Origin of the sequence: Nocardiopsis sp. NRRL B-16309 (assembly GCF_001279585.1) — a bacterium.
In the GTDB taxonomy this organism is placed as follows: Bacteria; Actinomycetota; Actinomycetes; order Streptosporangiales; family Streptosporangiaceae; genus Nocardiopsis.
The window spans coordinates 1-57,671 of the sequence record NZ_LGEC01000003.1 but is presented as its reverse complement, the minus strand read 5'-3'; the positions used below and the strand labels follow the sequence as shown (position 1 = coordinate 57,671).

Below are 57,671 nucleotides of genomic sequence, written 5' to 3'. Positions count from 1 at the left end.
GCCGTCCTGGTCCTTCCCGTCGTCCTGATCTCGGTCGACATGACCGTGCTCGGGTTCGCCGTCCCCGAACTGAGCGAGGGGCTGCGGCCCACCTCCGGACAGCTGCTGTGGATCATCGACATCTACGGCTTCGTCCTGGCCGGGCTGCTGGTCACCATGGGGTCGCTCGGCGACCGCGTCGGCCGACGACGCCTGCTCATGGTGGGCTCGGCCGCCTTCGGCGGGGCCTCCCTGCTGGCCGCCTTCGCGCCCACGCCCGAGGTCCTGATCGTCGCCCGCGCCATGCTCGGCGTGGCGGGCGCGTCACTGATGCCCTCCACCCTGTCCCTGCTGCGCAACATGTTCCTGGACGCGCGCCAGCGGCTGCTGGCCATCGCCATCTGGGCGTCCGGCTTCTCCGCCGGCGCCGCCCTGGGCCCGATCCTGGGCGGATGGCTCCTGGAGCACTTCTTCTGGGGGTCGGTCTTCCTGATCAACCTGCCGGTGATGGCGCTGATCCTGGTCCTGGTCCCGCTGCTGGTGCGCGAGTCGCGCGACCCGTCGCCGGGCCGGCTCGACCTGCCCAGCGTGGCGCTGTCGCTGGGCGCGATGCTGCCCGCCGTGTACGGCGTCAAGAAGCTGGCCACCGAGGGACCCGCCCTGGCCCCGCTCGCGGCGCTGGTGCTGGGTCTGGCGCTGGGGTACGTGTTCGTGCGCCGGCAGACGACGCTGGCCCACCCGCTGATCGACGTGGACCTGTTCCGGTCCCGCGTGTTCAGCGTGGCGGTCGCCACGAACCTGATGATCGTGTTCTCGCTGGTCTCGTCGCTGTTCTTCCTGACGCAGTACCTGCAGCTGGTCCTGGGCATGTCGCCCATGCGCGCCGGATACGTCCTGGTGCCGGGCCTGGTGCTGTCCGTGCTGACCAGCTTCGTGGCCGTGCGGGTCGCGCGCAGGCTGAGCCTGGCCGCGGTCATCGGTTCGGCGCTGGTGGTCACGGCGTCCGGCTTCGCCGTGCTGGTGTTCACGTCCGCGAACGACGCCGCCACGGGCGTGGTGCTCGTGGCGGTGGGCTTCGCGCTCATCGCCGCCGGGGCCGGGTTCGCCGAGACGCTGACCAACGGCGCCATCATGAGCGCGGCCCCGCCCCAGCGCGCCGGTGCCGCCTCGGCGATCTCCGAGACCGCCTACGAACTGGGCGGCGCCCTGGGCGTGGCGGTCCTCGGCAGCGTGCTCACGGCCTACTACCGGGCGAACCTGACCGAGGTCGAGGGCGTGCCCGCGGGTGCGACCGACACCGCCCGGGAGACCCTGGGCGGCGCGGCCGACGCCGCCGCCGGGCTGGGCGGGCCGGCCGGGACCGACCTCCTGGCGGCCGCGCGGGACGCGTTCACCAGCGGCATGCACCTCACCAGCGGGATCGCCGTGGTGATCGTGCTGGCGGCCGCGGTCCAGGCGTGGCTACTGCTGCGCGGCCGCGCCAACCCGGCCGTGGACAACGGGCCCGCGGTGTCCGCGGTGCCGGGATCCGAGGCCGCGGCATCCGGGGACGGCACGTCCGGGGACGGCACGTCCGGGGCCACGACGTCCGGGGACGGCACGTCCGGGGGCACGGCCTCCGGCGCGGCGCCGTCCGGGTCGGCGGAGGCCCCGGTGTCCGGACCGGCCGAGGAGAGCAGCGGAAGCGACACCGGGCAGGACCAGGCACCGGCGGACACGGCCGGGAACGCGTAGGACGCCCGACCGACCCGACGACGGCCCCGGGGCATCCCCTCGGGGCCGTCGTACCTGCGGCGGGGCCGTCGTTGGTGCGGGGTGCCGGGGTCAGGGCAGGTTCAGCAGCTCGACGGGGGCGTCGTCCCACCGGGGCGGGACGACGGCGTAGGCGTCGGCCAGGGCCGCGCCCCGCAGACTGCCCGGGCGGTCGTGGCCGACCGGCCGCGCGCGTGGGCCGACCAGGCGCACCGGCAGCAGCCGGGTGTCGCGCGGGTGCGCGGCGACCCCTCCCTCCAACGCGACCGTGCCCGGCGCCCGCGCCGGATCCCGGCGGCCCGCGAGGGCGCTCACCAGGGGCACCAGCAGAGTCAGGATCGCGACCAGGGCGGCGCCCGGGTTCCCGGGCAGCCCCACGAACGCGGTGCCGCCCCGGTGCGCCAGGACCTGGGGGTGGCCGGGTCGGCAGGCGACCCCGTCCACCACGGTCTCCGCGCCGACCTGTTCCAACACCGCGCGCAGGTGGTCGGCGGGCCCCTTGGAGGACGAACCGCACACCACGACCACGTCCGTCCCGCCCTCCGTGACCGCCTCCGCCAGGGCCGCGCGGTCGTCGCCCAGATGGCGTACACCGCACAGCTCGGCGCCGGCCCAGCCGAGGAACCCCGGCACCAGGGGGCCGATGGCGTCGCGCACGCGCCCCTCGCCCGGCAGGCCCGACGTGGTCAGTTCGTCGCCGGTCACCAGGACCGACACCCGGGGCAGGAGCACCGGGAGGGTGTCGTGGCCCAGGCCCGCGGCCAGCCCCAGCACGGCGGGGGTCACCCGGGCGCCGCGCGTGAGGACGGTCTCTCCGGGGGCGGTCTCCTCCCCCGCCCAGCGCACGTGTCGGCCGCGCTCGATCTCTCCGCCGACCACGCCCTCGTCCAGCGCGGCTCGCTCGTAGGGCAGGACGCTCTCCGTGCCCTTGGGCACGCGCGCGCCGGTGGCGATCTCCACGGCCTGCCCGGGCGCCAGGGCCTCGCGCGTACTCGGCGCGCCCGCGAGCTGCGTACCGACCAGACGCCAGGGCCCCGGCCCGGCCACCGCGTAGCCGTCCATGGCGGAGGCGTCGAAGGCGGGCAGGCCCACCAGGGCGGTGACGTCGGCTCCCAGGACACCGCCCAGGGCCCGGCCCAGCGGCAGGTCCCGAGGGGCGGGCGCGAGTTCCGCGCCGAGCCGCTCAGCGGCCTCGCGGGCGCGCGGCCACTCCCTGTGCGCGCCGGGCGGTCCCCCGACCCGGGAGGCGTGGTCGCTCCAGCTCATGCGGTCTCCCCGTCGTGCGCGTGCTCCCATTGTCCACCAGGGCGGCCGCCCGCGGAGGAGCGGGCGCCCGACCCCTCCGCGGAACCCGCGTACCGGCCTCTTCCAGCGCCGATTTGCCGTCTGCGGACTTTCCGCTAGAGTTCTTATCAGCAGCACGGCGGGGGCCACGGAAACGGGGCCCGCCCGAGCAGCAAGCGGACGTGGCTCAGCTGGTAGAGCATCACCTTGCCAAGGTGAGGGTCGCGGGTTCGAATCCCGTCGTCCGCTCGGAGAAGGCGGGAGTGAGCAGTCACTCCGTGCACTCGGTGGAGTGGCCGAGAGGCGAGGCAGCGGCCTGCAAAGCCGTCTACACGGGTTCAAATCCCGTCTCCACCTCCACACGCTTCACGCGGGCGATTAGCTCAGTTGGTTAGAGCGCTACCTCGACACGGTAGAGGTCACAGGTTCGAGTCCTGTATCGCCCACCACAGCTTCTGCAGGTCAGAGGCCGTCCAACGGTCCTCTTCAGATTTTCTTCGTGTTGGTCATGGAGAGAATCTGGAGATGATCTTGCATCTCCAGGCTCATGAAGCCTTCTGCTCGCCCTCAACAGGGTAGTACTCACGCAGCCGCGGGACCATCTCCATCAAACGATCCCGCTCTCTGGGGCTCAGCGCCCGCACACTCCCCCGCCACCGGCGCTCCAGCGCGGCCAGGACCTGTTCCTTCATGGTCGGGGTCACGTGCTCGTAGACGTTGGCCATGCCCGGCATCCGGTGCCCGAGCCGAGCCGCCCGCGCCACCTCGGGGATCCCGTCCTCAGCCAGCCACGTGCGATGGGTGTGGCGTCCCTCATTGAAGGTGAACCCCGGCAGGACCGGCGCACGCAGCCACGCCAGATCGCTGCGCGGATCACCATCGAACGCGGGCCGCCAGAACCGGGCACGGAAGTTGCCCCGCCGCAGCATCCCGCCGCGACTGCCGGTGAACACCAGGGCCTGCTCGCTGTCGGCCACCAGGTCGGTGTACACCGCGTTGAGGAAGTCGGGCAGCTGCAGCCAGCGCTTGCCCGCCGGGGTCTTGGGCCGCTTGGCCTTGCTCATCTTGCCGGCGGACTCACGCAGTGGCGTACGCACCGGCACGGCCCTGTTCACCTCGTCGTACTCGTGAGGCTCCAGTGCCACCAGTTCCGACCAGCGCGCCCCGGTGTAGCCGTCCATCAGCGCCAGCACGAACCCCGCCTGTCCGAAGGAGTGGTGCAGCCGCATGGCCGCCCGCAGGACCTGCACGGGAGTGGCCACCTGCCGGTCGGCCTCGTAGTCACCGGAGGAGACACGGACCCCGTTGCACGGGTTGGCCGGGATGCGGCGGGCTCGCACCGCCACGTTCAGGACCGTGGAGAACAGGGCGAAGACCGAGGACACACTCGGCTCGGCCAACTCCTCGTGCATCTCGTTGACCCAGGCCTGGATTTCGATGTGGCTGTTGAAGATGCTGATCAACGGCCAGTCCTCCCACTGCGGCAGCAGATGGGTGTCCAGGTAGGACTGGTACTTGGCCCGGGTGGTCTCCGCCAGGCGCGCCTGGGCCAACCACGTCTGTGCGAAGTCGCCGAAGGCGATCTCACAGTCCTCGGGCGCGATCCACGTGCGGCGCCGAACCTCGGCTTCCTGTTCCTCCGCCCAGTGCAGAGCGGCTTCCTTGGTGTCGAACCCCGACTTCGACCCCCACAGGCCGTTGGGGCGCTTGTAGCGGGCTCGCCAGGTCTTGGCGAGCCGTTCGGCGTAGGCCATGCGTACTCCTTGCGTACGGACTCATTCGGATGTTGTCTGGCTGGCAGGCCCGGACACGGGGGCACGGTGTCCGGCACGGATGATCTGTTCGAGGTCAGCGGAGCTGAAGCGCAGGTGCTTGCCGATGAAGGTGCACGGCACCTGCCGCGCGGAGGCGCGCTTGCGCAACCAAGACTCGGGGACCTTGAGCAGGGCGGCGGCTTCTCCGGGAGTGAAGACCTCAGGAAGTGCTCCCTCAGCCTTGTCACGCCGCCCGCCAGAGTTTGCAGCGTAATCGCGTCTCTGCTGTTCAGAAACCCTTTTGCCGCGCCGGTTCGGTGGCTCTGTCCGCTCGGTCACTTGGCACTCCCAACCCGTGCCGCGGCACCCATTGAAGTGCCGCGGCATGCCGCAGGCTGGCCTGATTCCGCCTCGGCACTCCGCCTGGGCTGTCCCTGAGTTCCGGTTCCGGTCGGCTCGGCTACCGCTCTGCCGATCACCGCTTCCCGCCGCCGGATCCCGGGTTCGTACTCGTCCCATGCGTACGTGGCCAGCAGCTCGGCATACGCGGAGCTGCCGTGCCGGTATGCGAACCGATGACTGCAGAGGCCAGCGTGGGGCACCCTCGTCAACCTCGCTGCAGTGCGCCGTCCTTCACACTGTCGTCGGCGCGGGACACGGCCAGCAGTATGCCGCTGCTGCACCCGCAGGTGCCGGAGTACGCAGTGCGGATGCGTGCGTACACAGGAGTGTGGGTTGGATGACAGAGCGCATAGGACGGGCGCACCCGGCGCCCATACCGCAAGCGCTCCCCCGGATCGGTAGGACCGCTGCCCCTGCCATTCGCACCCGAGGTAAGCAACAAGGCGTATGCCACCACGGCGGTGACATTCGCCTAGATCCGGGGCATCGTCAGCCGCCCGCAGCAGGTCGGCGTTGCCGCCCGGTGCCGCGACCACGCCCTTGTCGAGTCCGGCGTAGGCAGTGCACAACGAGGCGATCGTCAAGTCCCGCCTCGGCATCAGCAGCGGCAGGTAGGCGGTCATGGGTTCTCACCGTCCGGGGCCGTCGGCTCATGGTTGTCGCCGCGGCATGCCCAGGGTGAGCAGCCCTCCGGTTCGGGACCGGAATCGATGCCGAGATCGACGTCCCGAAGGGGTCGCCGCGAGGGATGGAGGTAGTAATTGCCCCTCATCGGCATGCCACTTCGTGTTGCCGCGGGGTGGCCGCGCCGGATGGCGGCATCGAAGGCGACCGCGTCCTCGAACTCCTCCGGTGCCGTGGCCTTCATCTCGGCCCACGAACTGCTGCTCCGGTAGGGACAGCCGATGCACGCCGACCGCGGGGTGTCGCCCCATCCGTGGGCGGTGAGGTGGGCCCTGCAGTCCCGCCGGGTCCACCCGATGTCCAGCAAGGGGAAGACGTTCCTCATGTAGCGGACGTCGGCGTCCTTGGCGCGGTGGACCTCGTCCAGGCTGATGCCGATCGCCTGCTGTGCGTACACACCCGACGGAACGCGTACGGGGTGCGGGTAGCCGAGCAGGCGCCGGACCTCGGCCTTGAGTGGCCGGATCTTGTACTCGGCGGTGCACTGGCGCCGAGCCATGCCGCGCTCCCCGTGCGGGCCGCGGACGAACAGCGGCATGGACGCGAACCGGTGTTCCTCATCGAGGGCGTCGTTGCGGATGTTGCCGGCGCTGACGCGGATCACGGGAATGCTGACGTCCGCAGCCGCCGCTTCGAGCCGCTCCAGATGGCGGTAGACGCGCTCAGGCTCCCATCCGGTGTCGGCGAACAGGGCGTAGTCGAACTTGGGGATCGCGCCTTGAGCGGCGAGCAGGAGCAGGGTGCTGGACTGCACTCCGGCCCCGAGTGAGAGCACTCGCAGGGCGGGCGGGGCATCGTGTGGGTGGCGCATGGGGGTGTCGGCTTCGTCTTGTGTGCCTCACCCTCTATTTGCGATCGATATCGCGGTTTGCGGCCACCTGCGAACGCACATTCTGCGATCCGCATAGTCGTGCGCGCGTACGCGTGCTGACGGTCTGCGCACTTTGTGCTGATCAGGCCTGGGGTCATGGTGATCCGCCTTCTCGAAAGGGGTCACCATGTCTGCGCCCTCTACAGTCCCCGCCGCTTCCCCTCTGGTCGTCGTTCGGCGGGAGTTCGAGACGCTGATTCGGCCACCGGACCCGCTCGTCCTGGAGGTCCCTACACCGCACGGGCCCGAGCCCGTGGACCTGGCGCTGCTCGCGAGGCGGCTCCCACGGCTGGAGCGCGAATTCTCCGATGCGGTGTGGCGGATACTCATCGAGCACGTACGCAGCAAGGGCGGCGTGTGGGTGGTGGCCGCGGTGGGGTTGGCGACCTCGGCCCTGTGGTCGGTCGCCGATCGCGTCTCACGGGGCCGACCGTTCGGCCGCCGCCGTGAGGAGTTGGAAGCCGAGCTGGTCGCAGCCTTCGTCGCTGAGCTGCACGCGGTCGATGTCACTCCGCCGAATGTGCTGGGGCGGATGTGGGCGTCGGTGTACCGGGTCGGACAGCGGTGGCGCTACAGCGCCAAGCGCGACCTCGCCCAGCTCACCGGAACCTGCGAGGCACACACCCGACCCGAAGCCGAGGGCCACCCCGAAACGCCTCTGGCTGCCTTGGTGCGGGCCGGGCTGATCACCGCGGTCGAGGCCGAGCTGATCGCCGCCACACGCCTGGACCGGCGTCCCCTGCACGAAGTCGCCGACCGACTCGGAGTGGCGTTCCGCACGGCTCAGCGCCGACGCCGGCGAGCCGAATCGGTCGCAGTCGCGTGGCTACGGAAAGAAATTTCGGGCTGAGATGGCCGCAAACGGCGATCTCGATCGCAACCAGTAGATGACAGCGGCTACGCGCTGTCGCCCACTCGGGCGGTGGGGTGGTCTGTGTGCCTCGCCCGTGACGCCGTAACGCGAAAGGAGAACGGCTCCCCCACCGCCCCTCCTCCTGGAGGTGCTCAGGTGCTCAACACTCGACGTCGGCACACCCGCCCCCTCGCCCCGACCACGATCGGCTTCATCCTGATCCTCACCCTCCTCGCGTTGGCCGGCGATGCCGCTCCAGCTCTGGCACAGGGAATCGAGGATCCCGGGGTCAGCGACCTGGACACGGTCATCACCAACATCCGCAATTGGATCGTCGGCCTGCTGGTGGTGCTCGCGACGCTGCTGCTCACGATCGGCGGGCTGCGCTACCTGCTGGCCGGGGGCGACCCGGGCGAGGTCAACAAGGCCAAGGACACCCTCAAGTACGCCGCGCTGGGCTACCTGGTCGCGGTCCTGGCACCGATTCTCGTGCAGATCCTGCGGGGTTTCGTGGGGGTGTCGTGAGACCCCGGATGCTCGCTCTGGCGACCGTGGTCGGAGCTGTGGTGTTGTTGCTCGGCGTCCCTGCTGCGGAAGCCGGCACGGTTCCTGTAGCTCCCGCAGTGGTACCGGCTGACGTGCCGGACGCCGAGGCTCCGGTCACGGACCCGGACGAGTGCGGGCTCACTGACGTGAGCTGTCGGCTCACCGTCGGCTTCTATCTGTGGGTGGTCGGTCTCATCGCGGACCTGATCAACACGACGATCACCGCCTTGGTCACGCCCGCGTTGTTCACGCCTCCGCCGACGGCGGGCATCGAAGAGGCCTGGAGTACATCCCGCACGGTCGCCAATGCGCTGTTCCCGCTGGTGGTCGTGGCCGCCGGGGTCCTCCTGATGTCCTACCAAACGGTGCAGTCCTCCACTGCGGTGAAGGACCTCCTTCCCCGGCTGGTGCTCGGCTTCGTCGGAGCCAACGCGTCCTGGCTGCTCACCGACATGGTGCGTGAACTGGGCAACGGGATTGCGCTCAGCATGTTCGACGGGGCCGCCACCGTCGAGAACCTCACCAGGACCCTCACCAGGGTCCTGAGCAACCCCATCGGTGAGCTGTTGACCGTGGTGCTCATGATGTTGGTCGCCGCCCTGCTGTGGTTCTTCTTCGTCCTGGCGATCTGGATCCGCATCATCCTGTGGTTCCTTCTGACCGCTGTGGCGCCGTTGGCCCTGGCCTGCCACGCGCTCCCCCAGGCCGATGGGCTGGCCCGTATGTGGTGGCGCGCCGTGGCCGCGCTGATCCTGGTCCAGATCGGCCAGGCCCTGGTCATGCGGATCATGGTCGCGGTCTTCCTGAACCGGGACAGCGGGCTGACCCCCGAGGGTGCAGGAAGCATCTTCGACGTCCTCCTGCTGATCGCCTGCCTGTACGTGCTCATCCGCATCCCGTTCTGGGCGTTCAAACGGGTCTTCAACTACCAGGCATCGCCGATCGTGAGCGCGGCGAAGTTCGCCGTGTCCCTGGTGGTGTTCCGCAACATCGGCAAGGCGCTGTCCTCGCGCCAAGGAGCGCAGTCAGCGACCCGGGTGGCCGCGACTCGATCCGCCCAGCCACGTCCCACACCGTCCGCACCGACGTCACCGGCTCCGGCCAGGCCGGCGAGGTGGACGCAGCCGGAACTACCGGACTTCTCCGCCCGGTTGCCCTACCGGCAGGACCCGCTGCCGGGCATCGACCGGCACATCGATCGGAGGTCGCAGGCTCGCCTGCGCGAACGACGCCGCTACTACCAGCCCGAATTCCCCCGACCACGGCAGTGCCCCGCTCCGCAGCGGCAACAGGACCCGTTGCCGCACTGGCGCGAGCCCGCATGGCGGCAGGAGCCACTCCCAGGTGCCCGACACATCCCGGCGCCACGTCCCCGCCCTCAGCAGGACGCGCTGTTCGATCCCCCTCGAAACCGTCGCCGAAGGAGGCCCTGAGTGTCGCGTGTACGGATGCCCGCCGACGTGGAGCGTGAGGACAAGATCCTCGCCGGTCTGACCGCACGCCAACTGCTGATCATCGGTGCCCCCGGCATCGGAGTGTGGGCGGCCTACACCAGCTTCAGCCATCTAGTGCCCCCGCTCGTGTTCGTCATCGCCGCCGTGCCGGTGATGGGCGCGGCCGTGGCAGCCGCTCTGGTCAAGCGGGACGGACTGAGCCTGGACCGCCTGCTGGTGGCTGCTGTGCGGTTCGTCCGCTCCCCCCGGCGACGGGCCACCGGGTCTCCGCCTGCGGCCAGGGTGCCTTCCTGGATCGATGCCACCCCCACCGAGCTACCGGCCCCGTTGGACCTGCCAGTGCGCTCCATCGGTGACGACGGCGTCATCGACCTGGCCGAACACGGCTGCGCGCTGATCGTGTCGTGTTCGACGGTGTCCTTCGCTCTGCGGACGCCCACCGAGCAGGCCGGTCTGGTGAACGGCTTCGCGTCCTATCTCAACTCGTTGTCGGCTCCGGTGCAGTTCCTGATGCGGGCCGAGTCGATTCGGCTGGACCCCCTCGTGGACGCCCTGGACCAGGCGGCACCGGCCCTACCGCATCCGGCAGTGGAGCGCGCCGCCCGCGCCCACGCCGACTACCTGTCCGAGCTGTCCCAGACCCGAGACCTGCTGCGGCGGCAGATCCTGCTCGTGCTGCGCGAGAGCGGTGGCGATGCCGCCCATGCCGCCCTGACGCTGCGGCGCCGCGCCGAGGATGCCGTGCGTGCCCTGGCTGTGGCCGGCTCACGCGCCTCAGTGCTCACCGGTGCCGAAGCCGCCGGGGCGCTCGCCTCGGCTGCCGATCCGTCCAGCCGCCACGTGCCGCCCGAAGGACTTTCCGCACCAGGTGCCGTGGTCACCGGACCCATCACCCGTGAGGAGGGGTGAAAGCTCATGCGCACACGCAAATACAGGAAGAAGAAGGTCACGGTGCCAGAAGTCGGATCCGGTCCGGTCGCCGCTGAGGTGGACATCGCACCGCGCCACATTCGAGTCGGAGGCGGAGTGAGTGCCTCCTGGGCCGTCACCGGTTACCCGGCCGAAGTCGGCCACGGGTGGGTGGAACCCCTGCTGACCTACCCAGGCCGGTTGGACGTGTCGTTGCACATCGAGCCGATCCCCGCTCAGGTCGCCGCCGACCGGCTCCGGCGCCAGATGTCGAAGCTGGAGGCCTCCAGCCGCACCACCGCTGAGAAGGGCAAGCTGGAGGACTTCGAGGCCGAGGTGGCGGCCGAGGACGCCCGGGAGATGGCCGCGTCGCTGGCTCGTGGAGAAGGCAAGCTTTTCCGGGTCGGGCTCTATCTCACCGTTCACGCACCCTCTGAGGAGGCTCTGGCCGAGGAAGTCGACCACGTCCGCTCTCTGACCGCCTCAATGCTGTTGGACGCCCGTCCTGCCTCCTACCGCCAGCTCCAGGGGTGGATCTCAGCGCTACCGCTGGGCGTGGATCTACTTCGCCAACAGCGCAGTATGGACACCGCGGCCCTGGCCGCGTCGTTCCCCTTCGCTTCGCCGGATCTGGCCGTGCAGACCAGCGAGCGCGCTGTCCTGTACGGGCTCAATTCCAGCTCCTCTGGAGTGGTGGTGTGGGACCGATGGGCGGCCGACACCTACAACACCGTCGTCCTCGCACGGTCGGGTGCGGGCAAGTCCTACTTCTGCAAGCTGGACCTGTTGCGGTCGATGTACTCCGGGGTGAGCGCCACCGTCATCGACCCCGAAGACGAGTACACCCGTTTGTCCCACGCGGTGGGCGGGACGGTCATCCGTCTCGGGGAACCCGGCGTCCACCTCAATCCATTGGACCTGGCTCTGGACCGCACAGCACAACGCGACGCGGTATCGCGGCGTGCCCTGTTCCTGCACACACTGATGGCGGTCATGCTCGGCGGGGCCCTGTCCGCCCGCCAGCGCGCTGCCCTGGACCGGGCGTTGGTCGCCACCTACCGGGCAACCGGAATCACCGCTGACGAACGCACCTGGACACGACCCGCCCCGCTGCTCACCGACCTGGCCGCGACCCTGGAAGCCGACGGCGATGAGCACGCCCGGGAACTGGTCCTGCAACTCGCGCCGTTCACCACCGGCTCCTACGCCGAGCTCTTCCGCGCACCGACCACCCAGCGCCCGACCGGACACTTGGTGTCCTGGTCACTGCGGGACCTGCCCGACGAACTCAAAGGCGTGGGGACCCTGCTGGCGTTGGACTCCATCTGGCGGACGGTCGCCGACGGCCCACCCGACCACCCGCGCATGGTCCTGGTGGACGAGGGCTGGCTTCTGATGTCCGAGCCCGATGGCGCCCGCTTCCTGTTCCGGCTCGCCAAGGCCGCCCGCAAGCGCTGGACGGGGCTAACCCTGGCCACGCAGGACGCCGCGGACGTGCTCGGCTCCGACCTGGGCAAGGCCATCGTGTCCAACAGCGCGACCCAGATCCTGATGCGCCAGGCTCCGCAGGCCATCGACGAGGTCGCCGAAGCCTTCTCCCTCTCCGATGGGGAGAAGCAGTACCTGCTCACCGCCTCCCCCGGTGACGCCCTGCTGTGCAGCGGCTCGGAGCTGAGGGTGGCCTACCGGGTGGTGGCCAGCGACGCCGAACACGCCCTGGTCACCACCAACCCCGCTGAACTCGCTGCCGTGACCGATTCCCCCACCTCCGCAACGCCGCCGCTGGATGTGTCCGACCTCCACGACGCGGAGGACCTGCTGTGATCGACACCTTTCACGAAGTCCTCCCTGTCGTCGTCACTGTGGTCGACGCGCTGTGGGTCGTGGTGGCCCCGTACTGGTGGCTCGCTCTCCTCGCCGCCGCGGTGGTCATTCTGCGCCGCTGTCTGGTCTGGGTACGCCACCGCCGATGGGCCACGGACGCCCGGCTGGTGGAGATACTGCCGCCTCCGACAGCGGAGCTGTCGCACGCCGAGGCATTCTGGACACAGATGCTCGGCCTCCTGCGCCCAGGCTGGAAGCGCGGTCTGTTCGGCCAACCCCACCTCTCATGGGAGTACCTCTTCGATCAGGACGGGCTGCACATCCGCCTGTGGGTACCCGATCCAGTGCCACCCCGCATGGTCGAGCGTGCGGTGGAAGCGGCGTGGCCCGGAGCCTCCACCACGACCATCCCCTGTCCCCCGCCCCAAGCGGGTGTCGTGGCTCGTGGGGGTGTGCTGCGCTTGGCGCGCCCCGACCACTACCCCATCGCCACCTCCCACGAGGACGACCCGCTCCGGGGACTGGTCGGTGCGGCCGGCGCCCCAGCCGCAGGCGAGACGATCCTGGTGCAGGTCATCGCCCGCCCGGTCACCGGGATCCGGCTGCACCGCGCCAACCAGGCCGCCGCCCAACTCCGCAGCTCCCACAGTGTGAGCGCCGGACTGTTCAACGCCCTCACTCCCGGAGGGAACCGGCGTTCCGCTTCCTGGTCGGCACTGCGCCCGGAGGTGTCCGGGGAGATTCGCGCCATCCTCGCCAAAAGCGTGCGCCCCCGGCTCGACACCGTGGTCCGCTACCAGACCTCCACCCCCACCAGCCAGGTGGACGGGTCTCAGCGGCGTCGCGGACGCACCCACGCCATCGCCGGAGCGTTCTCCGCGTTCAGCCTGTACAACCACTACAAGCGCCACCGCTCCTGGCTCGCCCCCCGAACACTGACGCGGCTGCGGTTCCTGCGCCGCGGAGACCTGCTCTCCGCGAAGGAACTCGCCGCAGTGGCTCATCTACCGGTGGACGAGGCCATCCCAGGCCTGGAACGGGCTCCCGCACGGCCGATCCCGCCCCCGCCCGGGCTCGCCGGTGACGACCCCGATGCCCGTGTGCTGGGGCGTGCCGACAGCGGTCCGGCCCGTCTGATCGGCCAGCGTGCGGCGGACGCCCGCCACCACACGCACATCATCGGGGGAACCGGCACCGGCAAGACCTCCCTGCTGTTCAACATGGCCCTCGACGACATCGCCAAGGGCCGGGGCGTGGTGTTCATCGAGCCCAAGGGTGAGAGCTCGATGCTGCTGTCGCGGATGCCCGAGCACGCCGTGCACCGGGTTGTGCTCATCGACCCCGATGACAACGCTCCCCCGCCCCCGCTCAACCCGCTCTCCGGCCGCGACCGCGAACGCAACGCGGACACCATCACCGGGATCTTCAAACGCATCTTCGCCGACTCCTGGGGGCCGCGCACCGAGGACATTCTGCGCTCGGCCTGCCTGACCCTGGCCGGAACTCCCAACGCCGGCCTCGCCAACATCCCGCGCCTGTTGGAGAACAGCTCGTTCCGGCAACGGGCCACCGCACACATCGCCGACCCCGTCCTCAAAGGGTTCTGGGAGTGGTACGACCAGCAGTCGGGACCGGCGCGCGCCCACGCGACCGCCCCGCTGATGAACAAGCTCCGCAGCGTGTTGTTGCGGGGATTCGCCCGCGATCTGTTGGCCGCGACCTCCGACGGCTTGAATCTGCGCACCCACCTGGACTCGGGCGGAGTGGTGATCGCCCGCCTACCCAAGGGGGTCCTGGGCGAAGACACCGCCAGCCTCCTCGGGTCGCTGCTGCTGTCGCAGGTGTGGAACGCCGTGCTCGCCCGTGCCGGCCAACGTGAAGCCGACCGCGCGGACACGGCCATCTACCTGGACGAGTGCCAGAACTTCCTCACGCTCCCCTACGGCATCGACGACATGCTCGCCGAAGCCCGCGCCTACCGCGCCGGCCTGGTGCTCGCCCACCAGGACCTGTCGCAACTGCCCCGTGATCTGCGCGAAGCCGTCTCCGCCAACGCCCGCAGCAAGGTCTACTTCGACGTCTCCCCCGAAGACGCCCGCCAACTCGCCCGGCACGTGCGCCCCAACCTCGGCGAACACGACCTGTCCCACCTGGCCGCCTACCAGGCCGCGACCCGGCTCGTCCTCGACGGAGCGCTCTCTCCGTCCTTCACCCTGCGCACCCGCCGCCTGCCTCCCCCGATCCGCGGGCGGGCCACCGTCGTGCGCAAAGCCGCCCGACGCCACACACGTGCCTCGACTCACGAGTGAGCGCCCTCTGACAGGAAGGAACCCACGCTGTGCGTACGCAGACCCGTCCCGACCACCGAGCCCCTGTTCGCCCCCGCACCTCCCCCGACACCCTGCACAAGCTGATCCGACGCCTGACCCCGCGCGACCGGGAGATCATGCGTCTGGTGTGGGAGCACAGGACCTTCACCACCGAACAGCTCTCCCGGCTGGCGTTCGGCTCCTACAACGTCGCCAAGAAGCGATTGGCCGCACTGTACGGGCTCCGTGCACTGGACCGATTCCGGCCCTGGACCGCCGTCGGCTCGGCACCCTGGCACTACATCCTGGACTCACCCGGCGCGGAGATCCTCGCGGCCGAACAGGACAAGTCGGTCAAGGAGTTCGGATACCGGCGCGACCGCACTCTGACGCTGGCCTACCGGTCCAGCCTCGCCCACACCGTCGGCGTCAACAGCGTGTTCGTGGACCTGTACGCGCACACCCGCCACCACGGCACCCACCTGCGGTGGTGGACTGCCGCGCGGTGTGCCGAGCAGTGGGGGGACATCGTGCGCCCCGACGCCGCCGGACGCTGGACCGAAGCCGACTCCCGCACGGGTTTCTACCTGGAGTACGACACCGGCACCGAGTCCCTGCGCCGCCTGGTGGCCAAACTCGACGCCTACGCCGAACTGGCGCGGCTGACCAGTCACCGCGGCGTGGTGCTGTTCTGGCTGCCTTCCAAGGAGCGCGAGACCCACCTGCGCCACCGCCTGGCTCACCCACCCGTGCCGACCGCGACCGCCGTTCACGGCGCCCATCCGGCCGACGCGGTCTGGGCACGCCTGTCCGACCCCACTGCCCACCGGTACCGGCTCTCCGAACTCACCGCGGGCCCGATGACGGTGCAACCTCCGCTGCCTGGGTGGGAGGAGACCGGTGGCTAACCTTGGTTGCGGGGCCGTGCTCGTCGCGGTGCCCGTTCTGATGGGGCTCGTGTTCTCGATGGCCAACGCCGTCCTGATCGACTCTCATGGCGCCGCTGCCCCAACCGAGGTCGACGGGATCGACCCGGTACTGCTGGATGCCTACATCCGGGGGGCGAGAACTCTCGAAGAACTGCACCCGGGGTGCACGGGCATGCGACGGCAGTTCCTCGCGGGGATCGGCAAGATCGAGTCTGACCACGCCGCAGGCAGCCGAATCGCTCCCAACGGGGACACCGACCCGCCCATCGTGGGTCCGATCCTGGACGGATCCGGCGTGGGCGGGAACCTCACGCCCCACTACGACACCGACGATGGCAGATGGGACGGCAACACCACCTACGACGCCGCGGTCGGCGCCACCCAGCACCTGCCCGAGAACTGGGACGACTATGGCGCGGACGGCAATGGCGACGGGGAAACGGACCCGCACAACGTCTACGACGCCGCAGCCGCCACCGCCGTTGAACTATGCGCGAGCCACGCAGCCGCTGCCGTCGACTTCACCGACCACGGACAGCTGCGCGAGGCCCTGTTCCGCTACAACCACTCCTGGGGGTACGTGGACGAGGTCATAGCGGAGATCGTCACCTACACCGCCGAACATCCCGGAGCCGGATCCGGTATCGGCAGCGCGGGCAACGAAGAGGGACGGGCCGCAGCCGAATGGGCACTCGAACAAGTCGGCAAGCCCTACGTGTGGGGCGGCACCGGACCGAACGGGTTCGACTGCTCAGGGCTGACTCAAGGAGCATGGGCCGCGGCCGGAGTGACCATCCCCCGTGTGACCACCGACCAGTACCAGGCGGGCACCCGCGTCGGACTCGATCAACTCCAGCCCGGAGACCTTCTCTTCTACGACACCACCGACGCAGGCGCACCCGGACCGGCACCCTCACACGTGACCATGTACCTCGGCGACGGCCAGATGGTCAATGCCCCTTCGACCGGCCAGAACGTGCGTGTCGAACCCGTGGAATCAGAGTTCTACTCCGCCAGGTTCATGGGCGCCATCCGACCGAACTCGATGAACGAATAGCAATATCTAGAACGCATAGCGGCCAGCAGCCAGGAGATTCCCTCAATACGACAGCCGACTCAGAGACCGATCGAATGAAGCAGCACATCCCGATATTCTACCCTAGGCCAATTCTCCCCAGTAAGAACGGGGCAATCAAATTCCCTCAAAAGAAGCCCATGAAGGTATTCTGAGGAAGTCATGTCATCATAGAAAGCCCAAACGTCCGAGCAATTAGTGACAACGATCGACCACGTGCCCGAATTTCTAGTATTCCAGAATATTTTCTTTCCAGAATTCTCTAGACCCCAACACACGAGACTCGAGAAGCTGACGTAGGAACTATCGACAGAAGGCTCCGAGAACATCAACTTACCCTGGCGAACATAAACACCCTCCTTTCCATGAATTGCTTCAAGGTCAATCTGATGCTGCCTGAAGTCTCGACTGACGACCTTGGGGTGCAGGATGCTCAATTTATCGTCAACAGTAAATCCAGAACCCAGCTCTTCTGTCACCTCCAGATAGTCGTGAGGCAAATCAATACTGTCGACATCAATTGGATCGACAACACCGTCCATCCTGCTCCATGAACTGGATCGCAGTAAACTCATGAGAGAACGAACACTATCCATTGACTACCACCCCGAGCTCTCGGCCATTGCAGCCGTGCATGCACTTCCGTCTAGAGTTCTAGAGTTGGCAGTATTTTCGATGCAGGAATACTCATCCAGGCCTCCACTTCCGACAGCGTGATAGAAAATATGCGTCGGCATCTCTTGCTTGCTTGAGTAGACGGGAACGACTGCCATATAGACTGCTTGGCCACCCTCGACCGCGCTCTTCACCCGCATCTCGATGCTCTTCATTTCTGGATTATTTGCCCGTGCATGCATTGTGACCAGGTTCCAGGGATCGTCACCACTAAAGCCCAGGCTATTCGCCCCCAAATGCCCCCTATGATACCTCCAGCTACCATCGGGGTTCATGTTCGTCTTTTCTCTGCTCGTACCAGTACCCGGCCACCCCGGAGGATTAATACCGTCATTCGCATCTGTGCCCTGATCGAAATCAAGACTATCACAGAGAAGAGCAAATACTCCAACTGCCTTTTCCTGCTCATTCCATCGATTTGCCCCTTGCATCACCTCTCTTTGATTCTGACAATCGTCATTTCCAGCTTGCGCCCCAACTGGCCTATCTTGGTAAGACTCTACGATTGTTTGGAACTCTTTAGAGAGTTCAACATTGTAATTCAGAGTATGCCTGTATACACTCCTTTCTCTTTTCAATCTTTCCTCGTCAATTTCATCCTGCGTGACGAGTTCATCAATCGGAGGTCGTTCCTGAGGGGTATTCAGAATTTGCCTGAGAATTTTCCTCCGATTGTCCACAACCGGAACGGGTCGGCGATCAGAATTCCCAGCACCACGGGAGGTACCAGAACCACGAACCCAAGAGCTTCCCGACCAAACTCCGGTGGCCACGGCCGAGGCCGTCGCAGGCAAACCTGTTGCCGATGCTGACGCTGTGACCGGACCTGAAGCCGCATGAGAACCCGAGCCAGATGCGGCATTACTTGAGGCATTATTCGACGAGGGCCAAGCACCAAAGATGTTGTAGAGCTGCCATCCCAGTATGGCCCCACTTGCAATGCCAAGCCCCGCGGCAACACCATTAGCCACAGCTGTTCCGCTCACCGCCGCTCCACCGCCGGCGATCCACGGAATCGCTGCGAGGAAGAACCAGTGGCCGCTCGGGTCGGTGTGCAGAATCGGGTTGGCGTTGGCGTACGTGTACCGGTTGGCCTGCACTGACGGGGCGGGCTCCAGCGTGATCGTGTCGCGGGACGCGAACCGAGCCGAGCCGGGCTGGTACCAGCGAGCGTGCATGTTCACGTCGCCTGTGTCCTGGTCAGTCCACTCACCCTGATAGCCCACCGAGGCAATGGGAGACGAGGCGAGCTGCTCACCGAAGGGACCGAAGTCCGACGAGCCGAGTGCTGCGCCGGCACTCGTGTATGTCGCGACCAGGTCGCTGTGGGTGTTGGCGTAAGCCAGACCCGGTGTCTCGTTCCGGTCGCCGACACTCATCAATTGGCCGACGGCGTCTCGGCCGTACCGCGCGACCGGTGTGTCCGTTCCGTCCAGAATGCCGATCTGGTTGTTACTAGCGTCCGGGTAGACGAAGGTGTGCGTCCCGCTGTCGGAGCTGGTCTGCTCGGTCACGCGTCCCAGAGCGTCATAGGCGTACTCGCCGGATCCGTTGCCCGCACTGATCATGCGGTTGAGTCCGTCGAACTCGGGGGTGCGCAGCTGGCCGTCGACGAACTGGGACTCGGTCGTGCCGCGAGGCGTGTAGCTCCAGGTGTCGCCTTCGTTCGATGAGAGCAGGCGGTTGCGTTCGTCGAACTCGAACGTCTCTTCGCCTGCTTGGATCCGGTTGCCGGAGTCGTCCCAGGCATAGTCGGTGACTTCGCCGCCGGGGGCGGTCCACGAGGTCACCCGCGAAGCGTAGTCGTAGGCGTACGCGTTCTGGCCCGAGGGGGAAGTCCCCGAGGTGGTGCGTGCGGTGATGTTGCCGGCCTGGTCGTAGGCATAGCTGGTGCCAATGACCTGCTGGCCCGTGGAGGAGGTGAGAGTGTCCTGAGTCAGCTGCGCCAAGCCGTCATAGGCCATCGTCCGTACCGCGCCATCGCCCGTGGTGATGGTCGTGGGCAGTCCCAGCTCGTCGTAGTCGATGGCCAAATCCGTGCCGGTCACCGGGTCGTGGTGCTCGATCACCCTGCCCGCGGCGTCGTGCGCGAACGTCGTGGTTCCGGTCATGTCGATCCGGTTGGTCACACGTCCAGCGCCGTCGTATTTGATGGTCGTGCCAGGGGCGATGCCGTCGTATGTGACGGTGTTGGGTCCAAGGAACTGCACCTGGTTACCGCGGTCGTCGTAGACGACCTCGATCGCACCTCCCGGGGTGCCGATCGTGACGGGTCGGCCGAGCTGGTCGTAGCCGATGGTGCGGTCCGCGGTCGCTGTTTCGGCGCCGGTGGCGCTTTCCTTGGTCAGGCCTCCGAGTGCGGTGAACTCGCGCTGGCGGACCACGCCGCCCGGGACGTGCTGTTCGACTGGGTTGCCGGCCGCGTCGTAGAACGTGGTCCAGGTGCGGTCGGCTTCGTCGGGCGTGGTGGTAGTCGGGGGTTCGATCAGCTTCTCGACCTGACCAGAAGCGGTGTAGGTGGTGTGGGTGCTGTTGCCGCGCCCGTCAGTGAGGCGCGTCTGGCGGCCCTGCGCGTCGTAGCCGAAGGTGGTGGTGATGGACTCGGTATCGCTGACCGGTTCCGTGCGGCTCTCAGGTTGTCCTAGGGCGTTGAATTCGGTGACCACCGTGTGTCCGAGCGGGTCGGTCTGGGAGATCGGTAGTCCCGCCGGGTCGTATCCGGTGCTCTGTGTACGCAGTTCCGTACCGTCGTGGTCCAGGACGGTGGTGCTGGTCATGCGTCCAGCCAGGTCGAATTCCGACACGACCTGGTTTCCGGCCGGGTCGGTGACAGTGCGCGTGCGTCCGGCGAGGTCGTAGCCGAAGCTCGTGGTCTCTCCGGCCGGGTTGGTCGTCTCGACCAATTCACTGGCGGCGTTGTAGGCGTTGGCCGTGGTGTTGCCCAGGGGGTCTGTGACGGAAAGGGTGTTGCCCAGTGCGTCGTAGGTGTAGGTGCTGGTGTAAGCCGCTGCGAGGGGGATTCGCTCGATCTGGGTGTCAGTGACCTGTCGGCCCAGGTCGTCGTAAGTCGCCTCGGTCCTGGCTCCGACCGGGTCGGTGGTGGCGAGTAGTTCGCCGACGGGGTTGTAGGAGAACACCCATTGCCCCGCCTCGGTGAATCCTTCCATCTGGGGGTCGGTGATGGTGGCCAGGTTGCCCAGCTGATCCCAGGTGTAGGTGCGGGTGTGGCCCAGGGCGTCGGTCTGCGAGGTGATCCGGCCGAGCGCGTCGTATTCGGTCTGTGCCCTCGGGGTCACCTGCGTGCCGTCCACGCCGGTAAAGCTCGGCGCCTGGCTATCGGTCTGCTGTCCGACCAGGTCATAGCCGAGTACGGAGGTGTTGCCTTCCGCATCCTGCTGGTGGGTGAGGTTGCCGACCAGGTCATAGCCGAACCTGTTGGTCGGCCGCCCGGTGGTGGTCGGCTCTCCGTAGTGCTCGATGTCGATCTCGGGCAGGTTTTCCTCGACCAATCGCCCGAGTTCGTCATAGCGCCTGAGTGAGGTGAACTCGGAGGCGTCGGCCCCGTCCTGGTTTCCACGGGGGTCTGTGACAGCCGTGACCAGGCCGCGCTCGTTGACCTCGTAGCTCGTCAGGAGTTCGCCGCCGTTGATCTGGACGGCTTCCTCGATGAGGTGACCACCGGCGTCGTAGGTGTGCCTGGTCCGCTCGGTGCGCTCGGAGGCATCACTCAGCACGGTCTCGATGGTGTTGCCGCGCCCGTCATAGGAGTAGGAGGTGACGCGGGCCAGCCCTTCGGGGTCGAGCGTTTCACGGACCAGGCGGGAGTCGGCGTCCCAGACCAGGTCTGTGCGCGTTGAACCGTCACCGTTCAGGAGCCGTGTCGGGTTGCCTGCTGCGTCGTAGGTGTACTCCTCCAGGACCACGTCCTGAGGCTCGTCGGCGTCATTGAGCATGGCGCCGCTGGCGATGGTCTGCGCGGGGAGACCGTTGGCGAAGTAGGTGTAGGAGGTGGTGCGTCCGACCGCGTCAGTGGACGAGGCCAGGCGACCGTCCGGATCGTAGGCGTTGGACTCCAGCACCAGTGATGCTGGTTCGTTGTCCTCACCGGGGTGGCCTGTCCATCCTTCGACGCTGCGTTCGGCCACGTGCCCGCGGTCGGTGTAGGTCGTCCGGAACATGGTTCCGGCAGCGTCCTCGTGGTGCGTTTGGGCTCCGGTCAAGTCATAGCCGAAGTGTTCGGTGCGTCCTTCGGGGTCGGTCTGCGCGACCAGGTGGCCGAACCGGTTGTAGGCGTTCAACGTGACCCGGTCCGGGTCGTCTCCGGTCACATCGCTGACGGTGGTTCGGACAGGCCTGCCGTCCTTGTCATAGACGAACGTGGTCCGCTGCTGGTGCGTGGCATCGGTCAACTCGTTGGTGACGGCGGGACCGGTCTCGGTGAGCACTCGGCCGGCGTCGTCGTAGGTACGTGTGGTGGTGATCCCGTCCGGGTGGTCACTGCTGATGACCGAGGTGGTCAGTACGCGCCCGAGCCCGTCGTGGGTGTACTCGGTGACGAGGCCGGAGGGTTCGGTCACCCGTGTGATGTCGCCGTGGGAGTTGTAGGCGTACCGGGTCTTGCCCTCGTCCGCGTCCCATTCCTCCGCCAGAAGTCCAGCAGGGACTGTGCCCGCGTCGGTAGCTGCTTCGGTGCCGTCGGTGTAGAAGTAGCGGACCGTGCGGCCGTCGGGGAAGTCCTGGGTGACCGGGCTCGTCTCGGAGATCTGGTCACCGTGGGAGTTGTAGGCCCACCAAGTGCGGTAGGTGGTGTCGAGGATGTCCGTCGAGCGGGCGTCGTGGTGGGCGGTGAGTTGGTCGTTCCGCGGGTCGAAGGGGTCATCGGGATTGTGGTGGAAGGAGAACCACTCCCAGTGGCAGTCAGTGGCTGCCACGTCCCGGCAGTTCATCTGCCCGATCCGGTTTCCGCGTTCGTCGTTGTAGAACCGCAGCTGGGCACCACTGGGCATGGTGGTCCCCACCAGGAACCCGCCTGTGTCGTAGGCGTAGGTGGTCTGGTGCCCGAGCTGGTCGACATCGGTGATGCGGCGGTGTCCGGCCAGAGCGTCGTAACGGGATGCCGAACTCCCGCCGCGCGGGTCGATGATGGTCACCTCTGCGGTGACCTCGGGTTCCTCGTCGTTGACGTCGCCGCTGTACTGACGGTCGGAGTAGGACCACTTGCCGCCGTTGTGGTCGATGTGGATCTGGACCCGTGACGTCGACTCGTCAAAAGCCAGATGAGTCGCGCGTCGGAGTTCAGGCGTGGTGACCTCCTCCAATCGGTCCGCTGGATCCAGACCCGAGGCATGGTGCAGCGCCACGGTGTCGGGGTGCAGGGGCCGCTGGTAGATCGCGACTTCGTCGATCTTGCCCTGGAAGGGGAAGTCACCCAGTGTGGGCAGGGTCTGGGGCCAGCCGCTGCCTCCCATGCCGTAGCCGACGTAGACGAATTTGGTGTTGCGGTGTTCGACCTGGCCGGTCTTGGTCCCGATCTGCTCACCGTCGAGGTAGAGGGTTTGTGAGGTCCCGTCCGAGGTCAGGGCGACGTGGTGCCACTGGCCGTCGTTGACCGCCTGGTCGGTGGTGATGGGGTCCACTCCACCGCTGGTGGTCCAGAACTGGGCGCGGAGCTTGCCGTCGTTGCCGACGTAGACGATCTGCGAGCGCTGGGTCGGGCTAGTGGGCTTGTCGAGGGCGCCGATGACCGTGCCCTGCTCAGTGGTGGAGAACCACGCCTCCACGGTGATACGCGCGCCGATGCGGTGCAAGATCGACTCGGGTAGCTCGGCGTAGGCCCCATCTCCTGCGTTGAGCGCGTGGGTGCTGGTTCCGGCCAGCACACCCTCGGTTCCCAGAGGGGACCCGACGATGGCGGCGTCTTCCACGCCCAGCTGAGTGGGCACTTCGTTGGCGGAGGAATCTCCAGTGGTCTCTTCGAAGCGCCAGTAGCCGTAGGGGTTGGCGTCCATGGCCGCGGCCCGGTAGTGCGATCCGTCGGTGTAGGTGTAGGTGGTGCACTCGGCTTCCGGGTTGCACGCCTGGCTCAGGCGCTGCCCGTCGTAGGTATAGGTCCACTCGGCGCTGGATGCGTCGCCGCCATGAGCGGTCACGGCGGTGACGCGATCGTTCTGCCAGGTGAAGTCGAGGGTTCGCCCGCCGTCGGAGGTGACTGTGGAGATCTGACCGGAAGAGTCATAGGCGATGGTCTGGGACCGGTCACGGTGGTCGGTGACTTCCAGCAGACGGCCCTGCTGGTCGAAGATGTAGGAGGTGGAGGACTTGTCCATGAGCCGCCACCCGGCGTCGGTCTCGGCCAGGACCGCGTGCATGCCTGAGGGCGGGGTGAAGCTGCCATCCGCGTTGCGGGCGAAGCGGTGTTGGCGGCCGTCCGGGTAGGTCACCACGATGTTGCCGGTGCCGTCCACGTCCGGAACCACGTCCATGTCGAACCGGGTGGACCAGCCGGCTCCGAAGATGCCGTCCTGCCGCGGATCTGAGGAGTTGTAAGTGCGGGTCACGCTCAACGGCGGACCGACAGTGGGCACGGAAGCATCCGTGGTCGTCTGGGTGAAGTTGCCGATCAGCCCGTCGACGGTGCCGTGACCGCTCCCGTCGCTGCCGGCGAGGTTGGAGGTGATGGCGGGCTGGTCAGGTTCGGCGATGACCCGCAGCCACCCGCTCTCGACGTTTTGGTCGCCGTCACGGACGAAGACGTTCCACCAGTACTGGTTGCCCCACTGCATGCGGTCCTCAGGCAGCTGCCAGGAACTTGCTTCCTGCCAGCCGGAGTCCACACACTCCCAGTCCGGCCACTCGCCATCACAGAAGTTGAACCAAAACTCCATGCCATCAGTGGGCCAGGCGTCGTTGTTGCGTCCCAGGGCGGTGAACTCAGGGGTCAGTGTGGCCACACTGGCGCCATCACGAGGACTGTAGTCGAGCAGCTGGGGCGGCAGGTCTGGGATCTCCAGCGCAACCTGCGCGGTCATGGGCACGCCCCAGGCCGCGAACGACTGGGCGTCGTGGGTCATGTCGAACTTGATGGTCCACGTACCTGGCGGCAACGGATCGATCTTGGCGCTGACCGTCGCGGTCTGGCCTGTCGCCACATTCTTCGGCATGGGAGTGGTAGGGGCCACGTGGTAGACGCGGTTTCCATCCTGGTCGAAGACCTGGTAGCTGAGCTCGTAGCCGTTGGTCGGCGTCCAGGTCTTGTTCCCGCGGTTGGTCACCTTCACGTCGACGCTGGTGCTGCGGTTGGCATGCGGTGCGGGGTCGAACACCGGCGTTGATTCCGCAAAGTCGTAGTCAGCGCGGTAGGGGCTGTAGGTAACCGTCATGTACGGCGCACCCCACGACTCCCGGCTACCGAACTTCTTCCAACCGCTGCTGCTGGTGCTGGAGGCCCGGACAGTGATGCCGTGGTTCGACTTGTCACCGTCCACCCACGCCTGGACCAGATTGCGCCCCCGTGTTCCCAGGTCAATGCCCTCGTAACGGGCGGGGCAGGAACTGGAACTGGCTCCAGCGGGCATCCAGCCGCGGGCGAAGCTCTTGCTGCCCAAAGCGGTGGAGTTGTAGCTGGGACCGGGGTAGCTGGAGATGGATTTCTGCGACCAGGACTGGGTCACCTCGTGCACGTGCACCGGCGTCGGTGTGCAGGAGTAGGACCAGTGGTTGAACAGAAAGAGCTTGGCACCATAGATCTTGTGGTCGCTGAGTTCATTGACCATCGCGTTGAAGCGCAGGTACGACGCGGTCTTGGTGGAGCCGCCGTTGTAGGTGCCGGCCTTCAGGTCCTGATCGGTGTAGCGGGAGGAGTTGTATCCGGTCTGAACGTAGGTGTCCTGGGAGGCGTTGTAGTTCCACGTCGATGTTGGATCGACCGCGACCGGATAGACCCGCTCAGCGGATGTGAGCCATTCGAAGTCGGCGTTCACCTGCAGGACCCAGCCGTCGGCCTCCTCCAGCAGTGTGAACTCGACGTCTTCGGACCAGGCTCCTTCTCCCGAGCGCGGGTCGGTGTTCGAGTCCTCCATGTAGCCGGCCGGGATGTGCCCGACCGCTTCGCCCTCGTCGTCGACCAGGTCGATGCCGCCGTCCTCTCGTTGGACCGGCTCCAGGTCCTGGAGTTCCAACGGAAAGCGCCACTGGGCGTCTTGTTCGGTTTCAGGCGCCTCATGCAGCCAGATGGTCTCCTTGACGCCGCCCCCGTTCAGGGACTTCAGTTCGACGTCGGTGCCTGGGAGAGCTTCCGGGTAGACGATCGTGTCGGGATCGTCCTCGGCAACCTGGCCTTGTGCGTCAGCCGCCCCCTCGAGGGAGAAGGACAGGCTGTGTCCGTCTTCCAGTTCCATGCGCGCGAGCTCTGTCGCATCCGCTGCGGCGGAGAACGTGACGTCTTTGGAATCAGCGGCGTTCGTCCACGTCAGAGAGTTCTCGGGAACGAGGCTGGGGTCGATCTCCTCCCATGAACCGTCATTCTCCTCGAAGTGGAGGGGTTCCTGAGAGAAGTCCGTGGAAAGGGTGCCATCCTCGTTCTCGTACGTCCGCGAGAACTCATCGCGTTCCTCGGGCAGTTCCACACTCGTCTCGGGGTCGAAGCCGGTGACCTCGGGCTCCGAGTCCCCCTCGGCAAGACGCACAGTGGAGTCCGGGTCAGGAGGGGTCAGCGTGTCGGCGTCCGCGGGCAGATCCGGCCACTCGTAGGGCAGCGCCCCCTCCGGCGGATCGACACCGGGACTGCTGTCAGAACCCGTGCTGCTGACCAGGGCACTTTCGGATTCGTGCGGCAGCCCGTCAGCGGAAGCATCGCCTTGGTCCGGGGTTTCCACGTCCGCAGCGGACACGGGTGTGAGCCGGGGCATGGTCGGCACAACAGGAATCGCGGACATCGAGTCCGACAGCAGCACGGCCAGTGCGGTACCGACCGCAGCAAGTTTGAACAGGCTTCCTCGCGCACCTGCGCGCGAATTCCCGCTCGAGTTGCGTCGGGAGACCACGCGTTGGAAGACCGCGCGCATGGATGACTGCTGGCCGGTCGGCACGACCGGTCACCTCCGGATCACCAAGGCGAGCCGGGCACGGAAAGCACACACCATCCCCAGGCGTGCGCACTTCCCCCAAAGCCCGCGAATCCGGAACGCCATCTGAAACTGACAGAACCAGGGGTGAACCTAGCAGAAGGTGAACTCAGTACCGCAAGACCTCAGAAGCCACATCGCACCTCCGTGCTCAAAATGAGACGCCCCGTTAACTGAGCGCACATCTACCGTCGACTTCTCGCAGGTGGCGGAGGTGCAGCCGCCGGTGGCTCAGTGCACCCGCACATGAGCCCAGGCACATGACGAGTGGACACCCCGGAGGCACTCAACTCCCTCCCGCTCAGCAGGATGCTGAGTCTGGCCCGTGGGCCGGAGTGTGCGTTACTCTGCAGGTGCCGATTCGTTTGCTTGGTCGCAGCGGATTGCATGGGGGCCGGATTTCATCCGGCCCCTTTCTCAGTCAGGAGTCGGTGACGTTGGGCCGGGGAAGGACCTGCGCCCACTCCCTGGCTGGGCCCATCCACAGTTCGGTGCGGACGCCGCCCTCAGGCAGTCCCAGCTGTTCAGCTGCCTTGTGTGCCGCCTCGAAGTCCGGGTAGAGACCCGACTCTGCCTTGAGCTGCATCAACACGGGGATGTCCCACTCGTTGAACGCCCGCAGCAGGTAGTACCGGTACCTGCGGGCACGCTCGACTTCCCGTGCGATCTCGAACTCGTCCGCGAGGTGATCGCATACCTGGTCCACGGAAGGTGCTGTGCCGTCGGTGTCCACGCACATGGCGGCGTAGATCTTCAGGGCCTTGGCCGCCTTCGGGCTGTCGGGGTTGAAGAGGGTGTCGGCGCCGCGGCCGTTGTTGACGGCGGTACCGAGACGCATCCCCTGGAACCGGCCGTCCTCGGACCAGACGGACAGAGCTGCGGACCAGGCGATACCGGTTCCCACGTCGACCTGGTCAAGGCTGGTCGCGAGAATGAGGAACCGTCGGGGAACCTGCATTCCGGTGTGCGGCAACCGGATGCGCGGGATGTCCATGGAGGGTCTCCTTTCTGTGTGGTGTGTCAGGGGGCCGCCGAAACAGGGCGGCCCCCACCTGGTCAGTTGGGGGGTCGTATAGGCATGAGCAGGTGCCGGAAGTCCGCGCTGTCGGCGGGCGCGTCGCCGTCGGTGAACACCACCGGTTTGGTAGCGGCGGTGGCGTGCAGGGTGACGGTGTCGGCGGTGAAGCTGGACAGGGCCTCTTCCAGGAATTCCGCGCGGAACAGAAACCGCAGCCGGCCGCCGACGGGGATGCCGTGCGTCTTGACCGGCATTTGTGGTGCGGCGGTCGATCCCGGCAGGTCCGGGGCGATGGTCACCGTGTCGCGGGTGGTGGTCACCGCCAGGGGCATGGCGGTTTCCTTCTTGGCCTTGAGGATCGCTCGGCCTCGCATGGTCGCGGTGAGCAGTTCGGTTCGGCCTGCGGTGATGGCGACCGGCGTGGTGGTAGGCATGAGCGGCTTGAACGTCGGAAATCGCCCGTCGTGACCACGCATGAGCACACGGACGGTCCCGCAGGTGAGCGAGAACAGACTGCCGTCACCGCTCATGCCGACGCGGACCACGTCGCCGCTCAGCCGCTTGACCAGCTTGGCCAAACTCGCCCCGTGCACCAAGACGAGACCGGGGATGGTCGGGGTGTCGGGGAGTGCGGGCAGCGTGGCCCACGCGATGCGGTAGCGGTCCGTGGCGACCATGCTCAGTCGGTCGCCGGTGGCTTCCATGCGTACCGTCTCCAGCACGGGGAGCCCCCATTCCGGCGAGACGGTGGCAACGTGGGTGCGTGCCAGGTCGGCGACGAATCGGTCGCGGTCGACAGAGGCCACGGCCGCAGGCGCATCGGGAAGCACCGGATAGTCGTCGGTGGGGTACTCCTCAACGGGGATCGTGTATCCGTCCACCGTCAGGGCGGGGGTGCCGTGGTCCATGGCGAGGGTGACCGGTGCGGCGTCGGCGCGCTTCTTCGAGGTGCCCTTGGCCGTCGCCGACAGCACACCGCGCAGTTCGGCATGTGAGACCACGAGTTGTCCGGGGGTGTGCGCGGCCTCGGGCAGGGTGACCGTGATGGCGGTCTGGTAGTCGAACCCCGTCAACGTGGCGTCACCGTTGTCGTGTCCGGTGATCAGGACACCGGACATCACCGGCACCGCCGAACGGGTCTGGATGGCGAGTCCGGCTGTGTCCAGTGCTGCGGTGAGCCGGCCACGGTCGGTCACAAGGGTCAAAGTGTCGGTTCCGAGAACGGTGGGCATGTGCCTGTCCTTTCGCGTTGGGTGTCGTGTCAGTTGTCGGCGTGGTGCACGTGGGTGTGTCCGGCGTGCAGGGTCCATCCGGTGACGGTGTCCGCGAGCGTTGGGCTCAGCAGTGCGGCGACGGCGTCCGTCGCCGTTTCGCCGTCAGAGGCGAGACAGGTTGCGGTGACCATGACCGGCAGGGCGGGCACGACGTCGAATGTCAGTAGGTGGACCGGTCCGTGTGCGCATTCCTCGGAGGTGGCGAGCGTGAGTGTGAACAGGTCCGCCAACGTGCAGACGACCGTGTCCGACGGGTCGGGATCGGTGTCGGGGGCGTTGGCGAAGATCTCGATGGTCAGAACAGCCATAGGTGACTCTCCAGGGGTGGTGGGGCCGGTCGGCCGGCCCCACCACCAGGGCGCTAGACGGGGGTAGGTGAGGGCAGTGCGGAAGTGAGCGCGGACACGATCGTGTCGGCGACGCTGATCACCCGTTCCGCACTGGCACGCGCCGTTTCGGCGTCTTTGGCCCATCCGGCGACGTAGGGCACCGAGTAGGGCAGGGTGTCCAGACCGGCCATGGTGGCGACCAGGCAGGCCACGGATTCGGCTTCGACTTCGGCCGTGGCGCGCCGGACGTCGCGGGTGTCGTGCTCACAGGTGATGTGGGCGAGTTCGTGGACCAGCGTCTTGACGGCTTGGGCGTCGTCGACGTCCTCGCGCACGCGCACGGTTCGGGTGTCGAAGTCCACCCACCCGTTCGCGGGATCGGTCTCGTCTCGTTCGATCGTGTAGCCGCGCCGGGTGATCTCGTCGGCGACCGTGTCCCACAGTTGCGGGGGTGCGGCACCGGTGAGCACGCGGGGGTTGGCGCGGTCGGTGTCCGGAAGCGGTTCGCCGTCGGTCTGGGCGACGTCGAACACCGACACGACCGTGAACCCGGGAACGCGGTATCGGGGGTTGCCGTCGCGGTCGGTGACCGGTTCGCCGTCATCGTCGCGAACGCGGTAGCGCAGCGGGGCGAAGATGCGGATTCCCCGCTCACCGCGCCGGACGTGGCGTCCGACCTTTTTCCAGTCGCCGTAGGACCGGACATCGGTCGCGTCCGGGTTCTGGTCGACGATCATCAATAGGTTGCCCAGGGAGTAGCGGCGAAGCCACGCGCGCGAGCGGATCATGGTCTGCCATCCCTCCTCGGTGGTGAGGGACTCCACAGCGTTGGTCAGCGTCTGGTGTGCGGCGCGCAACCGCTCTTGTCGCTGTTCGGGGGTGAGTTGTCGTTTGCCTTTCCGGGAACCCATGTCAGCTCCAATCGCAGCGGGTTTTTCGGGCATTGGTCACGACCCACAAGGCACCCATGGGCTTGTGGGTTCTGATAAGAAACCGGTGTGTTGGGGGTGCCACCGAGGAATCGGTGGCACCCCCGGGCGTTAGTCTTCGGTGCGGTACGCGGACAAGTCCGCTACCTCATCACCGTTCTCGTCATACAGGCATCCTGCGAGATATTCGGCGTTCTCGTCACACCATTCCAGCTGTTCGGGCGTGTAGTCCGAGAAGTACTCGTCATCGGTGTCACCGGGTCGCAGTGACAGGAATCCGGTGACGGCGCGCGCCATTTCGTCTTCGCTGGCACCGGTCGGACCGCCGATGTCGTCACCGGCGAAGATCAGCCGTTCGGCGCATCGGAGTTCGTAGTACCACCGCTCGCCCGACCAGGGGAAGTATCCGGCCGGCTCGACAGTGAGCGTGTGAGGGGTTGGGGTGAATCCTTCGATGAGGTACGTGGACATGACACCACCTAGGGCACGTTCGCTGGTCATCAGCGTCGGGAGATCGGGGCAGTCGTGGGGTATGCGGCGAACACGTCCACGCGGTCCACGTGGGCGACACCGGCGATGTGTCGAGTCATTGCCGCGTGCAGTTCCTGCAGTGCGGCAAAGACATGGGTGGTTTCGTGTTCGACGTCGAACGTGATACCGGTTCCCGGAATCGGAGTTATACCGACGGCGGTGACCGGTGATCCGAGTTCGCGTGTGGTGTCGCGGACAGCGTCGTATCCGGCGCGCACTGCTTCGTACACGAACACGCTCCAGTCCTCATCACTGAGTTCAGGGGTGTCCAGCAAAATGGCCATGTCGAATCGCAGCATGCGAAACTCCTGGAATGTGGCGGGCCGGTGCTAGCAGCGCTCGATGCGCACGCCACCGCGCGGGCCGAAGAACACGTGTCGGTCCGGGTAGTCCACGTGGGGAGTCGCGAACAGGTGGATGCAGCTGTCCTCGGAAACAGCCGGAGTGAGGACTGATTCCGGGTCGCGGTTCACGTAGTTGAACCGGTTCGGGAACGATCCCCCGTGGAACCGGTCGTACAGCGCATCGCGCGCTTCCTGGATCGAACTGAAGGATTCCAGTTCCGCTTCCGGGTCGAACGACGCGTAGCCGGCGCCGCCATACCAAATGCCATACCAGACGGACATAGAGCCCCTCCGAGTTTACTTCGTTTGCTTGGTCACTTGATATCTACCCAAACAATGCCCAATAAACCAGACTTTCGAAAACAAATGCAGGACCATCATTCACATCACCAACACCGCCGGCAGGGCAAATGAGAGAGAATACCAAGCCAGCAGCACAGAGAAACAAGAAACACCAAAACGAATGATCAGAAGAAATATAAACAAGAGAAGGATCCATGTGAATAAGAAATCGCTCATAAGGCAGTCAAACAAAGTCCGCGAAGAGATGTGCGAATAGAGTTTGTCAGCATGCCTGCGGCACCTGTCGGGAGGACCACGGGCCGCCTCTACGCATCCCTTGACCTGCGGGTTCGCTTGCGTACGCCCTGGCCCGTCATGCGGACCACCCGGCCGGCCACCACAGGGGTGGACCGGGCGACCCCCACATCAGCACGGAGAGAAACCCTTGATGCTCAGAATCTGAACACGAAAGGCTTCCCCGAATCAGGGAAGCCCTTAATCTCGCCTTGGATCGTTTATTCAGGCGGGTTAGAAACCCGACAGGAGGGACGAGGTTTTCTCTTCCGGCTCCTCGCCTATCTCCTGCAGAGATTTCCTGTGCTGATCGTATATGCGCCGTGCCGTGCGATCGTCTCCGCTGTCCAGGTACAGGCGGACCAGATCGTGTGCCACTTCGGTATCGCGCGGGTCGATTTCCGCAGCCCGATGGAGAATGGATTTAGCGTACATCGGTTCTGCCCGGGATGCGGATTTGAGCATGGCCGCGATGAGACGGGTGCGCAACCGAACACGTGGGCCGTCGGCCCACACGTAGTCGGTGTCGGCAGCGAACTCCTCGTACCCGGCGGCGGCGTTGGACACGAGCACGGAGGTGTCATCGCCGGCGGTGGAGTCGTCGAGAAGCTGGTGCAGGCGCCACAGGTCACAGGAGACGAGATCGGAATTGAGCCGGTACAGGTCGTTGTCGTGGGCGATGACCTGGGTGGCCAGCTCCCCGAGCGCGGGCCGACAGGCGGTGCGGATGGCGGTGCAGGCATCGTGGAAGCGCCGGATGCCGCGGTGTCCGGTATCGGCGGGCCACATGGCGTCCACGACGGCGTCCAGGCGTGCTCCTGCAGGGTGGGCTGCCAGGTAGGCCATGACTTCCAGGGCGGAGCGCCGGTGGGGCCGTACGCGTGTGCCGTCCACGGAAAGCGAGATGTGACCGAGCACGGTCACGGACACAGACCGAGGTGTCGGGGAACGCGGCTCGCCACTGCTCTCCCGGTGCTCCTCCTGGACTCGGCCGCTGCCCGGTTCGCTCCCCGATTGCCGCGGTTCCGGAGAGGGTGTTCCCCTCACTCGATGACGACGCAAGGCGTGGCGGAGGTGCTCGGTGGAGGTGCCCTCCCAGCGTGTGCCGACCAGGTGCGCGAAGGGCTCGTCGGCGTGGGTAACGCCGCCGTCGGAGGCGATGGTGCAGGTAGCGCCATGGGGCCAGCGCCCCAGGAGCACGGCGCTGATGTGCATGCCCTGGGTGTGCCTGAGCAGGGAGGTGATCTCGGAGGCGCGGGCGGCGTCCGCATTGGCGATGAGGACGAACTGGACTGGAGGCTCCGGCGCGGCGTGGTCGGAATCGTCGGCGTCGTCCGCGGCACGGTGGCGGTTGAGGATTTCCAGTTGGAGGAGGGTGAGGGCGTCGTCGATGGTGTCGGTCATGGCGACCGGTGCGGTTTCGAGCAGCGCGGGAGCACGGGTGCCGTCCAGGAGTTCGTGCAGGTCGGAGGTGGGGATGACGACGTGCAGGTCGGAGGGCGAGGGTGAGGTGAGAGCGGTGTGGATGAGGGTGCGTGCTGCGGCGCGGGCACCGGGACCGGTGACTCCTAGTCCTGGCGTCTGGGTGAGGTCGAGCAGGGAGAGGTGGTCCAGGTCCTGCTCGTCTTCGTCGTCTGCCGGCGACCGTGGTGGGTCGGTCTCTGCCGCCAGGTCTTCCTGCGGGCCGTTGTCTTCGCCGCGGTGGCGGTGCGTGGGGTTCGCGCTGCGGCGTCCTACAGCGACACCGCCTCCGAACCCGGCCAGGCCGGAGACCAGAGCGACCATCGCTCCCGTGGACAAAGCCAGGGCGAGTCCTTGCGGTTCGTCTTCGGCGTCCTGGGATTGGCCGTCCTCAGCAGACGGGCCCTCGTCCTGATTGCTGCCTGGCTCTTCCCCAGTCGAGGGCTGGGGCGGGGTGACGACCACGCTGTAGGCGATTTCGACCCGGCGTTGGGCGGAGTCGTCCACGCCGTCGATGAGGTGTCGGCTTCCCTCTCCGCGGGTCTCGATCGTGACGTGCTCGTCCACGTGCGTACGCAGGAGCTCCGCAGCGGCGTCCGCGCGGCGCTGTGAGAGATCGAGGTTGTAGTCGGCATCGCCGGCGGCGTCTGTGTGGCCGGTGACGACGATCGGGACTTCGGGAGCGCCGTGCTCGTTGATGAGGCCCGAGAGAACTTCGAGGTCGGCGCGCATGGCCTCGGTGAGGTCGGCGGAGTCGTAGCCGAAGTCGTCGATGCTGCGGGAACGCTCGACCAGGAACGGCCCTGCCTGGTCCTGCTCTTTCGTCCCCGATTCGGCCTCGTCTTCAGGTGCGGACTCCGTAGGTGCGTCAGCGATCATGGTCGTCGCAGGTGTGGCGTGAACGGTGGCCGGCGAGACCATGACCGTGCCGAGCGTGGTGGCAGCGAGAAGTTGGAGCGGTCGCAGGTACCGCAGCCGCACGGGTCGGCGCCGGACCCGCCCCAGGATCTCCACGGACAGGACGCCCAGGTACAGCGTCCATACGCCCCACAGCGCGATGATCACGGCGACCGTTCCCACCCCCGGAGGGAGCTGCCCGCTGCGCAAGCGCACTTCCCACGTCAGAAGGGTCATGTCGAGGGCGGGCCAAGGCAGGAGACCGGCAAGCCATGGGATCCCTACCAGGAGGGCGCTCGTGGTGAGGATTGCGGCGAGCTGGGGCAGGCGCTGCTGTGTCATGGAAGCCTCACGGCGTGGCGGGGTCGGTGACGGGGGTTGCGCTGGCGGTCCCGGACGCGGTTCGGTCAGCCAGGGGCAGGAGTTGGAAGGAGTAGGTGATCCGCGCGGTGACGGTGACGACGTCGCCGTCCACGCTCGCGGTGCCGTGCACTCCGGCACCGGTTAGGTATGCGCGTGCGGCCGTGGTTGCGGCGGCCGGGTCCAGGGCGACGGTCCCGTCGTCGCGGTAGGCAACCAGGTCGATCTGCTGGGCCCCGGAACGGGCGGCTTCCTGGGCGATGGACAATGCACGGTTGCGCTCACCGAGGGCGGAGCCGGCGTCGAAGACGAACGCGACCAGGAGCAGCAGCAGGGTGCTCATGACGATGAGGAAGGCGGTGGCCTGTCCGCGGTCGTCCAGGCGGCTGATACGGGTCATGAGGTGCCCCGGTAGGTGTCGACGACGGAGGCGGCGCTGCCATGGAGTGAGCGAGTTCCGGGCAGGCCGAGGCCGGAGAGGTCGGCCAGGTCGGCGTGACAGGTGAACGTCGCGGTCACCGTGGTGCCGGGAGTGAGGCCGCCTGTGTCCAGGTCCAGGTCGTGGGTGGCGCAGGCGAAGCCGTGCGTACGCACCGTGTCCGCTACTGCGGCCTCGGCCGCAGTCTGCGCAGCGGTCGTGGTGCGTTCCAGAGTGGCGGCTCGTGCGGCGGCGTGGGCGGCTGCGTCGGCGGCCGTGTCGGCCGCGACGATCCGGTAGGCGAGCAGGACCAACAGGGCAATCATGACCAGGAGCGGTGTGAGGAGGGCCAGCTCGGCTGAGGCCGCCCCACGGTCGTCGCTCCTCCGGCGGTTCATGGTGTTCCGGTCTGTGGGGTGTGGTGTTCCACGGGTCCCGACTGGGACGTGTGGACGGGCCAGTCCAGGCCGGGGATCATCGTGGGTACCTGAGCGCTGATCTGGACGGTGGCGGTGCTGTCGGTGCGAGTCACACTGATGTCGAGGTCGTGGAGCAGGTTTCCTCGGAGCTGTTCGGCGACCTCGTCCGCGCGGGCGTGCCCGGTGTCCTCGGTGGCGTCAAGGGTCCTGGTTTCGGCGAGGGCGTGGTGGGCGATGGTCTGAACGACCTGGCTGGCATGGGCCCATAGGGCGAGTTGGACCACGAGCACGATGAGCAGCAGCATCAGCGGGGTGGCGACGGTGAGTTCCACGCTCCCGCGGTCGCTGGCGCGGTCGGTCTGGGATAGGAGGAGTCGTCTCATGGTTCAGCCCAGGCTGATGGATCCGGCCCATTCCAGCACGGTCTCGGAGATCAGGGCCAAGGCGCCGAGGGCGAGGATGACCAGGGTCGCGATCACCGCGACCGCCTCGGTCGAGTAGCCGCTGTCGTCTCCCCAGCGGGTGCGGAGCAGGGTGCGAAGACGGATGAGCATCTCTTCCTCCAAGCAGTGCGGACTCATAGCCCGGTGAGGATCAGGTGGAGTGCGGGGTAGCCGATCAGGACGACGAAGCCCGCGAAGAGGAGTACGACCGGCAGGCTCATGCGCTCGGTCGCGGACTGGGCTTCGGCGTCCAGGTGGGCGAGGTGTTGCGTACGCAAGGACGCGGCCTTGGCCGCGAGGCTGGCGCGCACCCGGGCTCCATCAGCGCCGGCCAGCCGCAGGGAGGCGGCGAGTTCGGTGGCGGTGACCACGTCGTAGCGATCGCCCAGGTCCTCCAACGCGGTCCAAGTGGGTTCGTGGCGGATGGCGGCGGTACGCAGTGCGGTGCGGATGCGTTCCATGGCCCAGGTGTGGCTGGTGCGGGTGGCGTCGTCCAGTGCACCGGTGACTCCGGCGCCGCCGGCCAGGGCGATGACGACGAGGTCGCACACCGCGGACAGGGTGTGACGCATGGTCTCGGAGCGTTCCCGGGCCTGGTCGCGGACCTCCAGGTCCGGTGCCATCCACAGCACGACCGCGAAGACGGCCCAGGCCAGGAGTGTGAACAGGGGAGGCAGACCGGCCCCGAGGGTGGTGAGCAGCATGCCGAGCACAGGTGGTAGCGCGAGGCCGACGATGGCCATGGCGGCCTTCTGCGCGAGGTAGCCCGGGACGTCGCGCTCGCAGGCGGTCAAGCGACGCCGAGTGCGCCGAGTCGGCAACCCGAGGGCAGCGAGGAGGGGGACACCCGGCGCGCCGAGTCGGCGCGACCACCCCACCTGGTGAGTCTCCGGTGCGGCGGTGGGGGCTTCGACCGGTGAGGGGTCGGTGAGCAGGTCGGCCAGGGAGGGACGGGACCGCCGTGGCCACAGCGCACACCACACTCCTGCCACGATCAGGATTCCGCCCAGGGCGCCGAGCACGAACACGCTCATACCCGCACCTCCGAACGGTCACGGACCAGGACGCGGGGTCCCAGATCGGTACGGGCCAGACGGGCGAGCCAGGACAGGGCCACCGCCCACAGCACGCCGATCAGCACCAGGACGAGTTGGCCGGTGCCGGTGCTGTAGGGGGCGAGGTAGTCGGCGTTGATCAGGACCAGGCCGACGGCCATGGCCAGGGTGGTGGCGGTGATGATGCGGGCGGAGGTGCGGACCCGGGCGCGGGTGGCGGCCACGCGCACCAACATCGCGGCCTGGTCGCGGGCCGAGAGCGACAGGCTGGACAGCAGTGCGCCGAGGTCGGCGGCATGGCGGCTCGCGGCGCTGGAGAGCGCGGCCACGACCAGGTCGGCTGTGGGCACGTCGACCCGGTCGGCGAACGCACCCAGGGCCTCCTCTGGTGGAACGTTCTGTTGGAGTTGTTCGGCCAGGTGGGCGACATGCTCGCGGATGGGTGCGGGGGCGATGGGCACGGTGGTGATAATGGCCTGGTGGAACCCTGCCGCACCAGCAAGGAGGTCGCGGACTTGTTCGGTCCATGACGCGACGGCCTCGATCCGCTCCACCTGCTCCGTGTGGTGACGGTCCGGACCCAGCAGCCCGGGGAGCCACCACATCCCGGCCGCGGCCAGCACCCCGGCAACGGGCCATCCGGTGAGGATCCACACCAGCATCCCCACCGCGGCCACTCCCCCGATGTGCAGCAGCCGCTCGCGAGTCAGCCGGTGGGACCGGTCCCACGGCGGAGTCGACCGTGTCGCCCGAACTGCGATCAGGCACAGGGTCCACAGACCGGCTCCGAGCAGCAGACCGCCAGCGGCGCCGAGTAGGAGAGTCGCGGTCGATGTCATGTCGGCACCCTCCCGTTCACGGGTCCGGGAGAAGCGATCAAGCGTGCCGTGTCGAAGCCTGCCGCGCTGAGGGCTCGGGCGGTGTCCGGGCTGGGCGGCGCCACCGGAACCGGCCCGGTCCCCTCCCATCGATAGACCTCGTTGGACACGACCTGGGTGCCGTCGCAGCCCACCACCTCGCGGACACTGCTCACCCGCCGCTCCCCCGACGGGGTCGCTGAGACGTGCACGACCAGGTGCACGGCCGCGGCCACCAGCAGGGCCGTGGCCTCCAAGGGCAACCGCTCGGCCGACAAGGCCGCATACGCACCCAACTTGGTGAACGCCCCATCGGATGAGGCTGCGTGCAGGGTGGTCAACGACCCGTCGTTGCCCTGCGACATCGCGGTCAACAAGGGGACCGTCTCCGAACCGCGGGTCTCGCCGACGATGACCCGGTCCGGGGACATCCGCAGCGCAGCACGAACCAGGTCCGCGACCGTGATCTCTCCCTGCCCCTCGGTGTTGGGAGGCCTGGCGTGCAGCGCGACCGCGTCCGGATGAGCTTGCCGATCGCGTTCGAGACCGAGTTCGGGCACGTCCTCGATGGTGACCAGCCGCTCCGATGCGGGTATCTCGGCCGCGAGCGCGCGCAGCAGGGTGGTCTTGCCCGCGCCGGTGCCGCCGGTGATGACGACGTTACGACGGGCCCGCACTGCGGCCTGGAGGAAGTCGGTGAGAGTGCGGTCCAGCGTGCCCAGGCGGCGTAGCTGTCCGAGCCCGGTCGTGCGGTAGCGATGGCGGCGAATCGACACTGCCGGCTCATGGGCCACGTCCATGATCGCGTTCAGCCGTGAACCGTCCGCCAGCGGCATGTCGAGGATAGGTGCCGCGGGGTCAAAGCGACGCTCCCCCGCCGGGGAGTCGGCGGCGATTCGGCGCACCAGCGCCACCAGCTCCTCAGAGCTCGCCACGATCGGGGGCCGCTGTTCGCGTTGTCCGTCCGCGTAGCGCACCCACACCGCCGTACCGGTCACGTTGATGTTCTCGATCTCGTCTTCGTCAAGTAACTCCTGGAGTGGACCGATACCGCACACCCGAGCCAGCACCCCGCGCGCCACGAGTTCCTCGGTACGTCCATCAAGCACCGCGCGCCCGCCGGCCAGCGCGCGGCCAGCGGCCTCGTCCAGGACCTGGCGGATCGTCCGGCGGGCGAGAGCCTGGTACTCCTGGCTGGTCTGCGTTCCAGTCACGGCAGTCAGATCGCTGAGGCGTCGAGTTACCTCGTCGGTGACCTCACTGACTCGGGCTGCGATCTCTTCAGGGGTCATGGCGTCTCCGCCACAAGTGCAGCCTGCACGCCCGCGGAGGGTTCTTCATGCCGCAGGAGGGCTCGGGCGAGGTCGCGGGCCGCTTTGATAAGTGGACGGCGGTCCACGCGCACAGCCTCGGCCTGGCCTGCGAGGAAAGCCGCGGCCTTGGGATCGGTGGGGATATGGCCCCACACCGGCATGCCCACGGCTGCGGAAATCTCCCTGGTGCTGCCCCGTCCGCCTACGACGACCAGCCCCACCCGCGGACTGCTGACGAAGAGGCCGGCGGCGCTGTCCTTGACCCGCTTGAGCTGGGCGATGTCCCCTGTGGTGACGAGTACGGCGTTGTCACAGGACTCGAGCAGGCCCGCGGCAGCAGAGTGCGGGGCGACGCGGCCCAGGTCCACGACGGTGGTCCCGCTCGCGGCGGTGAGGGCCTTGGGGTTGTGGGCCAGTAGGTCGACCGCGCCGGCGGTGCGGTCCGCGGTCGAGGGGGCGACGCAGACCCGCAGACCGCCCGGCAGGACTTGGGTGTGTGTTCCGACCGCGCCGTCCTCCTGGTCCTGGCCGCTGCGGCTCGCCGCGGCGAGGTCGACCAGTCCCGGCCACACCGGCAGGCGCCACCAGGCAGCGATATCGCCACCGGACAGGTCGGCCTCCACCACGCATACGGGCTCGGCCATGGGCCAGGCGGTGGCGAGCGCCATCGCCAAAGTGGTCACGCCGGGTGCGCCGGCCAGGGAGAACACCGCCACGCTCGTCATGATGTACCCCCGTCCTGGTGGGGCACCTGGACCAGGGAGACGCCGTCCTCGGCCGCCGCCCGAGCGACCCGCGCGGCCTGCGACGCCTCCACCACCAGCTCCACCCGAACTTCGGCGCCCGGATCATCACCTAGCGGGGTCAGATCCTGCACACGTGCGGGCACCGCGCTCGCGCCGGCGTCGCCACCCGTCAGCACCACCGACACCTGTCCGCCCGCCCTCAGCGAGGACGGGACACGCGCCGGGGAGAGCACCGTCCCGACCGCCGCTTCCGACGCCGACAACTGTTCGCCATCCGAGCCCAGGACCGACTCGGAGAGGAACGCGCCTTCCGTCACCGGCAGTGTGGTCGTCGCTCCCACTGCCAGGGTCACATCGGAAATGACCGGCAGCGCCTCAGCTCCGGCGAGGTCCACCACCCTCAGGTCCGCGGCGGTGATGACGTGTCCCGCCGGGAGGTCCTGGGCCGCGACCACCACCGGCATCCGCTGGTCCAACTGCCCGAGCGCCAGCACCACGGCCGCCGCGCCCGCGGCCATCAGTGCGACGGCTCCCAGTGCCCACCGCCACCGACGGGGCCGGTTCTCCAACCGGACCGACGTAGTCGGCCTGGCGCGGTCAGTGACCGTCGCTGTCATCGGACAACCTCATCGTGAACTCCTCTTCATCGCGTTGTGGTGGCCAGGCTGGAGGACTCCACCACCTGGACCGCCGTGGATGTCGCCGTCGTCAGTTCGGGGAGGCTTCCGCCTTCACCTGTGGAGGTCTCCCATTCCACGGTCCAGCTCATCGACGCCGTCACGTCGACGGAGCCGCCGCTCGTGGACGTGTAGGTGTGGCCGCAATCGGGTGAGGCCGCAGCGGGGTCGTGCTCGCCCGGGTCGTAGGCGGTACCGGGTCCTTCGCAGTCAATGCTCTGGCCATCGCCCATGTCCCACGAGACCGAGGAAGGCGTAGCGGTCACCGTGACGGAGCCACCTGGCACGGACGCTGTGGCGGTCTCGGCTTCCCAGTCGTCGGCATCGACCCACATCCACACCGGCACCTGAACCAGCACCGGGGCCTCAGCGCTGGGCGACAAGGAGATCTGCGGCGCGCCCAGCGAGAAGCCGGCGTATGCCTGGTAGGCGAGAGCCTCGAAGTCGACCTCCTCAGCCGGCGCTTCACCATCTCCGTCCTCGGCTTGGGGCAGGGCCAAGCACCCGACGGGGACCTCCTCGTCGCTCTCGCAAGCCGGTTCCCCTGCCACTCCCTGGGTGACCGTCCCACCCGGATCACCTCCGCTGCTCGGGCTTCCTCCTTCTGCCGAAGCTCCAGGGCTGTCTCCGCCGGACTCAGCACTGACATCACACCCCGGCCCTCCTCCCGAACCGCATTCAGCCTGACCGGAGAAGAAATCAGGGTCGGCCCATGTCGGAGCGGATACGAGAAGGACACATCCGCCGATCACCGCCAACGTGAATCCGATTCTGCTTTTCAGCATGATCCGATTTCCCAGATCCGCAGCTCGGAGACCCTCCAGGTGAGCCCATCGAAGGACACACCTGCGTCGATCTGGCGGAAAATGGGCTCCTCAGGAGACGGCTCTACGAGTTCCCCGCTCTCGATATCCACGCGGAGCCACCCAGTCGAGTCCATGCAGTCCTCGATCTCCACGCGGGTGTCCTCGGCCGACACCACGTCGGGCGAGAAGACGGGTTCACCTTGGGCGACCACGCCTTCCTCGGCTTCGGCTCCCACCCCGTGCTCGACCAACTCCAACGCGTCTCCCTGGGCATATTGCTCCAGTTCGGAGTAGTCGGGGTGGGAATTGCGGGACTCCTCGACGAGCACACCCCACATGGACTCATAGGCCAGGAGAGCGGCCTCCTCCGGAGAGGGCTCTGCCTCCGTCTCCTCAGGGGTCTCACTGGGTTCAGGAGTAGGCGCAGTCCCCTCTCCCGCAGGCGTACAACCCGCCACCGCCACCATCACGCAGGCAACTGCTCCAGTACGGAGCCTCACGGCATGCCTCCACTCCCACCTATTCCCTTACCAGGAGTAGCGACATTAATACCGACCCACGCGCGAGCCAATATCCAGGAAGCCGGATCTTCTCCAAAGACAGGAACACCTCACCGAGAAGTAAGGCAGATATGTGAGCCAGAAAGACCGGCGCTCAGATCCCAGGAACTTCTCCAGACATATCGGGATAGAAGTCACGTGACGTCTCCCCGAGAGAGCCGCTTTGTCGCCAGAGACTGGGAGTCAGTCGATCGAGCAGAGTGCGCGAGCACAAACATGCTGCGCTTCATCTGTCGCTCCTCCCTCCGACGGTGGGCAATCAGGGAGGAAGCTGAATCACATGGTCGGATCGACGGCAAGTTCGTCCTCGGTGCTGTAGCCGCCATCCTGGCCGCCCCGAGGCCGTCGGCGCTTGTCCTCCAGGCGGCCCCTTACGGCGCTGACCCCCAACAGCGCAACCTGACCGGCCACCTCCGCCGGTATCCGACCCAAGATTGCAGCCGACCCGCCTACGCGCTCCGAGTCGCACAGGCACCGCACATGACCCGGCCCGGCGCCCCCTGGTACCCCGCTTCCTGAAGGGAAGCAGGGTTCAGCCAACCATCGGCTTGGCCTGGGTGACGGACCACAGCCGACGGGGCAGCTCACCCTCCTCGAACGATTCGACCCCGACGAGCTCCCACCCCTCAGCGAGGTCCTCGACCAGGGCGCGGTCGAAGAAGTGCACGGCGAATCCGCCGTGCTCGAAGATGTCGTCGCCGTGGGACACACCGGTCCCGTAGTGGGCATCACCGGTGTGGCGCACCGTGTACACCAGCACGCCCCCGGGGCGCAGCACCCGGCCGATCTCGTCCACGAGCGCGTGGATCTGGTCGGTGGTCAGGGCCATGCACAGCAGCATGTGTGCGAAGACCCCGTCCACGGAGGCATCGGTCAGCGGAAGGGGTGTGCGCGCGTCGTGCAGGTGCGTCTCCACGCGATCTGCCACACCCTGTTCTTCGGCGGTGCGGGTGAGCTGGTCCAGGGCGGTGGCGCTGAAGTCGGCTGCATGGACCTGAAGTCCCTGGTCGGCCAGCCATAGGGCGTCGCGTCCGTGCCCCGAACCCAGCTCCAGCACCTCCTGGGCACCGCGGGCGGTGAACACCTCCAGCGCGTGCCGGGCGGGCTTTGACGGTTCGGCGCCGTACATGTGCGGGTTGCGGTCGTAGACGTCCTGCCAATGCTCGCGCTGGGACGCGCCCAGATCGGTGCCCACGTCGGCCTCCTTCGGCGCGGGAGCGCAACGGCGCTCTCCGCCTGAACGGGACCGTCCTCTTCCGGTGGTCCCACCGGTCACGTACTATCTATTCCAAAGATACATGGAACTATGGAGTTGTTGGGATGAGCAAGACCGACCTGTACGACGCCATCGCCCGCACAGGCAAGGCGTTGGCCCACGGCAAACGCCTGGAGATCGTCGAACTGCTGGCCCAGGGCGAGCGCCCCGTGCAGGACCTGGCCCGCACGGTGGAGCTGAAGCTGTCCACCGCCTCGGCCCACCTGCAGGTGCTGCGCCAGGCCGGGCTGGTCACCGCCCGGGCCGAGGGCACCAAGATCTTCTACCGGCTGGCCGGCGACGACGTCGCCACCCTGATGTCGGTGCTGTGCCGCGTGGCCGACACCCACCAGGCCGAGGTCGAGGCCGCCCGCCGCGCCTATCTCGACCATGACGACATCCGCCTGGTGGGGCGCGAGGAGCTGCTGGCCTCGGCCGTCAACGGCACCGCCCTGGTCCTGGACGTGCGCCCCAGCCAGGAGTACGAGGCCGGACACCTGCCCGGCGCGGTGTCCATCCCCCTGGAGGAGCTGGCAGACCGGCTGGCCGAGATCCCCGCCGACACCGAGGTCGTGGCGTACTGCCGGGGCCGCTACTGCGTGCTCTCCTACGACGCGGTGCGCCTGCTGCGTGCCCATGGCCGCAACGCCGCCCTGTTGGAGGAGGGCGTCCTGGAGTGGCGCTCGGACGGCCTGGCCGTCACCCACTGACCTGCCACCCGTCTCCGCCCTCTTCGACGACAAGGCCGTATCCCATGACCACCACCGCCCTGGCTCCGCATCCCGCCCAACGACGTGTCCTGACCGTGCTGGTCATCGCCCAGGTCCTCAGCGGAGCCGGACTGGCCGCGGGTATCACCGTGGGCGCCCTGCTGGCCCAGGACATGCTCGGCGACGCGGGCTGGGCCGGGCTGCCCAGCGCCCTGTTCACCATCGGCTCGGCCGCCGCCGCGGCCCTGATCGGCCGCACCTCCCAACGCCTGGGACGGCGCACCGGCCTGTCCGCCGGATACGCCGCGGGCGCGCTGGGAGCCGTGGGCGTGGTCGCCGCCGCCACGCTCGGCAGCATCGTACTGCTGTTCGCCTCCCTGTTCGTCTACGGGGCGGGAACCGCCACCAACCTCCAGGCCCGCTACGCCGGAGCCGACCTGGCCACCCCCCAGCGCCGGGGCCGGGCCCTGAGCACGGTGATGGTCGCCACCACCCTGGGCGCGGTCGTGGGTCCCAACCTGGTCAGCCAACTGGGCGATCTGGCCCATGCGGTGGGTGTTCCGGCGCTGGCCGGCCCGTTCCTGCTGGCAGCGGCGGCCTACGCCTCGGCCGGGCTGGTCCTGTGGCTGCTGCTGCGCCCCGACCCGCTCACCACCGCCCGCGCCGAAGCAGCCCTCCCCCAGACCACCGCCACTCCCACACCAAGCCCCACCGCCGCAGCCTCGAACACGCGGATGCTGATGCTGGGCGCCGCCGTCATGGTCCTGGCCCAGCTCGTCATGGTCGCGATCATGACCATGACTCCCGTCCACATGACCGGCCACGGCCACTCCGTCGGCGCGGCCGGGCTGGTCATCGCCATCCACGTCGCGGCGATGTTCCTGCCCTCCCCGCTCAGCGGCTTCCTGGTCGACCGCCTCGGCCGCGTGCCCGTGGCCGCCGCCTCCGGGCTGACACTGCTGGCCTCCGGACTGCTGGCCGCCCTGGCCCCGCCCCATTCGGTGCCCTTGCTGGCCCTGGCTCTGGCTCTGCTGGGTCTGGGCTGGAGCTTCGGAATCGTGTCGGGCACCGCGATCGTCACCGACGCCGTCCCGCTGGCCACCCGCGCCCGTACTCAGGGATTGGCGGACGTGGCCATCGCCGTGGCCGGAGCGGGCGGAGGCCTGGCCTCTGGACTAGTCGTCGCCGCCGGAAGCTACGCACTGCTGTCCCTGGCCGGCGGAGTGCTCGCTCTCGCGGTCCTGCCCGCCATCGCCTGGACCGCACGCCCGGTACCCGCGTCCAGGAGATGACAGGCCTTCACGTACCGGACTGAGCCCAGGAGCGTGGGCGCTGCTGGCGTCTTCATGCTGGCGCCCATGGTCATGTTCGTGCTCGGCAATGTCAAGGGGCCATCGGTCGCTTCTCCGACGGCCCCGTGTGCTCAATGGCCCCTGCCTCAATGGGAGGATCAGGCGGGCCACGCTAGCGGTCGACGATGGTCACCACTCCTTCGGCCAGGAGGGCACGAACCTCCGCCGCGAGGTATCGGCGATGTCCGCCCAGGGTACGGATCGAGGAGAGCTTGCCCGCCCTGGCCCAACGGGTGACGGTCTTGGGATCGACACAGAACAGGGCGGCGACTTCGGCGGGCGTGAGCAACGCCTCCGTGGTCGGCACAGTGCTTCGTACAGCCATGGGATTCCTTTCGGTGAAGAGAGCACATGGATGTGTAGGCGCGCATCGTCGTCTATTGGTCGACGCAAGCAAGAGACAGCTCTGGGAGCCCCGACTACGGGCGGTCAGGGGCAAGGCGACGGCTCGCTTCCCTCAGCTCTGCGGCTTCATCTGGTGAAAGCCCCAATGCTCCGGAGATCCGCCCCAGCAACTCCCCCGTCGGCATCAGGTATCCGTTTTCGAGTCGCAGCACCGCGCTCTCCGCGCACAGGGCACGGGCGGCGACAGCACTGATCGTCAGCCCCTGTTTGATTCGGTAGGAGCCGACGAGCGCACCCAGGTCGGTGTAGGGGCGATCGGCCTGATTCGCGGTCATGATCGGGTCCTCGCTACTCATGGAGGCTGCGCGCCGGGAGCCACAGGGCTTCCCGGCGCGCAACCGGGTTTCACTGAGCCGGCAGGTGTTCCAGCGGGGAGTTCCACTCGACCGGGTGAGGGCGGTCCTGGGGGCAGCGGCAGACGCGGAGCTGGACACCGGCTCGAGCGCCGTACGTCTCTTCGCCTTCCAGCGTCGGCCCCAGGTAGCTGATCGACGCGTTGTGCCGGCTCGCCCACGCCCGCAGCGCCCCCATGTCGGGCAGTTCGCGCAACTCGAGAACGGTCCTCGGTTTCGTCATCACGTGGCCTCCGCACCCGCCCTGCGCAGTTCCGACGCGGCGGCCATGGCCAGATCGGCAAGCCGCTCGAGAGCGGCGATCCGCTCAGCACGCTGGTGAGCACGGATCCACTGCGGAGCGAGGTCGATGTGGCATCCAGCGATGACGAGCGACGTCACGGAACTGGTGTCGACGACCTCGCGCGCCAAGCGGATGTCGCTAGGCGCCAGGTCCGTGATGGTGACGGAGGTCGTGGCACTCATCGCGGCACCGCCCTGACGGCCAGGGGCACGCTCCGCACGATCGGAATGGCACCGGTAGCGACTGTGGCGCGGGCGTTCTCCATACGGATGAGGTAGGGGCGGCACCGGTTTCCGCGATGCCGCCGACCGCGAAAGATCACCGCTCGCTCACCACCTCGGGGGCCCTCGGGCACACGGTGTCCACGTCCGCGAACCGCTGTGGCCGAGCGCTTCGAGAGGCGCTGTGGCCGAACACGGGCGGCGAGGCGCTGGTACGGCGCCGGGGCACCGGACGGGCGAGCAGAAGTTTCAGCCAGGCAGGCACTTGCAGGTATCGCACAGGGCGACCTCCTGTAGTCCAGATGCCGGATGGAGGGTCCGGCAGGAGTAGATGAGACTCCATGATGAATCCAGACAGTCTAAAAAGCAATGTCTATTTTAGACTGTCTGAGAAGTCTCTCAGGATCTCGTATGGACCGTAGGATTTCCACACACGGAGGAGGCACCATGACGGAGGACTTCAGCCCCACCGCGAGGCGGAGGCGGCTGAGCGCTGAGCTTGCGGATCTGCGCGAGAAGCACCGCCAGCCCGATGGGCGGAAGACGACGTCCGCTGATGTCGCGAGAGCACTCGACTGGCAGAGATCCAAGCTTTCGAGGATCGAGACGAACCAGTGGAAGCGGCCCTCTCAACGAGACGTCCGCGACCTGCTCGACTACTACGGCGTCACCGACGAGACCTACCGGTCCTACCCCCTCGACCTGGTCAAGGAGGGACGCGAGAAGGCGTGGTGGACGGAGGTCGAGGACCTGTACGGCTCCACCGACTACATCGGCTTGGAGGCGATCGCGCAGCAGGTGCGCACCTGGCAGTACCTCGTTCCCGGCCTGTTCCAGACCCGCGACTATGCCGCGGCAATCGTCGTCGGGAGCGGTGACATCCGGGATCCTGAGGAGGTCGAGCGCCGGGTCGAGGCGCGCATGACCCGTCAGAAGATCCTCGAACGCACCAACCCTCTCCAGGTGTGGGCGATCGTCGACGAATCCGTCATCCGCAAACCGGTCGGAGGACGCGCCGTCCAGCGCAGCCAGCTGCAACACCTGCTGGACCTCACGCAAGCCAAGCACCTGACGCTTCAAGTCATGCGTGACTCGGCGGGAGCCCATCCCGGCATGGGAGGCCCGTTCTCGATCCTGGACTTCGGGGCGGGCGAGAGGTCCATCGTTCACCTGGAGCATCGCACCGAGAGCCTCCTCCTGGAGCTCCCTCAGAAGACCGACCGATACGGCTGGCAGTTCCAGCACATATCGGCTGCGGCCGCGTCTCCCGCCGAGACCGTGGACTATCTCAAAGAAGTGCTGCACGACCTGTAAGGACAGCTGTGACTCATCAACTCCGCACCCATGGCGAAGAAGACTTCGCGTTCCGCAAGAGCTCGTACAGCACGGCGCACGGCCAGGACTGTGTAGAGGTCGGGGACCTTCCCGGGGTATCAGCTGTACGCGATACCCAGCACCGTCACCTGGGCGCGCTCCTGTTCCAGTCGACCGAATGGAGCCGCTTCCTGACCACGGCGAAGACCCGGTAGACCCACGAACAGGAAGGGGCCCCACCCACCGGTCGGGCCCCTCATCTACTCCACCGCCGATCGTACGCATCCGGACCTCCGTCAGCCACCCCCTCGGAGGCCGAGAAGGTCTCCTCCTGAGCGAACGTGGAGACTGGCCGGCATCCGGGCAGGAGGCTGAAGCGGCCCCTGCACCTACGAACCTCGGTACCGACTCGCTGACACCACCGACGACCTGCCCACCGACGCGCATCAGCAGGCCCGGGTGGAGATATCGGTGTTCGCGTGTCTGGCGATGACGGTCTCTCTGCGGCTGGTCGCGGACGGTGGTGTCGACGTCAGTGCACAAGCACAGCGCCTTGGGGCCCGTCGAGAATGGCGGTGCGCGCGGCCCAAGCCAGGGCGGTTTGGGTTCGCCACGCGAGACCGAGACGGTTCCAGTGAAAGATCACGTGGTAGGCGAGGACCCGGCGAATCCCGCGTTCGAGCGCTCCGTCTCGGGAGGCCTCTTTCAGGGAATGCCCTGCCGTATGGAAGGCTCCAGCCCACGGTGCCGCCGCGTGAGCCGCCTCTCCCCTACCGAACAACGGACCATCGACGCTGGTGTCCGCCTGCAAGAGGGCACGGATGTCGTCGGCCATGGCCCCGAGCCACTCGGGCACGACGTCTTCGGGCAGCGGGCGTTCCTCCGCGACGCGGTGCCACACATCGCCCTGCTCGTACCACTCCAGCCCCGCGCCCCTCAGCAAGGCGGAACACAGCAGCACGGACAACTCTCGCCGTCCCAGGGCCGCATGGTCTTGTTCCGGCACTGTCAGAACGAAATGGCTGTCGGCCGTGAAGAGCGCGTGGGCGACGTCCATCCCCTGAGAGCCACCAAAAGCGATCGTTTCCGGCTCGTAGCACCCTGTCCACCACCGCCGCAGGTGGCCTGCCCGAGTGAGGTCGTCCAAAGCGCGGCCTATCTCGGCCCTCATCCTGCGTTGGCCCTCAGGGATCCGAAGTCGGACCCGCCAGCAGGGATGCTTGCGGATGTACCACCACGCGGGGTCCGACCCGGGTTCCAGGTGTTGCAGGGCCGGAAGAAAGTACTCGCCCATCACCTGATCCGCCCGATGCCAGTCGTCGAACTCCAGATGGACCTGCCACCACTGTTCTCGCGCCGCCAAGGCCTGGTGACCGGCACGACAGAACAGTGCGATGTCGGCTTCCAACTCCACCTGGTCGACGTTGAAACGGGTGGCCGTGTCGGCAGGAGGTGCTCCGCCGAGGACGGCGAGGACGGCCGGATGGGCCGTCTCCACGTTCGAGACCTGGTGTGTCAGTCGATCAGCAGACATGCATCCCATCCCGATTTCGGTGCGGCGCGACGATTCGCGGTCATCAACGCGAGCACGGCGCCGGCGTCCCCTTCCAGAAGGCCCGGCCCGCCCTCGGCACGGAGGACCTGCTGAGTCAGCCGCTTCGTCAGGTACGGCAGGTGCCTTTCCAAGACGGGAGTGGCGGCGTCGCGGGAAGCACGCCATATGGTCTGGAACACACCGCCCCACCCGTGGCACAGGCTCGCGTCGGTGAGCCTTCCCGTCTGCGCCGGATCGGACAGGCACGCGTCCAGAGCATCCTCGAAGAAGGTCTGCTGAGACTGGTCGCCGATGGCCAGTGAGGCGAGCTGGCCGGCGCGAGCGATGCCGGGGGTGCCGTAGCACCAGGAAGGGCGCGCCGGCCCCGGCTGGTGGGGAATACCCGTGGCCAGGTCCTGGACGGTCAGGTGCTCGGGCCACCACGGCCCTGCCTCGCCATCTTGCCGCCACACGTCGAGGTGGGCGCAGATGATGTTGATCGCCTCGGGTTGTCCTTCGACGGTGATACCGCGCCGTTGGGCTTGGCTGAGCAACATGAGCGGGCCGGTGATGCCGTGTGCCGCGCCGAGGTTGCCGTGCCCGTCGGCGAATGGCGGAGACGCGCCTCGATGGGGGTCATGAGCGACCCACCAGCCAGGCCGTTGCCGACCATCGACCGCGATCGGCTGAGTGAGGGCGACCAGGTAGCACAGGACCCTTTCTAGGGCGCTGCCGCCGGGGTCACTGCGCAACAGGTACGCACCGATACCCGTGAGCCCGTAGAAGATGTCGTACTCGGCGAAGTTCGCCAGCTCGCCACGGCTGATGCGGTCCATGGCCGCGTCGACGCGGCGGTGCGCCAGGTCGGCTACGTGGGCGTCCAGTGTGGAGCGTGCGCTGGCGTAGCGGTGCGGGCCCGGTGCGGCCGCATGCAGGATGAAGGCCAGGGCCGGAGCACCCAGGAACAGCCCGCTGGTGTCGGCGGCGCTGATCTGCCCGGAGGTCGCGGCCGCGATCCACTGATGCGTGTGCTGCCAGATGCCGTGTCCTGTGTGGGCCCGTTCGATATGCAGCAGGGCGGTTCCGGCCGTCCCCTGGGCCAGAGACTGGCCCATCCACGGTTCGGTGGCGGGCAGGGGCGTCGACAGGCGGGCAGCGATGTGTTCGACGACTGCAGCAGGAGTGACCGTCTCACCCGCGGCAGGTGCGTTCATGAAGACCTCCGTGCGGTACGGGCCAAGGCGACCGCACGTGCTGTTCGGATCGTGGCCGCCTCCTGGTCGGGACTGACACCCAGAGCTCGAACGTGGTGCAAGTGGATGAGGGACCGCAGGACCGTGTTCGGGTCACGTTGGGTGGCGAGGTGCTTGCGGTAGTCGGTCAGTGCTGTGGCGCGTTCCCGCCAGGCCTCGGCCACCGCGCCGCCGCCGATGCGGTGCAGTGCGGCATCGTCTGACTCGGGTCCGGCCAGGGCGAGCACCTGGCGGCGAACGTCGCGGTCCACCGTTCCGCGAATGTGTGGAAGGTCGTGGATCAACCAGGCCGAACCGTCCTCAGGGGACCCGGCGAATCGCGTGACGAGATCGACGACGCCGGCCGCGGCCAGGACCTGCGGATCGACCCCACTGTGGAGCGATGTGCGAATCTGGGTCAGGGCCGCGGCCGAATCGGTCGCGAACACCGCCTCGGCCGCTTCCATCGCCGAACCGTGCCCGAAGCGCCCGGTCTGTGGTTGGTAGGTGTCCAGGGTCAGATGCGCGAGCAGGCGGTGACAGCGCAGCTCCCGGGCCCACGAATGGAGCCGTTCGACGGCGTCCGCGTACTGGTCCGGTTCAGGCAGGCGCGTGTACAGCTCCAAGTACTGGTCCGCATCCGGCCGAACGAGGTCGCGGTGACGGCGAAACCATGACCTTGCGGTGGGTGGGAGGTGCCTGGTCAGGGCGGGCAGGTGGTCGGTGAGGATCTCGTTGAAGCGCTCGGAATGGGTATAGAGCCGTACACAGAGAACCGCGCCGCCGGGCAACTGCGTCTCCTCCCCGTGTACAGGGCGCATGGAGGTAGTCGGTGCGGGCGCCGGGCCTGTGGGCGGAGCGTGCAGAGGGACGAGGAGTTCGTGAGGGCGACCCAGCCAGGCCGTCTGCTCAGGGCCTGGGGCCTCGCTCAACTCGACTCGCGTGTGGTGGCCGAGCCGTTGGCGCAGCAGCTGACGGTGCACCGGATGGGACAGGTCCAACGGCAGGCGCCGGTCGTGTTCCACCAGTGCCACGTGGTCGGGCACCCGCCACTTGCTACGCCAGCGCGCGAAGCCGTCCTCCCACTCGTTCGTGACCTTCGTAGGTCCAGGAAAGTCACGTGTGGAGAGGATCCATCGGGCAGGCGCGAGCACCGCGTTCCTGTACCGGATTCGCGGCAGGTACGGCATCTGGGCTGCCGCGCCGAAATCGAATGCGCCATAGACCGCACAGCGCGCGGTGGTGATCTCGGCGAGGAAGCGGGCCAGGGGCGGGGTGTGAGTGCCAGCCTCCAGGGCGTGGGGCACACGTGGCTCGACGCGCTGTCCAGTGGACAGGCGCAGCAGGTAGAAGCGGTGGGCGTCGCAGGTCACGGCCAGGTCCGACGGCTCGATCACGCCGGGTCCGGGCGCGTGGTGCTGGGCCAGCGGGATCACGTGCGGGAGCAGTTGGGGCGTGCGGGTGATGTTCTCGTTGCGTCGTCGGCGTGGGGGAAAGACGAGCTGTGCGGCCAGAGCCCCCGGCTGCGGGGTTCGATAGCCGACAGCGAGGATCTTCTGATCGTCGGCGGGGAGCAGGTGAGCGAATCGGCCCGCCATGCTGCTGCCGACACGGGGCGTTCCGGTCACCACCGCGGTGAAGTCTCCTTCGGCGATCGCCTGGGGGGTAGCGGCGTGGACCTGCACGCACATCTCTATCCGCGGTGCCGGCACGATGTCCTCTGCTGTCCCAGAGCCCAGATCCGCGATCGAGGTCTCGGTCAGGACGATCTCCCTGTCCCCCTCGGCTTGGGCTTTCTGCACCAGGCTCAGCACGGCGTGGTCGCGTTCGGTCAGCATGCGCGGTGGACGTCCACGACCGGCCCCCAGGTATCCGGTGGGCCAGCCCAGACCACTGTCCACTACCAGTTCCAATACGGGCACCACTGCTCCAGGGCCATACCGTGCACGGAAACGGGCGTGGTAGTCGCGCCACTGTGGGGAGCCGAACGGGTACGGGGACACTCGGGTAAGCACGTCGGCTGCCTCTTCCACCGTGCGGATGAGTCGTTGGGGCACCTGGACACTGCAGTCGAGTGCGGTGTCCACGATGACGGGGACCGGCGCCACGCCGGTGAGGGACCGCATCCGGTCGACCACGGGTGCCCGATCAGGCCAGGCGCTGTGCTGCACAGGCCGGGTGAGCTCGGCATGGATGGCCTGGAGCTCGAGGACCAGGTCGGCGATTTCAGCTATGTCGTGGGCGTGGACCGCGGTGAGTTCCTCGCACAGGTGGGCCAGTGCATCGGGGGTTGTCATCGGTGCCCACAGGCCGGTCAACAGCACGTGCCGATCGATGAGTTCGTCCAACAGCGCGGTGACCCGTTGCCGATCGGCCGAAGGGAAGTCGCGGGTGAGCTGGTCGAGTAGCTGCCGGTAGCGCAGAGGGGTTCGGGCGGCCGTCAGGGCGGAGGCGACCGGCGGGCTGTATCGGACCGACGCTTCCACCGGAGCGGCCAGGTGTGCGTGTCCATCGGCGGACTGTCCGGGCACGACGAACCAGTTCCCACGGAGTTGGCCGGTGTTGTTGGTGACCACATCCAGTCGCTCTGCCAGCGTGCGGCACCGGTGCAGGCGCGTGATGACATCGGCCAGCCACTCGGTGTCGGCCCGCGTGTGGACACTGTGGTCTCCGCCCCAGACTGCTCGGGGCGTGTCTCCGACGGTGACCGGGGCGGTGCCGGCGAACAGGGCGAAGGGCGTCGGCCTCCCCCACCGCGCGAGGTAGGCGGCCATCGACAGCAGCACCTTGCGGGCACGCCGCTCATTCGGCCGTTGACTGTCAAGAAGGTCGGTGACCTGTGCGCACAATCCCGGGTTGGCCGCGGTGAGCGCGTGACGCACATCCGGGCGCGCCCAGAGTCGCGACAACCATCTCAATCCGACCGACCTCGGATCCGAGGTCAGCAGGTCCTGCGGGATCTGTAGGTCATGGGGGTCTGTACTGGCGCGCAGCAGCGCCCCGCCTGCCCACCGGTACCCCCGAGGGGATCGCTTCGACACGGCGTCCTCTTCCGTTCTTTGGAGACGAACGAGGGGAAGTAGCGGGTGCACCAGGAAGGGAGGACTCCCCAGTGCACCCGCCCTTCGACGGTCAGACCGGGTCGGACACGTAGGAGTTGCAGGCCGACGCACTCCCCTGACAGGTGTTGCCGCACCCGTCGCCTGTGTTGCACATCAGCTTGCCGACCGGGTGGGCGGCCACGACGACCCGCACGTCCAGCGAGAAGTCGTCTTCGACCGCGCCGAAGGACGGAGCCGGCTGTTCGGCCAGTGCCATGGAACTGCCCCTGTTGGTATCCATCCTGTGGATCACGCTCCTTGTATTCGAGGGGTGATGGGCAACCTAGCCCCGGGCGGGGTTCGCCGCCGTGGGCCAGGAGAACGTGACACGGGTGTGCCGTTTGGTGATGACCAGTTCTCCGGGCAGTCGGTCATCGGGAGCCGACGCGGGGAAGACGTCGATGCGCGGCCCGGGTCCGCCGCGCTGCTCGCGCCCCCAGACACGCACGTGCTCGGCTACGGCCTTGGCGAACGCTTCGCCTTCGGGGCCGAAGGCGTGCACGCCGTACTCCACCGACCTGTCGTCAGAGGTGCGGCGAGTGACGAGGTAGGCGAAGTTGCCGTCCTCGACCGCGGCCAGGGAGAACCGGTGGTTGTTCGGAGCGACCAGCCCGCTGTCCAGATCTGGGTCAACGGACATGACGCAAAAGCCCGGCAGCTTCGTGGCCAGGTACAGCTGCAGGGTCCCGATGGGTTCCTGCAGGGCCACCGTGACACCGGTCCAGGTCTCGGCGCGCGGCGTACGCACCGCGTTGTCCAACAGGGCGGGGTCGTCGGGCACCTCGTCATCGAAGCGCAGCCCGATCTCCTCGGTGCCATTCACCAACAGCAGGGTCTCCTGGTGCTCTCCGTTCCCCTGCATGGGGACGAACCCGCACACCAGAGCCGAGATGCCGGACAGATGGTCGGCTTCCTTGGTGAAGCCGATCGACCGGGTCAGGTTGCGCATGCGCAGGGGCACCACCAGGCGGCCGCCCCCCACCAGGCTGTCCACCCAGCCGGGCGGGATCTCCCACGCGCCGACGGTGACGATCATCGCGTCGTACGGCCCGAATTCGGGCAGACCGGTCTCGGCGTCGGCGGTGACCACCCGCACCCGCTCGTAGCCGTTCGCAGCCAGCAGGGCCCTGGCGCGGTCAGTGACGTCGGGATCGATGTCGACCGTGGTGACCTCACCGGTGGGTCCCACCATCTCCGCGATCAGGGCGGCGTTGTAGCCGCCCGAGCCGACCTCGAGTACCCGCTGCCCAGGCCGGAGATCGGCCTGCTCCAGCATCATCGCCTGGATCTGGGGTGCGGAAACCGAGCTGAGGGAGACCCCGTACTCGTCGCGCTTGGTGATCACCGCGCTGTAGGGATCGTAGACCTCCTCCAGGGGCGTTCCGGGAGCGAACCGCTCACGCGGGACCGCACGCATCGCCGCTTCGACCTGGGGAGAGACGATCGTCCCATCGTCGACCAGCCGGGCAATGACCCTCTCACGCAACTGTTGTGCCTGGTCAGAACCGACGGTGGCATCGTCGTTCATGAACTCCCTCTCCTGGGCTCTCGCCGAATCGATTCCGTACCTGCGTAGTTTCTGGCCCCGATAGCGGGACTCACGCAGTCACCTTGGGAAGTATCGTCGACCCCATGTCCTGGCACCATGCGACAACGCATATGCACCCCCTTCCGACATGCGCCCTGTTCGAATCAATGCCAACGAACAGCAGCTTCATAATCGAACGCACCCCTGGCACGAATCCTCGCAATAAGAACAAATACCCCATTTTTCGCATTGAGCATGGACGGGACACATGATCTGCGGACACTGCGGAAAAGAGCGTCACGGACACCACCGGACTTGCTCTTGCATTCCTCCAGAAATCTGGCGGATTCCCGAGATGACCAGGGCCGTTGATGCACGTGATGCACAGCAAGTGCTACGCCTGCTCTCGCGACATGTTCCGGCTCTGACCCACGAGGCCTTGGCCAACATGTGCGATGTCGCCCAGAGCACCATCACCCGCGCCATCGGCGGCCACGGGCTGACCCACCCGCGCACGGTCCACAATGTCCTCAACAACCTGGGAGCCCCTGAGCGCCAACCCGCCGCGTTGCGCGCCCCATCGGCTGCCGAGCCGGCACTGCCGATGGATACCGGGTTCGATCGCATGCTGGCCCAGGATGCGCGGCACACGCTCCGTCAAGCCCGCACCGTCCTCGCCAAAGCGGTGCATGAACCCGCACTGGATCTACTCGAAGCCGAGGTCGAGCATCTGGCCCGCTGCTACGTCTCCCACCCTTTGACAGATCTGCATACGCACATCAGGGAACTGCGCGGTGACACCTTCGCTCTCCTCGCCGCCACTTCTCACCCAGCACAGACTCGACGGCTGCATATCGCAGCGGCGCAACTGGCAGGGCTTCAGGCCCACATATGCCTGGACCTCGGCCGATACGCGCACGCCGAGACCAACACCGACGCTGCGTGGGCCCTGGCCACCAGCACCGGCGACCCTGGGCTATGCGGTTGGGTCCGCGCCCTGCAGAGCCTGATCGCGTATTGGGACGGGCGCTATCGCGATGCACAGCAAGCAGCTGAGGACGGGCTCACCCAACGGGTGACCGATAGCAATCTGGCCCGGCTGCACGCTCTGCGTGCCCGTGCGTATGCGGCTCAGGGCGAGAGGTCCTCTGCTCTCAGTGCCATCCGCGCTGCCCATGAGCAGTCTCATCACCCGGTGCTCCCAGGAGTCCTGGGCTTTCCCCCGGCCAAGGCTCACGCCTATGCCAGCAGTAGCCTGCTCATGCTCGCCACTCCGCAGGACCGTCGCCGCAGCGTCGATCACGCCCAGCAGGCGATCCGCCTGTATTCCGCAGCGGAGGCGCCTGATCAGTCCTTCGGGGATCTGTTGGCAGCCCGCCTGGACCTGGCCACGGCCCACGTTCACGCCCGCGATCTCGACGCGGCTTTGGAGGAGGTCCGAACCGTCACGAGCGCGCCGCCCGAACAGCGAACTGCCAGCATCACCCAGCGCTCCCAACGACTGGACCGCCTCGTCCAGGAGAACGCCGACTCCAAGGCAACATCCGCGCGGCAGATCCACTCCCGCATCAACGCGTTCTGCCACCAAGCCGCCCCACTGGCCGCTGGCGGGCCGGCTACGGCACGATGACCCCATGGAGTCCGCCGAGCCCCGTCCCCACGCCACGACCGACCCCAAGGTCCTCACCCACCGCGCGTACCGCGACGACCGCGACCTCGGTGCCCGCCAACGCCTGTACGACTACCAGCGGCCCGTGTTCGACCTGCCTGGCCTCGTCCTAGATCGGCTCCGCGGCCACGGCGGGACCTGGGTCGATGTGGGCTGCGGCAACGGCCGCTACCTCGACCGCATCCGGGAGCAGAGGTCCGACGTGCACGCGATCGGTGTGGACCTCTCCCCCACAATCCTGGACAGGGTGGCACCGCCGGCCCTCTGCGCAGACGCCACCCGACTCCCTCTGCAGGACCAGAGTGTGGAAGCAGTGATGGCCATGCACATGCTCTACCACCTGCCTGACCCCCACCAGGGCTTGGCCGAGTTCGCCCGCGTCCTCAAGCATGGCGGCACGGTTGTCGCCTCCACGAACTCCCGCATCGACAAGTCCGAACTCGACGACCTGTGGTCGGAGGCGGCCGGCACCGTTCTGGGTACCGGCCGGGGGCCACGCCGCATCAAGCTGTCCGACCACTTCCCCCTTGAAACCGCAGAGGAGTTCTTTCGACGGCACTTCTCGCACGTTCAGGTCGAGGAGTTGTCCGGACTCATCGAGGTGGACACGGCAGAGCCTGTGCTCGCGCACCTGAACTCGTATCGAGCCTGGGCCGACCAAGCCGGGGTCCCGTTCGACGCCGCACTGGCGCAAGCAGCGCAGAGCCTCCAGAACCGACTCGATCGCGGCCCGTTCACCATCACCACCCGACAGTGCCTGATCACCGCGACCCTCTAGTTCAGCATCGCCTTAGAGCTCATCTCATTTGGTGAGTCTGCGGTAGCACATCAGTGTGCAGGCGAGGCCGGCGAAGGCCAGGAAGTGCTCGGCCTTGCGTTCGTAGCGGCGATGCAGGCGGCGGCATCCGGCCAGCCAGGCCATGGTGCGCTCTACCAGCCAGCGGTGGCGGCCCAACCGCTTCGAGGACTCCACACCCTTGCGGGCCAGGCGGTGGACGATGCCGCGTTCGCGGAGCCATCGGCGCAGGTGGTCGTAGTCGTAGCCCTTGTCGCCGTGCAGCTTGGCCGGTTTGCGCCTCCGCGGTCCGCGGCGCGACCGGATCGGCGGGATCCCGCGTACCAAGGGCTGCAGGGCCTGGCTGTCGTGGGTGTTGGCCCCGAGATCGCCACGGACAGGGGTAGACCGGCCCGGTCGGTGATCACGTGGATCTTCGCGCCCTTCTTGCCCCGGTCGACAGGATTCGGACCCGTCAGCTCCCCCCTTTGAGGGCACGCATGT

The 57,671-nt window shown here is 67.5% G+C and carries 50 protein-coding genes, 3 tRNA genes and 1 pseudogene (1 of these 54 running past the window's edge); 18 read left to right on the top strand and 36 right to left on the bottom strand.

The window, feature by feature from the left end; translation table 11 throughout:
• Positions 1-1,713 carry the 3' portion of an MFS transporter gene (locus tag ADL05_RS01965; protein ID WP_082376037.1) on the top strand. The gene continues 96 nt to the left of window position 1, outside the view, so only the last 1,713 of its 1,809 coding nucleotides appear in the window; its start codon lies off the left edge, out of view; the stop codon is at positions 1,711-1,713.
• A 90-nt stretch (positions 1,714-1,803) separates the two neighbouring features.
• Here the strand turns inward: ADL05_RS01965 and ADL05_RS01960 are convergent, their stop codons facing one another.
• Positions 1,804-2,997: a molybdopterin molybdotransferase MoeA gene (locus ADL05_RS01960; RefSeq protein WP_053615098.1), complete on the bottom strand. Its 1,194-nt coding sequence runs from the start codon at positions 2,995-2,997 to the stop codon at positions 1,804-1,806.
• Positions 2,998-3,191: 194 nt separating this feature from the next.
• Here ADL05_RS01960 and ADL05_RS01955 point away from each other — a divergent pair.
• From ADL05_RS01955 to ADL05_RS01945, 3 genes are all read left to right on the top strand, one after another.
• Positions 3,192-3,264: transfer RNA gene (locus tag ADL05_RS01955), tRNA-Gly, on the top strand.
• A gap of 37 nt (positions 3,265-3,301) precedes the next feature.
• A tRNA-Cys gene (locus tag ADL05_RS01950) sits at positions 3,302-3,375 on the top strand.
• Between the two features lie 12 nt (positions 3,376-3,387).
• Positions 3,388-3,464, top strand: a tRNA-Val gene (locus tag ADL05_RS01945).
• A gap of 96 nt (positions 3,465-3,560) precedes the next feature.
• Here ADL05_RS01945 and ADL05_RS01940 read toward each other — a convergent pair.
• From ADL05_RS01940 to ADL05_RS01935, 3 genes are all read right to left on the bottom strand, one after another.
• Complete coding sequence (locus tag ADL05_RS01940) at positions 3,561-4,769, bottom strand: site-specific integrase (protein ID WP_082376035.1); 1,209 nt, start codon at positions 4,767-4,769, stop codon at positions 3,561-3,563.
• 21 nt (positions 4,770-4,790) lie between these two features.
• The gene (locus ADL05_RS29245) at positions 4,791-5,108 is read right to left on the bottom strand and encodes a helix-turn-helix domain-containing protein (RefSeq protein ID WP_231640572.1); all 318 of its coding nucleotides are present in this window, start codon (positions 5,106-5,108) and stop codon (positions 4,791-4,793) included.
• 682 nt (positions 5,109-5,790) lie between these two features.
• Entirely contained in the window at positions 5,791-6,609 is an 819-nt protein-coding gene (locus ADL05_RS01935) for a hypothetical protein (protein ID WP_231640571.1), read from the bottom strand.
• Between the two features lie 370 nt (positions 6,610-6,979).
• Between ADL05_RS01935 and ADL05_RS01930 the strand changes: the two genes are divergently transcribed.
• The 8 genes from ADL05_RS01930 to ADL05_RS01895 all read left to right on the top strand — a co-directional run bounded on the left by ADL05_RS01930 (position 6,980) and on the right by ADL05_RS01895 (position 16,607).
• Positions 6,980-7,576, top strand: coding sequence for a hypothetical protein (locus tag ADL05_RS01930; RefSeq protein WP_156365684.1), 597 nt, complete (start codon positions 6,980-6,982; stop codon positions 7,574-7,576).
• Positions 7,577-7,735: 159 nt separating this feature from the next.
• Complete coding sequence (locus ADL05_RS01925) at positions 7,736-8,104, top strand: pilin (RefSeq protein ID WP_231640570.1); 369 nt, start codon at positions 7,736-7,738, stop codon at positions 8,102-8,104.
• Positions 8,105-8,217: 113 nt separating this feature from the next.
• Positions 8,218-9,558, top strand: a complete 1,341-nt coding sequence (locus ADL05_RS01920) for a hypothetical protein (RefSeq protein WP_053615095.1) — start codon at positions 8,218-8,220, stop codon at positions 9,556-9,558.
• On the top strand, positions 9,559-10,488 hold the full coding sequence (locus ADL05_RS01915; RefSeq protein ID WP_231640569.1) for a PrgI family protein: 930 nt from the start codon (positions 9,559-9,561) through the stop codon (positions 10,486-10,488).
• A 6-nt stretch (positions 10,489-10,494) separates the two neighbouring features.
• Positions 10,495-12,312 (top strand): VirB4 family type IV secretion system protein, encoded by a 1,818-nt coding sequence (locus ADL05_RS01910; protein WP_082376033.1) that lies wholly within the window; start codon positions 10,495-10,497, stop codon positions 12,310-12,312.
• Entirely contained in the window at positions 12,309-14,621 is a 2,313-nt protein-coding gene (locus tag ADL05_RS01905; protein ID WP_231640568.1) for a type IV secretory system conjugative DNA transfer family protein, read from the top strand. Before ADL05_RS01910 ends, ADL05_RS01905 begins: the two co-directional genes overlap by 4 nt.
• A 29-nt stretch (positions 14,622-14,650) precedes the next feature.
• The gene (locus tag ADL05_RS01900; RefSeq protein WP_053615093.1) at positions 14,651-15,529 is read left to right on the top strand and encodes a replication-relaxation family protein; all 879 of its coding nucleotides are present in this window, start codon (positions 14,651-14,653) and stop codon (positions 15,527-15,529) included.
• Entirely contained in the window at positions 15,522-16,607 is a 1,086-nt protein-coding gene (locus tag ADL05_RS01895; RefSeq protein WP_231640567.1) for a bifunctional lysozyme/C40 family peptidase, read from the top strand. The genes ADL05_RS01900 and ADL05_RS01895 overlap by 8 nt, the downstream gene beginning before the upstream one ends.
• A gap of 59 nt (positions 16,608-16,666) precedes the next feature.
• On the opposite strand, the gene ADL05_RS30230 is transcribed toward ADL05_RS01895, so the two are convergent.
• The 22 genes from ADL05_RS30230 to ADL05_RS01790 form a co-directional block, all read right to left on the bottom strand.
• On the bottom strand, positions 16,667-17,167 hold the full coding sequence (locus tag ADL05_RS30230; RefSeq protein ID WP_156365683.1) for a hypothetical protein: 501 nt from the start codon (positions 17,165-17,167) through the stop codon (positions 16,667-16,669).
• 57 nt (positions 17,168-17,224) lie between these two features.
• A complete protein-coding gene (locus ADL05_RS01890) occupies positions 17,225-26,386 on the bottom strand; it encodes a DNRLRE domain-containing protein (protein WP_053615092.1) in 9,162 nt (3,053 codons plus the stop codon).
• Between the two features lie 457 nt (positions 26,387-26,843).
• The gene (locus ADL05_RS01885; protein WP_053615091.1) at positions 26,844-27,416 is read right to left on the bottom strand and encodes a hypothetical protein; all 573 of its coding nucleotides are present in this window, start codon (positions 27,414-27,416) and stop codon (positions 26,844-26,846) included.
• Between the two features lie 62 nt (positions 27,417-27,478).
• Positions 27,479-28,636 carry a DNA polymerase III subunit beta gene (locus ADL05_RS01880; RefSeq protein ID WP_053615090.1) on the bottom strand — a complete coding sequence of 386 codons (1,158 nt, stop codon included), beginning with the start codon at positions 28,634-28,636 and terminating at the stop codon, positions 27,479-27,481.
• 65 nt (positions 28,637-28,701) lie between these two features.
• On the bottom strand, positions 28,702-29,022 hold the full coding sequence (locus tag ADL05_RS01875; RefSeq protein ID WP_053615089.1) for a hypothetical protein: 321 nt from the start codon (positions 29,020-29,022) through the stop codon (positions 28,702-28,704).
• 53 nt (positions 29,023-29,075) lie between these two features.
• On the bottom strand, positions 29,076-29,954 hold the full coding sequence (locus ADL05_RS01870; RefSeq protein ID WP_231640566.1) for an ArdC-like ssDNA-binding domain-containing protein: 879 nt from the start codon (positions 29,952-29,954) through the stop codon (positions 29,076-29,078).
• Positions 29,955-30,083: 129 nt separating this feature from the next.
• Positions 30,084-30,443 (bottom strand): hypothetical protein, encoded by a 360-nt coding sequence (locus tag ADL05_RS01865; RefSeq protein WP_053615087.1) that lies wholly within the window; start codon positions 30,441-30,443, stop codon positions 30,084-30,086.
• A gap of 29 nt (positions 30,444-30,472) precedes the next feature.
• The gene (locus tag ADL05_RS01860; RefSeq protein ID WP_053615086.1) at positions 30,473-30,802 is read right to left on the bottom strand and encodes a hypothetical protein; all 330 of its coding nucleotides are present in this window, start codon (positions 30,800-30,802) and stop codon (positions 30,473-30,475) included.
• Between the two features lie 30 nt (positions 30,803-30,832).
• Positions 30,833-31,129 carry a hypothetical protein gene (locus ADL05_RS01855; RefSeq protein ID WP_053615085.1) on the bottom strand — a complete coding sequence of 99 codons (297 nt, stop codon included), beginning with the start codon at positions 31,127-31,129 and terminating at the stop codon, positions 30,833-30,835.
• A gap of 528 nt (positions 31,130-31,657) precedes the next feature.
• A complete protein-coding gene (locus ADL05_RS01850; protein WP_053615084.1) occupies positions 31,658-34,123 on the bottom strand; it encodes an OmpA family protein in 2,466 nt (821 codons plus the stop codon).
• A 7-nt stretch (positions 34,124-34,130) separates the two neighbouring features.
• Positions 34,131-34,541: a pilus assembly protein TadG-related protein gene (locus ADL05_RS01845; protein ID WP_197285653.1), complete on the bottom strand. Its 411-nt coding sequence runs from the start codon at positions 34,539-34,541 to the stop codon at positions 34,131-34,133.
• Positions 34,538-34,957, bottom strand: coding sequence for a TadE/TadG family type IV pilus assembly protein (locus ADL05_RS01840; protein ID WP_053615083.1), 420 nt, complete (start codon positions 34,955-34,957; stop codon positions 34,538-34,540). Before ADL05_RS01840 ends, ADL05_RS01845 begins: the two co-directional genes overlap by 4 nt.
• Complete coding sequence (locus tag ADL05_RS01835; RefSeq protein ID WP_053615082.1) at positions 34,954-35,361, bottom strand: TadE/TadG family type IV pilus assembly protein; 408 nt, start codon at positions 35,359-35,361, stop codon at positions 34,954-34,956. The genes ADL05_RS01840 and ADL05_RS01835 overlap by 4 nt, the downstream gene beginning before the upstream one ends.
• A 3-nt stretch (positions 35,362-35,364) precedes the next feature.
• Positions 35,365-35,532 carry a hypothetical protein gene (locus ADL05_RS30975; RefSeq protein ID WP_197285652.1) on the bottom strand — a complete coding sequence of 56 codons (168 nt, stop codon included), beginning with the start codon at positions 35,530-35,532 and terminating at the stop codon, positions 35,365-35,367.
• 23 nt (positions 35,533-35,555) lie between these two features.
• Positions 35,556-36,455, bottom strand: coding sequence for a type II secretion system F family protein (locus ADL05_RS01830; protein ID WP_082376031.1), 900 nt, complete (start codon positions 36,453-36,455; stop codon positions 35,556-35,558).
• The gene (locus ADL05_RS01825; RefSeq protein ID WP_053615081.1) at positions 36,452-37,315 is read right to left on the bottom strand and encodes a type II secretion system F family protein; all 864 of its coding nucleotides are present in this window, start codon (positions 37,313-37,315) and stop codon (positions 36,452-36,454) included. Before ADL05_RS01825 ends, ADL05_RS01830 begins: the two co-directional genes overlap by 4 nt.
• Entirely contained in the window at positions 37,312-38,625 is a 1,314-nt protein-coding gene (locus ADL05_RS01820) for a CpaF family protein (protein ID WP_053615080.1), read from the bottom strand. Before ADL05_RS01820 ends, ADL05_RS01825 begins: the two co-directional genes overlap by 4 nt.
• On the bottom strand, positions 38,622-39,371 hold the full coding sequence (locus ADL05_RS01815) for a hypothetical protein (RefSeq protein WP_053615079.1): 750 nt from the start codon (positions 39,369-39,371) through the stop codon (positions 38,622-38,624). Before ADL05_RS01815 ends, ADL05_RS01820 begins: the two co-directional genes overlap by 4 nt.
• Positions 39,368-39,910: an SAF domain-containing protein gene (locus tag ADL05_RS01810; protein ID WP_053615078.1), complete on the bottom strand. Its 543-nt coding sequence runs from the start codon at positions 39,908-39,910 to the stop codon at positions 39,368-39,370. Before ADL05_RS01810 ends, ADL05_RS01815 begins: the two co-directional genes overlap by 4 nt.
• A gap of 125 nt (positions 39,911-40,035) precedes the next feature.
• On the bottom strand, positions 40,036-40,569 hold the full coding sequence (locus ADL05_RS01805) for a hypothetical protein (protein WP_231640565.1): 534 nt from the start codon (positions 40,567-40,569) through the stop codon (positions 40,036-40,038).
• 278 nt (positions 40,570-40,847) lie between these two features.
• Positions 40,848-41,375, bottom strand: a complete 528-nt coding sequence (locus ADL05_RS01800) for a hypothetical protein (protein ID WP_156365681.1) — start codon at positions 41,373-41,375, stop codon at positions 40,848-40,850.
• Positions 41,376-41,967: 592 nt separating this feature from the next.
• Positions 41,968-42,630, bottom strand: coding sequence for a class I SAM-dependent methyltransferase (locus tag ADL05_RS01790; RefSeq protein ID WP_156365680.1), 663 nt, complete (start codon positions 42,628-42,630; stop codon positions 41,968-41,970).
• 125 nt (positions 42,631-42,755) lie between these two features.
• On the opposite strand from ADL05_RS01790, the gene ADL05_RS01785 reads away from it, so the two are divergent.
• Entirely contained in the window at positions 42,756-43,400 is a 645-nt protein-coding gene (locus tag ADL05_RS01785; protein ID WP_053615075.1) for a metalloregulator ArsR/SmtB family transcription factor, read from the top strand.
• 44 nt (positions 43,401-43,444) lie between these two features.
• Positions 43,445-44,692 (top strand): MFS transporter, encoded by a 1,248-nt coding sequence (locus ADL05_RS01780; RefSeq protein ID WP_156365679.1) that lies wholly within the window; start codon positions 43,445-43,447, stop codon positions 44,690-44,692.
• 172 nt (positions 44,693-44,864) lie between these two features.
• Here the strand turns inward: ADL05_RS01780 and ADL05_RS01775 are convergent, their stop codons facing one another.
• The 4 genes from ADL05_RS01775 to ADL05_RS01760 all read right to left on the bottom strand — a co-directional run bounded on the left by ADL05_RS01775 (position 44,865) and on the right by ADL05_RS01760 (position 45,975).
• The gene (locus ADL05_RS01775) at positions 44,865-45,077 is read right to left on the bottom strand and encodes a BldC family transcriptional regulator (protein ID WP_053615074.1); all 213 of its coding nucleotides are present in this window, start codon (positions 45,075-45,077) and stop codon (positions 44,865-44,867) included.
• A 94-nt stretch (positions 45,078-45,171) separates the two neighbouring features.
• The gene (locus tag ADL05_RS01770; RefSeq protein WP_197285651.1) at positions 45,172-45,432 is read right to left on the bottom strand and encodes a helix-turn-helix domain-containing protein; all 261 of its coding nucleotides are present in this window, start codon (positions 45,430-45,432) and stop codon (positions 45,172-45,174) included.
• Positions 45,433-45,502: 70 nt separating this feature from the next.
• On the bottom strand, positions 45,503-45,733 hold the full coding sequence (locus tag ADL05_RS01765) for a hypothetical protein (protein ID WP_053615162.1): 231 nt from the start codon (positions 45,731-45,733) through the stop codon (positions 45,503-45,505).
• Positions 45,733-45,975 carry a hypothetical protein gene (locus tag ADL05_RS01760; protein WP_053615072.1) on the bottom strand — a complete coding sequence of 81 codons (243 nt, stop codon included), beginning with the start codon at positions 45,973-45,975 and terminating at the stop codon, positions 45,733-45,735. The genes ADL05_RS01765 and ADL05_RS01760 overlap by 1 nt, the downstream gene beginning before the upstream one ends.
• 486 nt (positions 45,976-46,461) lie before the next feature.
• On the opposite strand from ADL05_RS01760, the gene ADL05_RS01755 reads away from it, so the two are divergent.
• The gene (locus ADL05_RS01755) at positions 46,462-47,328 is read left to right on the top strand and encodes a helix-turn-helix transcriptional regulator (RefSeq protein ID WP_053615071.1); all 867 of its coding nucleotides are present in this window, start codon (positions 46,462-46,464) and stop codon (positions 47,326-47,328) included.
• 8 nt (positions 47,329-47,336) lie between these two features.
• Positions 47,337-47,543, top strand: a complete 207-nt coding sequence (locus ADL05_RS01750) for a DUF397 domain-containing protein (RefSeq protein WP_053615070.1) — start codon at positions 47,337-47,339, stop codon at positions 47,541-47,543.
• A 317-nt stretch (positions 47,544-47,860) separates the two neighbouring features.
• Here the strand turns inward: ADL05_RS01750 and ADL05_RS01745 are convergent, their stop codons facing one another.
• The 5 genes from ADL05_RS01745 to fxlM all read right to left on the bottom strand — a co-directional run bounded on the left by ADL05_RS01745 (position 47,861) and on the right by fxlM (position 54,723).
• Positions 47,861-48,862: a thiopeptide-type bacteriocin biosynthesis protein gene (locus ADL05_RS01745; protein WP_053615069.1), complete on the bottom strand. Its 1,002-nt coding sequence runs from the start codon at positions 48,860-48,862 to the stop codon at positions 47,861-47,863.
• Positions 48,844-50,076: a lanthionine synthetase C family protein gene (locus ADL05_RS01740; RefSeq protein WP_053615068.1), complete on the bottom strand. Its 1,233-nt coding sequence runs from the start codon at positions 50,074-50,076 to the stop codon at positions 48,844-48,846. The genes ADL05_RS01745 and ADL05_RS01740 overlap by 19 nt, the downstream gene beginning before the upstream one ends.
• On the bottom strand, positions 50,073-53,003 hold the full coding sequence (locus ADL05_RS01735; protein ID WP_231640564.1) for a lantibiotic dehydratase: 2,931 nt from the start codon (positions 53,001-53,003) through the stop codon (positions 50,073-50,075). The genes ADL05_RS01740 and ADL05_RS01735 overlap by 4 nt, the downstream gene beginning before the upstream one ends.
• Positions 53,004-53,226: 223 nt before the next feature.
• Complete coding sequence (locus tag ADL05_RS01730) at positions 53,227-53,436, bottom strand: FxLD family lanthipeptide (RefSeq protein WP_053615066.1); 210 nt, start codon at positions 53,434-53,436, stop codon at positions 53,227-53,229.
• A gap of 42 nt (positions 53,437-53,478) precedes the next feature.
• A complete protein-coding gene (gene fxlM, locus ADL05_RS01725; protein WP_053615065.1) occupies positions 53,479-54,723 on the bottom strand; it encodes a methyltransferase, FxLD system in 1,245 nt (414 codons plus the stop codon).
• 355 nt (positions 54,724-55,078) lie between these two features.
• On the opposite strand from fxlM, the gene ADL05_RS30225 reads away from it, so the two are divergent.
• Together ADL05_RS30225 and ADL05_RS01715 are read left to right on the top strand one after the other, a co-directional pair.
• A complete protein-coding gene (locus ADL05_RS30225; protein WP_156365678.1) occupies positions 55,079-56,353 on the top strand; it encodes an XRE family transcriptional regulator in 1,275 nt (424 codons plus the stop codon).
• Positions 56,354-56,357: 4 nt separating this feature from the next.
• Positions 56,358-57,170, top strand: coding sequence for a class I SAM-dependent methyltransferase (locus ADL05_RS01715; RefSeq protein WP_053615063.1), 813 nt, complete (start codon positions 56,358-56,360; stop codon positions 57,168-57,170).
• 24 nt (positions 57,171-57,194) lie between these two features.
• Here ADL05_RS01715 and ADL05_RS30220 read toward each other — a convergent pair.
• Positions 57,195-57,671, bottom strand: a pseudogene (locus ADL05_RS30220) (IS5 family transposase); the annotation flags it as partial.

Bases quoted from the DNA above. Each gene is read 5' to 3' on its own strand.
- ADL05_RS01960 (WP_053615098.1), bottom strand. From the start codon at position 2,997: ATGAGCTGGAGCGACCACGCCTCCCGGGTCGGGGGACCGCCCGGCGCG.
- ADL05_RS01940 (WP_082376035.1), bottom strand. From the start codon at position 4,769: ATGGCCTACGCCGAACGGCTCGCCAAGACCTGGCGAGCCCGCTACAAG.
- ADL05_RS01910 (WP_082376033.1), top strand. From the start codon at position 10,495: ATGCGCACACGCAAATACAGGAAGAAGAAGGTCACGGTGCCAGAAGTC.
- ADL05_RS30230 (WP_156365683.1), bottom strand. From the start codon at position 17,167: ATGGACGGTGTTGTCGATCCAATTGATGTCGACAGTATTGATTTGCCT.
- ADL05_RS01885 (WP_053615091.1), bottom strand. From the start codon at position 27,416: ATGGACATCCCGCGCATCCGGTTGCCGCACACCGGAATGCAGGTTCCC.
- ADL05_RS01875 (WP_053615089.1), bottom strand. From the start codon at position 29,022: ATGGCTGTTCTGACCATCGAGATCTTCGCCAACGCCCCCGACACCGAT.
- ADL05_RS01870 (WP_231640566.1), bottom strand. From the start codon at position 29,954: ATGGGTTCCCGGAAAGGCAAACGACAACTCACCCCCGAACAGCGACAA.
- ADL05_RS01865 (WP_053615087.1), bottom strand. From the start codon at position 30,443: ATGTCCACGTACCTCATCGAAGGATTCACCCCAACCCCTCACACGCTC.
- ADL05_RS01860 (WP_053615086.1), bottom strand. From the start codon at position 30,802: ATGCTGCGATTCGACATGGCCATTTTGCTGGACACCCCTGAACTCAGT.
- ADL05_RS01855 (WP_053615085.1), bottom strand. From the start codon at position 31,129: ATGTCCGTCTGGTATGGCATTTGGTATGGCGGCGCCGGCTACGCGTCG.
- ADL05_RS01850 (WP_053615084.1), bottom strand. From the start codon at position 34,123: ATGACACAGCAGCGCCTGCCCCAGCTCGCCGCAATCCTCACCACGAGC.
- ADL05_RS01845 (WP_197285653.1), bottom strand. From the start codon at position 34,541: ATGACCCGTATCAGCCGCCTGGACGACCGCGGACAGGCCACCGCCTTC.
- ADL05_RS01840 (WP_053615083.1), bottom strand. From the start codon at position 34,957: ATGAACCGCCGGAGGAGCGACGACCGTGGGGCGGCCTCAGCCGAGCTG.
- ADL05_RS01835 (WP_053615082.1), bottom strand. From the start codon at position 35,361: ATGAGACGACTCCTCCTATCCCAGACCGACCGCGCCAGCGACCGCGGG.
- ADL05_RS30975 (WP_197285652.1), bottom strand. From the start codon at position 35,532: ATGCTCATCCGTCTTCGCACCCTGCTCCGCACCCGCTGGGGAGACGAC.
- ADL05_RS01830 (WP_082376031.1), bottom strand. From the start codon at position 36,455: ATGAGCGTGTTCGTGCTCGGCGCCCTGGGCGGAATCCTGATCGTGGCA.
- ADL05_RS01825 (WP_053615081.1), bottom strand. From the start codon at position 37,315: ATGACATCGACCGCGACTCTCCTACTCGGCGCCGCTGGCGGTCTGCTG.
- ADL05_RS01820 (WP_053615080.1), bottom strand. From the start codon at position 38,625: ATGACCCCTGAAGAGATCGCAGCCCGAGTCAGTGAGGTCACCGACGAG.
- ADL05_RS01815 (WP_053615079.1), bottom strand. From the start codon at position 39,371: ATGACGAGCGTGGCGGTGTTCTCCCTGGCCGGCGCACCCGGCGTGACC.
- ADL05_RS01810 (WP_053615078.1), bottom strand. From the start codon at position 39,910: ATGGCCGCGGGCGCGGCGGCCGTGGTGCTGGCGCTCGGGCAGTTGGAC.
- ADL05_RS01785 (WP_053615075.1), top strand. From the start codon at position 42,756: ATGAGCAAGACCGACCTGTACGACGCCATCGCCCGCACAGGCAAGGCG.
- ADL05_RS01780 (WP_156365679.1), top strand. From the start codon at position 43,445: ATGACCACCACCGCCCTGGCTCCGCATCCCGCCCAACGACGTGTCCTG.
- ADL05_RS01775 (WP_053615074.1), bottom strand. From the start codon at position 45,077: ATGGCTGTACGAAGCACTGTGCCGACCACGGAGGCGTTGCTCACGCCC.
- ADL05_RS01770 (WP_197285651.1), bottom strand. From the start codon at position 45,432: ATGACCGCGAATCAGGCCGATCGCCCCTACACCGACCTGGGTGCGCTC.
- ADL05_RS01765 (WP_053615162.1), bottom strand. From the start codon at position 45,733: ATGACGAAACCGAGGACCGTTCTCGAGTTGCGCGAACTGCCCGACATG.
- ADL05_RS01760 (WP_053615072.1), bottom strand. From the start codon at position 45,975: ATGAGTGCCACGACCTCCGTCACCATCACGGACCTGGCGCCTAGCGAC.
- ADL05_RS01755 (WP_053615071.1), top strand. From the start codon at position 46,462: ATGACGGAGGACTTCAGCCCCACCGCGAGGCGGAGGCGGCTGAGCGCT.
- ADL05_RS01745 (WP_053615069.1), bottom strand. From the start codon at position 48,862: ATGTCTGCTGATCGACTGACACACCAGGTCTCGAACGTGGAGACGGCC.
- ADL05_RS01740 (WP_053615068.1), bottom strand. From the start codon at position 50,076: ATGAACGCACCTGCCGCGGGTGAGACGGTCACTCCTGCTGCAGTCGTC.
- ADL05_RS01730 (WP_053615066.1), bottom strand. From the start codon at position 53,436: ATGGATACCAACAGGGGCAGTTCCATGGCACTGGCCGAACAGCCGGCT.
- fxlM (WP_053615065.1), bottom strand. From the start codon at position 54,723: ATGAACGACGATGCCACCGTCGGTTCTGACCAGGCACAACAGTTGCGT.
- ADL05_RS30225 (WP_156365678.1), top strand. From the start codon at position 55,079: ATGACCAGGGCCGTTGATGCACGTGATGCACAGCAAGTGCTACGCCTG.
- ADL05_RS01715 (WP_053615063.1), top strand. From the start codon at position 56,358: ATGGAGTCCGCCGAGCCCCGTCCCCACGCCACGACCGACCCCAAGGTC.